This is a genomic window from Methanoculleus caldifontis, assembly GCF_032842345.1.
Lineage (GTDB): Archaea > Halobacteriota > Methanomicrobia > Methanomicrobiales > Methanoculleaceae > Methanoculleus > Methanoculleus caldifontis.
This window is the reverse complement of the sequence record NZ_WBKO01000002.1, coordinates 170,497-226,151: the sequence shown is the minus strand read 5'-3', so window position 1 is coordinate 226,151 and position 55,655 is coordinate 170,497. Positions and strand designations below refer to the sequence as shown.

Here is a 55,655-nt window from a genome sequence, read left to right as displayed (position 1 = left end):
CTTCATCAGGGCGATGAGGGGCGATATCACCAGCGCGACGCCGTCGCCCATGAGCGCCGGAACCTGGTAGCAGAGCGACTTGCCCCCTCCGGTCGCGAGGACGGCAAGGACGTCGCGTCCGGCGAGGAGGTCGCGGATGATCTCCTCCTGGTAGGGGTTGAAGGCCGTATGCCCGAAGTAACGCTCCAGGATCAGGTGCAGGCGATCCATCGGTATATATGTGGGTGCTGTGGCGGCATAGTATCTTCGGCCCCGAAAATCTCGCAGAATGAGGCTGGATCCGGCTGAAATCCGGGGCCTTCTCAGCCCGAGACTTCGTCCCAGAACCCGGCGAAAGCGGAGAAGATCCTCTCCCGGATCCCGGCGAGCTCCGCCTCGTCGGCTTCACGGCCTTCCGTCTCGTAGAGGCCGCGGTTGATCTCGACCTGGACCCAGGGGGTCCTCGCCCGCCGGTAGTGTGCCGCCGATATGAACCCGCCCCGGAAAGGGTCGTTCATCGCAACCCTACCTTCCCCCTCGAACTCCGACTGAAACGCCCGCGTGAGCGCCCGGAGCCACTCCGGCGGGCAGGTCACGAAGTTGTCCTTCTTCCGGGGATTCCCATGCCGGTCGCCGCGGTTGCTCAGGCAGAAGAGAGGGCGCGGGAGCCCAGCGTCCCGCCGGACCGGCGGTGAGTACGGCAGCATGCTGTGGCAGTCGAAGGCGACCTCGACGGCGCAGGTCTCGAGGGCCCGGGTCAGCCGCTCGTGGAATGGGTAGTAGTAGTTCTGCAGGAGGGCCCCGATCATCTCCCTGCCGGGCACCTGCCCCTTCCGGTAGATCGGGGTTCCGTCCTGCGTGATGACCTTGACCACGCCGTCCTGGGCCCGGGGCGGGTAGTCGTACGGCGGACGGTTGGTGTCGACGAAGATCCGTGAGAACTCGAAGTCGACCAGCGCCTCCGCCGCGTCGTCAAACCCGTAGAGGGAGCGGGTATGAGGATCGCTGTTGAAGACGATCTCTTTTCTCGATAGATTGACGAGACTCCGGACCTCGGGCGGGACAGAAACGCCCCCGTGGGGTATCGAGATGAGGAAGGGATACCGGCCGCTCAACCTTCTTTGCCTCCTTCGGGATCGTTCCGGCAACCGGCGCTCATGCTGCTCCAACCGCGGATGTATGGGGAGCACCGGTACTAAAGCGCACCGGTCGCGGAAGGCGGCACAGGCTGCCCCCGGCCCCGGCAGGATGCCGGCAGCATGGAAGATGGGACGGTTCCGGCCGGGCGGACACGCATTTTATAAAGGCGGCCTCCCATCTGTCGATCGGAGGCCGGTTCCGGATGGTTCAGGATAGAGAGCAGTGGTCGTCGACCCTGGGGTTCATTCTCGCAAGCATCGGCTCGGCCGTAGGGATAGGGAATGTATGGCGGTTCCCTTACATCGTGGGAGCCAACGGGGGCGGGGCGTTTCTGGTCCCGTACCTGATCTCCGTCCTCCTCTTCGGGATCCCCCTGATGATGCTCGAACTCTCCATCGGCCGTTCCACGGGGAAGTCCGTGGTCTCCGCCTTCCGGTCGATACAACAGCGTTTTGCATTTGCAGGCCTCATCATCGTCGCCATCGTCAGCCTGATCCTCGGCTACTACCTGGTGATCACTGGCTGGGTGCTCGCCTACGCGCTCTCCTTTCTCTTCGGGCAGCCGATGGCGTTCGACGCGTTCACCGACTCCTACCTCCCGCTCATCTTCTTCCTCCTCTCGGGACTCGCCGTCTTCGTGACCGTGCGCTCCGGGGTCCGGAAAGGGATCGAGAGGGCCTCCCGGTACCTCATCCCGGTCCTCATCGCGATCCTTCTCTTCCTCGTGGTCTTCTCCCTCACCCAGCCCGGGGCGGCCGAGGGGCTCGAGTTCTACCTCTCCCCGGACTTCTCCAGACTGACCGATCCGGGCGTCTGGATCGCGGCGTTCGGGCAGGCGTTCTTCTCGCTCTCCGTCGGCATGGGAATCCTGCTCACGTTCGGGAGTTACCTTCGGGGTGAATCCCTCTTCCGGAGCTCGGCCACCATCGCCGTCGCCGATATACTGATCGCGGCCCTTGCCGGGCTCATGATCTTTCCCCTCGTCTTCGCCTCGGGCCTCGACCCCGCGGCCGGGGTGAACCTCGCGTTCGTCACCCTCCCTTCCGCTTTTGCGCAGATCCGGTTCGGCATGGTGCTCGGAGCGCTCTTCTTCCTCATGCTCTTTGCAGCAGCCATCACCTCCGCGGTCTCCATGCTCGAGGTCCCCGTGGCGGCGCTGATGGATTCCTACGACTACCCGAGACGGCGTGCGACGCTCCTCGTCTTTGCCGCAATCATGCTCTTCGGGCTTCCGTCGGCTCTCAGTTACACAGCTCTGGGGCTCTCGGTCTTCGGGCTCCCGTTCCTCGACCTCGCCGATTACGTCTTCGGGACGATCGGCCTCATCGCCGCAGCGCTGATCATCTCCATCGTCGGCGGATGGTTCATGAGCCCCGCGCGGATCTGCGCAGAGATTGGCGGATGCGGGTGGCGGCAGAGCGCGTACATGGCGCTCATCCGCTACGGCGTTCCGGCCGTCCTCCTGATCACGCTGGCAGGCAACATCCTCCTCTCTGCAGGATGAGCGGGACCGGAGCGGGGATCATATGATTGGGGCCTGCTCCTCTTCCCGCCTGCTCGCCTCCTGTGCCTGGAGAAGGTCCAGGAGATCCTGCAGGTCGGGAACCGTCGCTGCCGGATACTCCCTCGTGAAGATGACGTGCCGGAACTCGTCGATAACGACGTTCGCCCGCCGGGAGTAGCCTTTCACGCCGTCGAAGACCTCGTACATCTGCGCCACGCCGCCATGCGGCCAGAAGTCCGCGAGAAGCCGGGTCTCCCCGATGCCGAGGCTCCCGGCCCAGGCCCGTTTGCAGGGGACGGAGTCCACACTGATACCGAGGGCGACGGCGTTGAGGGAAGAAAACGCCTCTCTATTCGCCTCGAGCGCCATCATCTGCCGGGCGCAGACGCTGGTCCAGGCCAGCGGGTGAAACGAGAGGACGACCCGCTTTCCTGAGAATGCCGACAACCGGACAGTGTTACCGTTCTGGTCCGGTATGGAGAAGTCCGGAGCTCGCTCACCGATCTCGACCATCGGGGATACTCCGGATCCGGCGGCCATAAATATATCCCGCCGCAGCTGAGACGGGGTCCCGAGAGCTTCGCGGATGTCCCGGCAGAGGAGACCCCATATTTAAGACTCCCGCCCGCAAGGGGTGTGCGATGCCGCCGGTCACCGACATCCTGATCATCGTCCTGCTGATCCTTGCAAACGGTTTCTTCGCGATGACTGAGTTCGCGATAGTCTCTTCAAGAGCAGTACGTCTGCAGAAGCGGGCAATGGCCGGCGACGCCGGGGCTGCGGCCGCCCTCGAACTTGCCCGGGACCCGACGCAGTTCCTCTCCACGATCCAGATCGGCATCACCGTCATCGGGATCCTGGCCGGGGCCTTCGGCGGGGCGACGCTCGCGGGACCGCTCGCAGAGGTATTCGCCGGCATCCCTCTGGTTGCCCCCTACAGCAGCCCGCTTGCCATCGCAACCGTCGTCGCCGCCATCACCTACCTGACACTCATCATCGGGGAACTGGTGCCGAAGCGGGTGGCCATGAACAACGCCGAACAGATCGCGTCCCTGGTCGCCCGCCCGATACGGCTTCTCTCCCTGGCCGCCGCACCCCTCGTCCGGCTGCTGAGCTTCTCGACGGAAGTGGTTCTCAGGGTGCTCGGTGTGCGTACGCCCTCGGAACCCGAAGTCACCGAGGAGGACGTCAGGGTCCTCCTCGGGCAGGCCACCCAGGCGGGCGTCTTCCATGAGGCCGAGCAGGATATGGTGGAGAGCGTCTTCCGCCTCGCCGACCGGCGGGTCAACGTGCTGATGACCCCGCGACCGGACATCGTGGCCGTGGACGTGGAGGACCCTCCTGCGGAGAACTGGCAGAAGATGGTGGAGTCAGGGCACGTCTACTTTCCGGCCTACCGCGAGCACCTGGACAACCTGCTCGGCATCGTCTCGGTCCGCAACCTCTGGGCACGGATGATCTCGGGCGAGACGCCGGACCTTGCAAAAGCAGTCGAACCAGCCCTCTTCGTGCCCGAGAGCGTCCCCGCGCTCTCGGTCCTCGACGAGTTCAAGACCTCCGGGGCGCGGATTGCCCTTGTCACCGACGAGTACGGGAGCATCCAGGGGCTGGTCACGGTCCACGACATCATGGAGGCGATCGTCGGGGGCATCCCATCGGCCGGGCACCCCCCCGAGGGGCCGGCGGTCCGCCGTGAGGACGGGTCGTGGCTTCTCGACGGGATGCTCCCGATCGACGAGTTTCACGACCTCATCGAGGTGGCCTCTCTCCCCGGCGAGGGGCGGGGGTACTATCAGACGATCGGCGGGTTCGTGATGATGTACCTCGAGCGGGCGCCGGTTACCGGAGACCGGTTCGTCTGGAACGGGTTGCGGTTTGAGGTCCTTGATATGGACGGCTATCGGGTCGATAAGGTTCTCGTCGTCCCGATAGCCGGGAACGAAGCAAAAATAGAGTGATTATTCCTCGATCTCGACGAGAGTGACGGTGAACGTGAGGTCTTCACCGGCAAGGCGATGGTTCATGTCGACCGTGATCGTATCGGCCGAGACTGCAGCGACCGTCGCGGGCAGAACCCGTCCGTCCGCCAGGGTCATCCAGACCTGCTGCCCGACAGCCAGGCTCTCGCTGTCGGGAACGCCGGCAGAGTCGATGGCAAAGACGAGATCCTCACGGTGAGGCCCGTAGGCCCGGTCGACGGGGATATGGAGGGTCTTCGTCTCCCCGACACGCATCCCGACGACGCCCTCATCGAATCCGACGATCACCGCACGGGTGCCGACGGTGAACCTGAGCGGCTCGCCTCCATCGGAACTGTCAAAGACCGTTCCGTTCGCGAGGGTGCCGGTATAGTGGACCTTCACCCTGTCTCCGGTCTTGACAACTGCGGCATCGTCGCTTGCGGTGCAGCCCGAACCGGCGACAAGGAGAGCGAGGATGCCCGCGAGGAGGAGTCCGTAAGCCCTTCTCATCTCTCCCCCTCGCTGTCGAGCGCCTTCCGGAAGCACTCCACCGCGTCGGCGAACCGGCCCTGCCGGTCAAGCGCTCTTCCTTTCAGGTACCACGCCCGCGCATGGCGGGGCTCCTTCTCAAGGACCTTCTCAAAGCAGGTCGCCGCCTGGTCGTGTTTGCCCAGGTGGCCGAGGGCGATCCCCTTGCAGAGCCAGGCATGGGCATCCCCATCGCCGAGCCCGATCGCCGAGTCGAAGGCCTTGACGGCGTCGGCATGCCGTCCGAGGGTATCCATGAGCACCCCGGTGGCGTTCCAGATCGCCGCATTCTTCGGCGCGACCGAGAGCGCTTTCTCGTAGCTGACCAGGGCGTCGCCGTATCGGCCCGCCTTCTCGAGCACCGCCCCCCTCATAAAGAGCGCCGCGGGGTTGTCCGCCTGGAGGACAATGATCTTATCGATCGACCTGACCGCTTCGTCGTAGCGGCCGAGGCGGAGAAGGGCCGACGAACGGGCGTGAAGGGTCTCTATGCTGGTCGGCTCCTTGTCCAGCACCCGGGTATAGGCCGCAAGGGCGTCCTGGTACCTGCCGGCCTTCTCGTGGGCCTCTCCAAGCCTCCGCAGGGTGAGGGTGTCGGCCGGATCGGCCCGGATCACCTTCTCAAAGCACTCCACCGCGTCGGCGTACCGGCCGAGCCACATGAAGATCTCCCCGCGCCGCTGCCAGGCGGCCCGGCTCTCCGGGCTGGCCTCGATGATGCCGTTCGAGCACTCCAGCGCCTCCTCGTACCGCCCCATGTGCAGGAGAGCGCTCTCGAGGGTATACCAGGCCTCCACGTCGCGCTCGTCGCGCTCGAGCACCATCGCATACTGCTTGATCGCGTCCCCGAACTTCCCGGCCCGCTCAAGCGTCATCCCGAACGCCATCCGCGCGTCGCGGTCGCCGGGAGAGGTCTCCAGGTAGTGCTCGTATGCCTCTGCCGCCTCCGCGTGCCTGCCGACGGCCTCCAGCATATCCGCCCGGATCTTTGCCACCCGCGTATTCGAGCCGTCGGCGGCGAGCACCAGGTCGCAGCACTCGATCGCCTCCTGGTGCCTGCCGAGACGCGCGAGAGCGACAGCGAGCGCAAACCAGGCGCCGGTATCTCCCGGCCGTCCCCTGGTCACTTTCGCATAGCACTCCGCCGCATCTGCGTACTGCCCCATCCGCTCGAGAGCCCTGCCCCTGTTATACCATGCGAAGAGGTCTTCTGGAGCGGTCTCGATAGCCTTCCCGAACCGGTCGGCGGCCTCTCCGTATCTGCCGAGCGTGGCAAGGACGGCCCCGAGGTTCAGCAGGTTCCCCCCGGCCCCCGGATTGGCTGCAAGCAGCGTCTGGTAGCAGTCGGCGGCTTCGGCATAGCGCCCGACGGCCTCGAGAAGCCGTGCCTTCCGGACGAGCGTTCCGGTCTCCCCGGGATTTGCCCGCATCGCGCGGTCGACCGATTCGAGCGCTTCGGCGTAACGTCCGAGGCGTTCGAGCGCCGCGCTCCTGCCGAGCAGGGAGACCCGGTCGGCCGGGTTCCCCTGAAGCGCCCGGTCGAAGCAGGAGAGAGCCTCCTCGTAGCGTCCGAGATGCATCAGCGCGTCTCCTCTGCTCTTCTCTGCGGCGGTGTCTCCCGGGTTGGCCCGCAGGAGGGCGGCGAACGTCTCTGCTGCCTCTGCGTACCGGGAGAGGTGCATCAGGGCTTCGGCCTTCCTCTGCAGGAGGTGGAGGTCGTCCTCGCCGGCGGCAGGGACCCGTTCGAGGTGAGCAAGCGCGTCGTCGTACCTGCCGAGATTCATCAGGACGTCGGCCTTCATCAGACGGGCAGCAGCGTTATGGGGTTCTCTCTCGAGAACAGTATCCAGGCACCGGTCGGCCTCGTCATACCTGCCGAGGTGGACGAGTGCGGCAGCGTTCTGCTGCAGCGTGAGGATGTTTCCGGGCTCGGCCTCGAGAACCTGCTTGAAGTTCTCCTGGGCCTCGGCGTACCTGCCGAGGAAGAGCAGGGCAGCCCCCCGGCAGTTCAGGATGGTCTCGCTGCGGGTATCGAGGTTCTGCGACTTCGGCTTCTGGAGAGCGTCCGCGCCGTCTCTCTCGAAGAGGGCAAGGTCGCTGCCGCTCCCGATCCACTTCATCCCGCCCATCGCCCGGTTCTCGAGCACCCGGTCGAAGGACCGGACCGCTTCAGCGTACCGGCCGAGGCGGAAGAGCGCCATGCCGCGGGCATACCAGACCTGGATCCTGTTCTGGTCATGCTTTAAGACGTGATCGAAGCTCTTGACCGCCCGATCGTAACTGCCGAGCGTGTCGTAGACGAGACCCATGGAGTAGCGCACCGGGATGTGGTCGGGGTCGGTGAGGGCGACCTTCTCGAAACATTCCATCGCCTCTTTATAGTTCCCTGCCTGGAGGAGAAGCGAGCCGCGGTGGTACCAGGCATGAACATTCCCCTGCTCCGCGGAGGCGATCGTTGCGTAGCAGCCGGCGGCATCCTGGAACCGGCCGAGGCTTTCGAACGCGCGGGCTTTCCCGTAGAGCGCGTCGGGGTTGCGGGGCTCTCTCTCGAGCACCCGGTCGAATGCCTCGACGGCACCGGGGAGGTCCCCCAGGTTTAAGAGGGCGGTCCCTTTCCTTGCGAGCAGGGCTGTTCTGCCGGGGTCCGTCCTGAGAACCCGCTCAAAACAGGCGGCCGCTTCCCGGAAGTCGCCGGTCCGCTCAAACATCTTCCCCAGTCTCTCACGGAGGACGGCATCCTCCGGGTTCGCGTCGAGCGCCCGGGCATAGACCTCTGCCGCCTCTGCGTACCGGCCGAGCCGCTCGAGCATCTCCCCCTGCCAGTACCGGGCATCCGTGTTCGCAGGCTTCCCTTCCGCGAGCTTCGCGAAGCATCCGGCCGCTTCCTCGTAGTCGCCGGTCCTTGTAAGGACGTGCCCCAGTGTCCGTATGGCTCCGGCGTCGTCGGGAGACGACTCAAGAGCCTTCCTCAGCCACCCTGCAGCCTCATCGTCCCTGCCGAGACAGGCGAGAGCCTGGCCCATGGCCAGCCTGACCGGGCCGTTCTCAGGCTCGATCTTGAGCGCCTTCTCGAAACTCTTTACCGCTTCATTGTAGTTCCCGGCCTCAAACTGGGAGAGCCCCTGTTTTACGGAGGGATTCGCGTTCTTCCCCTGGCCCAGAATATTACCGAAGAAATCCATCTGACACCCTCTGCCGTTGCACGCCCTGTGCGGTCGGATTTACCGCCACATTCTCGCGGGACGGAGTACCCATCCTGGAGGCGGCCCTTCTGTCTCTAAGGATAGTGCGTTCGCCACTATTTGATAAGAACGGTTTGTCCCATGAATCTTGTTTGACGCAGAGATACTGCAGATTTACATTCCGGGGCTCTGGCGGAGAGACCCGTCCCGGCACCTGCAGGGATACGGCCTCCCCGGTCTCCTGGAACAGTTGCAGTGGTTTTTGCGTGCGCTCGGGACAATGACGCTCCGCTCGGAGGAAGGGGTTGTAGAAGGAGAAGTTGAACGCAGGTTTAGGATGCGCCGACCGGGACTCGAACCCGGGTTTAGGCGTTGGCAACGCCTAGTGATAACCACTACACTATCGGCGCACTCGTGTGCTCTCGCACCTGTGTGCCTTACAACGTGGTACTCGCTGGTTAATAAATGTGTCGGATGCCTGGTGGGGGTCGGTGGTGCCGTCGGGGGTTGTTTCCCGCAATCGGGCCGGATCCCGGCACTCTGGACCGTCTTTGGGACGTCGACCGCGCCGCCACCGCGCACCTACCCACGTCCATAGCGGAGCGCCTTCGCAATGTTGCGGTGAGCAAGTATCCAGAGCCCCGGGATCAGGACCAGGATGAAGATGGCGAGGGTATAGGCGAAGATATCAGCCGTCATCAGCAGGAAGTTGAAGATGCCGTGCAGTGCGATGCCGAGGACGAGCCCCCGAAAGACGATGCCGGGCCGCTGGTCGGCGGCCATGAACTTCGCCCGGCCGAGGGCGTAGCCCCATACGCTCGCAAAGAGCGCGTGTCCCGGGACCGAGAAGACCGCCCGGACGGCGATCGTGCTGAGAGCCAGCGCCGGCGACGTCACGTATGCCGCAAAGACATAGAGGACGTTCTCAAGCGACGCGAGCCCGAGGGCAGCGGCGGTGGCGTAGACGATCCCGTCCATCGGCTCGTCGAACTCGGTGTCGCGGTAGGCGAACCGGCGCACGACCCAGTACTTGCCGTACTCCTCGACGACGGGCGCGACGACGGCACCCATAATCAGCGACGACGCGATGAAGAGGCCGAAGAACCCCTCGACGAAGGCCACCGGGAACGTGACGAGAACACCGAGCAGGAAGAGTTTGACAATCAGTGCTGCCGGTTCTGGCTGGTATTTGTCCCTGCTGTAAAAATACCACGCCCAGAAGACTCCCGGCCCCAGCGCCAGGGCAAGGATCACCAGCGGCTCGATCTCGACCATGACGGGGGTTCATGGTGCCATGAGGGATGAGCCTTTCTCTCCCCCGTTTCGTGCCCGCGATCCGGACAAAAAATGAGTTACTCCGGGAGGAGGCGGTACTCCGGGGCGAGCCCCGCGAGCACCAGCAACCCGTAGTAACGGAAGAACGTGACGAACGGCACCGCGATCAGGAGCCCGACCGGGATGACGATGATGAGGTAGGGTATGAGCAGGAGAAGGAGCAGTGCGTAGTTTGCAGCCTGGAGAACGGCGAGGAGCACGATCCCCACGAGCACGAACGGTATCGCGACGACCAGCATGGCGAGGATGACCAGGACCGCCTGCACGAGCGCGGCGATGAGGCCCAGCACGAACTTCACGACGACGTAGGCAGCGGTCTGCCAGAGGTTGCCCGACATCACCCCGATGAGCCGCCTCCATCCCTCGATGACGCCGCAATCCTCGCGGATCATGATGGGGACGACGAAGTCGATGGTCAGGAGGAAGACGACCCCGACGAGGAGGGCGACGATCAGGAGGGCCGGGATGAGCAGAAGCACGAGGGCCGATACCCCGAAGCGGGATCCTGCCCCCGCCAGTCCGAAGAGCGCGAAGGCGAGCGCTGCGACGCCGATGATCAGGGCCAGCATGAAGACGAACTGGAAGAGGAAGAGCCGGACGCCTTTTCCAAACCGCTCACCAAAGAAGCGCCTGATACGGATCTCCCCCGTCGAGAGCATATCGACGAAGACGAACTGCATCGCCGCGCCGACGAGCATCCAGAGGAGGGCGAGCCCCAGCACGACGATGACGAACGCTGCGATCAGCGGCATTATCCCGGAGAAGGACCCATCCATGCCGGGCGGGAGGTCGCCTCCCCCGAAGTTGTACTGGGAGAAGTTCGGGAAGCTTGCTCCACCTCCCACAAAGAGCGCGATCACGGCCAGGCGGAGCCATATCCCCCGGTTCGGGGGCCAGAGCAGGCTTTTCGTGCGACTGAACGTCTCCTCGAGCCTGCTGAATGCGTAGATCTCTTCAGCCATATCTCTCACGAAGAAAAGGATCTCCCTGCGGTTAAAACCTTCTTCGGGTAAACCGGTGCCGGCGGCCCGGCCAGTGGGCATATGCCGACGGGCTGCAGGGGAAACGGGTTTTTCAACACTTTAATGTAGTCCGTTCACCACAGTATAGAAGAATGATCCCTCTCATGCTTGACCTGATGGGCAGGAGGGTGCTCATCTTCGGGGGAGGCGATGTCGGTGCCCGGAAGGCTGCATACTTCGAGCATGAGGCGGAGGTGACGGTGATCAGCCGTTCGTTCTCACCGGACCTTGAGGGCCTCGCGGTAGAGCGGCAGGAGGCCGACCTCTCGGCCCTCGCGGATGAAGCGCTCCAGGCCCTCCTCGCGGGTGCGTTTCTCGCGGTAGCGGCGACGCCGGACCCGGCCCTCAACGACCGTATCGGGAGGCTCTGCGCCGGAGCCGGTATCCTCTTCAACAACGCCGCCGGCGAGGCCGGGGATGTCATCATCCCGTCGGTCGTCCGGGGCAGCCGCTACCTGGTCGCGATCAGCACCCGCGGGAAGAGTCCTGCAGTCTCCCGTTACCTCCGCATGCGGCTCGAGACGGAGTATGCGGATCTCGATCGGATGATTGAACTGCAGGAAGAGATGCGTTCGGTGCTCAAAGAGATCGAACCGGTACAGGAGGAGCGGTCGAAAGCTCTCTGGAAGATCCTCTCGGACGACGAGATCCGGGAGGCGCTCGCCGCCGACTACGACCGGGCGCGCGCGATGGCGATCGAGAGGTATCTGCATGCCTGAACCGTTCACGACTCCGCTCGCGCTCGCGGGCATCAACCACCATATCGCGGATATCGCGACGCTCGAAGCGTTCCGGTTCCCCGACGAGACGGCGTTTCTCCATGAGGCGCGGGAGCGGTTCCGGGGCGCCCTTCTCCTTCAGACCTGCAACCGGGTCGAAGTCCTCGTGCAGGGCGACGGACGGAGCCTTGAAGGATTCCTGCAGGAGCAGGGGAGAGGCGGGTTTACGGTCTTCGAGGGCGAGGCCGTCTCCCGCCATCTCCTCGAGCTCGCCGCGGGCATCGACTCCCTGGTCGTCGGGGAGGACCAGATCCTCGGGCAGCTCAAGCGCGCGCTCGCGGCCGCGGAGGAGGCGGGGACCGCGAGCAGCGTCATCGGGCTCTGCATCAACAAAGCGGTGCACGTAGGGGTCCGGGTCCGGCGCCAGACGCAGATCAACCGCGGCGCGGTCTCGATCGGTTCGGCGGCCGTGACGCTCGCGGAGAAGCTCCTCGGCACCCTCCGCGACCGGCATATCCTGGTCGTGGGGAGCGGGGAGATGGGGCTCCTGGTGGCGCAGGCGCTCGCCGCCAAGGACCTCACGGCCATCTACGTCGCGAACCGGACCTACGAGCGGGCGGTGGTGCTTGCAGACAAGATCGGAGGGCGTGCGGTCAGTTTCAAGGACCTCTACCGCTACATCGCGCTCTCCGACGTCGTCATCTCCTGCACCGCCGCACCGCACCCGGTCATCCGGACCGAGGAGATCCGGGAGGTGATGGAGGAGCGCCTCTGGCCGCTCGACCAGCACCCCCGCCACCTGATCCTCATCGACATCGCCCAGCCCCGCGACGTCGAGGACGGGGTGCGGGCGATCGAGGGGGTGCACCTCTTCACCATCGACGACCTCCGGAGCATCAACGACGCCGCCATGGGCTCCCGGCGGAGCGAGGCGGACCGGGCGCGGGAGATCATCGACGAGGAGGTCGACCACTTCACCCGGCTCCTCCGGCGGACGGCGGCCGACGAGACGCTCGCCCTCCTCTACACCTGGGCGGAGTCGGTCCGGGCGCGTGAACGCGACCGGGCGCTCGCCCGCCTGGGAGAGAAGAACGGCCGCACGGCGGAGGTCATCGACGACCTGACGCGGGCGCTCACGAAGAAGCTCCTCTCGGACGCGACGGCAGCCATCCGGGCGAGTGCGGAGTACGGCGATATAGCAACGGCAGAGGCCCTGATGAGGGCGATTACCCGGGGAGAACCATGTTCCCAGAACGACGAATGAGGCGGGTGCGGCGGCGGATCATCCAGCCGCTCCTCCGCGAGACAGAACTCAGAAAGACCGACCTGATAGCGCCGGTCTTCGTGGACGAATCGATCAGCGCACCGCTTCCGATAGCCTCGATGCCGGGGCAGTCCCGGCACCCGGTGGAAGGCGTCGCCGACTACTGCGAGCGCCTCTACGATGCCGGCATCCGGGCGGTGATCCTCTTCGGGGTCCCCGGCGCAAAAGACTGCGAGGCGACCGGAGCCTATGCGGCGGAAGGCGTCGTCCAGCAGGCCATCCGGAGGATCAAGGAGCGATCGGCGGGGATGGTCGTCATCACCGACGTCTGCGCCTGCGAGTACACCGATCACGGCCACTGCGGCATCGTCGGGGAGACCATCGACGGACCGGACCTCTTGAACGACCCCTCACTCGCGCTGATGGCGCAAATAGCCGTCTCCCACGCGGAGAGCGGCGCCGACATCGTCGCGCCGTCGTGCATGCTCGACGGTATGGTGCAGGCGATCCGGGAGGCCCTCGATGCTGCCGGATACGAGGACGTCCTCATCATGTCTTACTCGTCGAAGTTCGCGAGCGCCCTTTACGGGCCGTTCCGCGACGCGGCAGGCTCGGGGTTCTCGTTTGGGGACAGGACGACCTACCAGATCAACCCGGGCAACGCCCGGGAGGCGGTGATGGAGTCGGAGCTCGACGCGGCCGAAGGGGCGGATATCCTGATGGTCAAGCCGGCGGGGATTTACCTCGATATCCTCGCATCCGTCAGAGGGCTCGGGCTGCCGGTGGCGGCCTACCAGGTCAGCGGCGAATATGCGATGATCAAGGCTGCCGCAGAGCGCGGGTGGCTGAACGAGCGGGCCGTCGCCCTCGAGACCCTCACCGCCATCAGGCGGGCCGGGGCCGACCTGATCATCACTTACTTTGCAGAAGACGCGGCGAGGTGGCTCGATGAAGAGCAGTGACCTCTTCGCACGAGCAAAGACCCTGATGCCGGGCGGCGTCAGCAGCCCCGTCCGGGCCATCAAGCCCAACCCGTTCTACGTCGAGCGTGCGGCAGGATCGCGCCTCACAACCGTCGACGGGGCGGATCTGATCGACTGCTGCCTCGGCTACGGCCCCCTCATCCTCGGCCACGCCCATCCGGTAGTCAGGGAGGCGATCGAGTGCCAGCTCGAGAAGGGCTGGCTCTACGGTACGCCGACGCCGCTCGAACTCGACCTTGCGGGAGTCATCACCGGCGACCATCCCGCGGTCGATATGGTCCGGTTCGTCTCGTCGGGCTCCGAGGCGACGATGGCCGCGATCCGGCTCGCTCGCGGCTACACGGGCAAGCAGGACATCATCAAGGTCGAGGGCGGGTTCCACGGCGCTCACGATGCGGTCCTCGTCAAGGCCGGGTCGGGGGCGACCACCCTCGGGGTGCCCGACTCCGCGGGCGTCCTCGCAGACCTGGTGGCGCATACCCGGCAGGTCCCCTACAACGACCCCGAGGCGCTCGAGACGCTTCTTTCCGGGAACGACGACGTCGCGGCGTTCATCCTCGAGCCGGTGATGGGGAACATCGGCCCCGTGCTCCCCGACGACGACTACCTGGCTGACGTCCGGGAGATCACCGCCGCCTACGGCGTTCTCCTCATCCTCGACGAGGTGATCACCGGCTACCGGGTCGGGATCGGCGGTGCGGAGGTGCACTATGGGGTCAAACCGGACCTCGCCACGTTCGGCAAGATCATCGGCGGCGGGCTTCCCATCGGGGCGTTCGGCGGGCGGCGCGAGATCATGGAGCTGGTCGCCCCCGCGGGCCCGGTCTACCAGGCCGGCACGTTCAGCGGCAACCCGGCGAGCCTCGCGGCGGGGTATGCGATCCTCCGCCATCTCCACGAGCATCCGGAGATCTACCGGCGGCTCGACGAGGCCACGCGGACGATCGGAGAGGTCGCCGCGGATGCCGGGAAGGGATCGTTCGTCAGAATGGGCTCGCTCTTCAAGCACTTCTTCAGGGAGTCGGCGCCGCAAAACTACCGCGAGGTCAAGGAGTGCGACACCGAGGCCTTCGGGCGGTTCTGGAAGGCGATGCTTGGCGCCGGGATCTTCCTCCCGCCGTCGCAGTTCGAGACGAACTTCCTCTCCGCCGCACACACCGAATCGGATATCGAGCAGATAGCAGACGCATACGGATCATGTCTCTTCGCATAGGCACACGGGGAAGCGCTCTCGCGCTTGCACAGACGAACAAAGTGGTCGGCATGCTCGCCGACCGGGGTATCGAGGCTGAGGTCGTGACGATCACGACCGAGGGCGACACCGCGACGGAAGTCCCGCTCCACGCCATCGGGGGGCAGGGGGTCTTCGTGCGGGCGCTCGACGACGCGATCCTCCGCGGCGAGATCGACGCCGCGGTGCACAGCATGAAGGACATCCCGGCGGCCCGCCCGGCAGGGACGGTCTGCTGCGCGGTGCTCGAGCGCGATTCGCCTGCGGACTTCCTCGCGCACGAGGGTCCCCTCGACGCGGTCCGGATCATCGGCTCGTCGAGCACCCGGCGCCGCGCCCAGCTCCTCCGCGACGCTCCGACCCTTGAGGTGAGGCAGCTCCGGGGGAACGTCGATACCCGGATACGGAAGCTCCGCGAGGGGCAGTACGACGCCATCGTCCTCGCGGAGGCGGGCCTCGAGCGTCTCGGCATCCGGCTGCCCGGCGAGCCCCTCCCCACGGACCGGTTCGTCCCGTCCCCGAACCAGGGGACCGTCGCGGTCGTCTGCCGGGACGACCCGGCCGTCGCCGGGGCTTTCGCGGCCCTGGACCACGCGCCGACCCGTCTCGACGTGGAGATCGAGCGGGCCGTCATGGAGGAGGTCGGGGGCGGATGCTTCACCCCGCAGGGTATCTTCTGCAGGGACGGGAACCTGATCGCCGAGGTGCTTGCGCTCGACGGCTCCCGGTGGGAGCGGATCGAGCGGCGGATCGCGACGGTTGACGAGGCCCGGGAGTGCGGGCGGGCATTGCGCAGGCAGGCCGCCGACCTGATCAGGGAGGCCTATACGGCCCTCGGGATGAAACCATGACTGGAAGAGCATATCTTGTAGGTTCCGGGCCGGGCGGGCTCGGCCTCATGACGATACGGGCCCGCGAGGTGATCGACTCCGCGGACGTGGTCCTCTACGACCAGCTCCCCGGCGAGGAGATCCTCGCAACGCTCCCGAAGAACGCCGAACGGATCGACTGCGGGAAGTACGGTGGCAGCCACACCCTGGAGCAGGACGCGATCGAGGAACTGATGGTCAGGAAGGTCAAAGAGGGTAAGACCGTCGTGCGCCTGAAAGGCGGCGACCCCTTCCTCTTCGGCCGCGGCGGGGAAGAGATCGAGACGCTCCGGGAGCACGGGATCGCCGTCGAGGTGGTGCCGGGGGTGACGAGCGCCATCGCCGTCCCGGAGATGGTCGGTATCCCGGTCACTCACCGGCGATACGCGTCGCAGGTGACGTTCATCACCGGCCACGAGGACCCGACGAAGCCCGAGTCCGCCCTCGACTGGGAGGTCCTCGCGCGCCTGAAGGGGACCCTCGTCATCCTGATGGGCGTAAAGAACCTCCCCGCCATCACTGCGGCCCTCGTGGAGCACGGCAAGGACCCGGCGACCCCGGTCGCGATCATCGAGCGCGGCCTCCGCCCCGACCAGCGCGTGACGGTCGGGACCGTCGCTGATATCCCTGAGAAAGCCCGCGCCGCAGGCGTCCGGCCCCCGGCGGTGATCGTCATCGGCGGGGTGGTGGAGCTCTATGAGGAGGACGGGCTGTCTGAGTGAGAGTGTAGCCCTGCCATAATCTGGAGGAACTCCCTCACTTTGGCATCTTCGCAGAATATCCGGTGTTATTTTTGTACTGCCGGCTCGCGTGAGATGACATCATCCCCCATGTATCTCTGACTCATTCGAAGTTCAAGCATGGGGAGCATGGGAAGCATGGGAAGCCGCCTGGCTTTGAGTCGCAAAGATACCGGACCCTTGCCCCGGCAGACGGTCCCGGTCTTACCTGCACCACCACCCCGGCAACAGGAATACTCTTTTCTCCTCCGCGCTTACCCTCCTATGAGAATTACCATGCGGAGTGAGACGGTTAAGACTGGCTACCAGCGTGCTCCGAACCGGGCGCTGCTCAGGTCGCTCGGCGTGACCGACCGGGAGATGGACCTGCCCTTCATCGGGATAGCAAACGCGTACAACACGATCGTCCCCGGCCACACCCACCTCCGGTCCCTCTCGCAGAAGGTCCAGGAGGGTGTCGCGGCCGCGGGCGGCGTGGCGTTCGAGTTCGGGACCATCGGGATCTGCGACGGGATCGCGATGGGCCACGAGGGGATGCGCTACTCGCTTCCCTCGCGGGAGAATATTGCCGACGCCGTCGAGCTGATGGTCGAGGCGCACCGGTTCGACGGCCTGGTCTGCGTAGGGACCTGCGACAAGATCGTCCCCGGCATGCTCATGGCGGCGATGCGCTGCAACATCCCGACGATCGTCGTCACCGGCGGCCCGATGCTCCCCGGCTATATGGCGGGCCGCGAACTCTCCCTCATCGACGTCTTCGAGGGCGTGGGCCGCGTCGCCGCCGGCACGATGAGCGAGGAGGAACTCAGGAGTCTCGAGTGCGCGGCGATGCCCGGCTGCGGGAGCTGCCAGGGCCTCTACACCGCAAACACCATGGCGTGCGTGACCGAGGCACTGGGCCTCTCGCTGCCGGGAACTGCCGCCACCCCCGCGGTCGACGCGGCAAAACTCCGCATAGCCCGGGAGAGCGGGGAACGGGCGGTCGATCTGGTCCGGGAAGGTATCCGGCCCCGGGATATCGTCACCCCGGCAAGCCTCGCGAACGCCGTCCGGGTGGACATGGCGCTCGGCGGCTCGTCGAACACGGTGCTCCACCTGATGGCCGTCGCCCGCGAGGCGGGGGTTCCCCTCGACCTTGAGACCTTCAACACCGTCGCCGAGGCGACCCCCCACATCTGCCACATGCAGCCCGGCGGGCCGCACTCGATGCTCGCCCTCCACCGGGCCGGAGGAATTCCCGCGATCTTGAAGATGCTCGAGCGCTACCTCGACGACGCTCCGACGGTCTCGGGCCGGTCGGTCCTCGAGATCGCAAAGAGCGCCCGCGTCACCGATCCGGGGGTGATCCGGACGGCCGACGCCCCGGTCAACCCCACCGGCGGCCTGAAGATCGTGCGTGGATCGCTCGCCCCCGACGGCGCGGTCGTAAAGTGTGCCGCCGTTCCTGAAACGATGTGGCGGCACCGGGGTCCGGCGCGGGTATTCGACGGCGAAACGGCTGCGATGGAGGCGATCCTCCACCGGAAGATCGCGGAGGGCGACGTCGTCGTGATCCGCTACGAGGGGCCGCGGGGAGGGCCGGGGATGCCGGAGATGCTCTCGCCGACCTCGGCGCTGATGGGACTCGGCTACTCCCGGGTCGCCCTGGTGACCGACGGGCGCTTCTCGGGCGGCACCCGCGGCCCGTGCATCGGGCATGTCGCCCCCGAGGCCGCGGTCGGCGGGCCGATCGCCCTCGTGGAGGACGGCGACGAGATCGCGATCGACCTCTACGCAAAAAGCCTCGACCTCGTCGTCGATGCGGCAACCCTCGAGGAGCGGCGGAAGGCATGGAAGCCGCCAGCCCGCCGCCTCACCGGAGTGCTCGCCCGCTACGCGCAGACCGTCGAGCAGGCGAACCTCGGCGCCGTCCAGAGATAACCTCTTTTTTTGGCCGGGCATGGAGGCGGCCCGGGCTGCGAACCGCCGCCGAACCGGCCGCACAGGGCGATTCTGAAGGATCTCCTAACACTTCTGGAGAGCGCATACTCCCCGCCGGGACCGCGCCCTCCGGCAGAATGTATTGTTCTTAACACTTCGAGGAGGTTAAGTTAATTTGAATCTTCCCCTGGCGCACCCGGTACCTCGCACCCCGGATCCCGACGTCCGTGTCCGGGGTTACTCCGGCGCTCCGGACATCTTTCAGGGGCAGAATGGCGTTCTTTCTTCCTGCTCCGGCGCGGTCTGGCCTGCCTGAAACTCAAGGTATATATATTTTTAAACCTCCGGGCATAACCCCCTCTTCAGGCGCGCCCGTCAGACACGGTCGCCCATATCGTCTTACGGAGTATACGGATGATCGATAAGATTCTTGAGGGTAACAAGCGCTTCCGGGAGGAAGACTTTGCAAAAGATCCTGAGCATTACGGCCCGCTCGCATCAAGCCAGAAGCCGAAAGTCCTCTGGATCGGGTGTTCAGACTCACGGGTAGATCCCGAACGCATTACCGGCTCTAAGGCCGGTGAGATCTTCGTGCAGCGAAACATCGGCAACATCGTCCCGGTTCACGACTGGAACTTCGCGACCGTGCTCGAGTATGCTGTCAATCATCTCAAAGTCGGGGATATCGTCATCTGCGGGCACTCGGACTGCGGCGCCATAAAGGGGCTCGACCGCGAGAGCGACGACGCATACATTCCGCTCTGGCTCAACAACGCCAAGGAGGCGAAACGTCGCGTTGAGTGCCGGATACCGGTGCCGCAAAACTCCGAGGAAGAGAAGATCCGGCGGAGGCTCATCGAGGTCGAGAACGTCGGCCTGCAGCTCGAGCACCTCCGCACCTACCCGCCGGTCAGGGCTGCGGAAAAAGAGGGATGGGTCCGGCTTCACGGCCTGTACTTCGACCTTGCGACCGGAGAACTGAAGAAAGTGTTCTAAGACTCTTCCAGGGCATAATCAATCTCTTCTTTTATCAGGCCGAGCGAGACCCTCCCGATCGATGTCAGTCTCCCGTTCACAAGGATGATCGGGATCGGGGGATGGCGCTCCTCGACGATCTCCCTGACGTAGTCGGGCATCTCGCGGTCGATCAGCGTCGTCTTCACCTCGACCTTATCGCCGTATGCATCGAGCAGCTCGTCGCGCAGGGCGCTGATAGCGTCCATCAGATTATTTGACGGGTAACAGGTCTCAAGGCCGCAGGATCGCGTCTCGTCGCAGGGGAACGGGCCGCACTCGGACTCCTCAAGGCCGACAATCTCAACAGTCACTTCTGCCATGCATCATCGGTGGGGGAACGAATGATATATTAGCTTTCTTCCCGCCCCTCAATCTGGGCGCGCAACGCCGTCCGGACGCTGTCCTCAAGCCCTTCAATGCTCCCGACGTCCCGCACCCGGTCGAGGTCGCCGATCAGTACCGGTTCGGCCGGGCGGATGCCGAGATTCTCCATGAACATCCCGACCACGCGGGTTACGCAGACGAACGGCTCGTCCCCCCGCCGTCCGGCGACCGCGACGAGCAGTCCCTTCGCGTGCACCTCCCTCCCCAGCACCTTCTCCCGGGCATGGAGCCACTGGCAGCGGTCTATCACTGCTTTCAGGCCTGCCGGGACGGTGCCGGTGTAGACGGGGGTGCAGACGACAATGATCGAGGCGGCCTCGAGAGCCCGGATGATCCCGGGCATATCGTCGTCTATCGGGCAGTAGCCGTAGTCGTAGCAGGTATAGCAGCCGATACACGTTTTGATATCCATCTCCTGCAGGTAGAAGACCCGTGAAGAGATGCCGGCCCGGGCAGCCTCGTCGTCGCACCACGATGCAATCTTCGCGGAGTTCCCGAACCGGCGCGGGCTCCCCTGCAGGATGACGACGGCGGTGGTGCTGCCGCCCGGCAGCGGGCGGGTGAAAAGACGGGGACGCGTGTAGGTGTGGGGACGGGACGCTACGTCGTGCGTGAGCCGGGAGAAGACGATCTCCGCCACCTCACGGGTATCGAAGAGGGAGCCCGGCGGCACCTCGTAGGAATTGATAGCATAGGTGTAGACCGTCTCCGTGTCGCGGAGGACCTCGACGGTGTACCGTATCATGCCCGGGTAGATGCCTCCTAAGTTCTCGGAGACGAGCCTGATAGTAAACGTCCCTTCGGGCGTCTCGATCGACCGGGTGTTTTCTGTCGCGCTTTCGGTCATCGTGCGCTCCCTGTCGTTCGATCGACTTCAATGTTTCGGGTTGACGGAGCCCCGCAGGTTCCGGTTTCCCGCAGGGGTCCCGGGAAGGCTGTTCGATCCGTCACTACCGTTAATAAGGAATCTGATCCACATGATATGGTAATTCATGAAGGCGGTTCTGGGTCTTGAAGACGGAACATTTGTTATAGGGAATGGTTTTGGCGTTGAGGGGATATGTTCCGGTGAACTCGTCTTCACGACGCAGATGACCGGTTACATGGAGGCATTGACTGACCCCAGTTATGCCGGACAACTTTTGATGTTTACCTATCCCCTCATCGGGAACTACGGTGTCGATCACCAGAATTTTGAGAGCCCGAAGGTTCACGCGCGGGGCTGTGTCGTGCGTGAGGTCTCCGGCACGCCCACAACGCAACCCTCGGTTGCAAAGTTTTTTGAAGAGAACGGCCTCTCCGGCATATCCGGCGTCGATACCCGCAGCCTGACGATAAAGACCCGGACAGTCGGCACGCTCCGGGCTTCGCTCATCGTCGGGAGCGACGACGGGGAGGAAGCGGTTCGGCGCGCCCGGGCAGTTCCCCCGATCAGCGACGTCGACCTCATCGGGAGCGTCTCCTGCCGGGAGCCCTACCGGATCAGCGGCCCCGGCAAGCGGATCGCCGTCATCGATCTCGGCGTGAAAAGGCACATCCTCTCTAGCCTCAGCCACCGCGGCGCCGATCTCCACGTCTTCCCGCACACCGCCACGCCGGACGACGTGATGGCGGCGGAGCCCGACGCGCTCTTCATCACCAACGGCCCAGGCGACCCCCGGCGGGCGACAAGCGCCATCCGGTGCGTCCGGGACCTGGCCGGAGAGTTGCCGGTCATCGGCATCTGCATGGGCATCCAGGTGGCCGCACTCGCGCTCGGTGCCGAGACCTACAAGATGAAGTTCGGTCACCGGGGGACGAACCAGCCGGTCCGCTACAAGGACGGGAGCATCTACATCACGACGCAGAACCACGGTTTTGCGGTGGACGAGGAGACCCTGCCGGAGGGATGCACCGTCTCCTACCGGAACGTGAACGACGGCACGGTCGAGGGATTCGAGAACAGCGATCTCAACATCACCTGCGTCCAGTTCCACCCGGAGGCGCACGGCGGGCCCCGGGATACGGAGATGCACTTCTTTGATCGAATCTATGGGGGGATCTAAGAATGCCGAAGAAATCTTACATCAAGAAAGTCCTTATCATCGGCTCCGGGCCCATCCAGATCGGACAGGCGGCCGAGTTCGACTTCTCAGGGTCGCAGGCCTGCCGGGCGCTCCGTGAGGAGGGTGTCGAGGTCGTCCTCGTCAACTCGAACCCGGCGACGATCCAGACCGACCCCGACACGGCCGATGTCATCTATATCGAGCCTCTGAAGGCCGAGATCATAGCAAAGATCATCCAGAAGGAGAAGCCGGACGGGATCCTGAGCGGCATGGGCGGCCAGACCGGCCTGAACATGACCGCGGAACTCGCGGAGATGGGCGCGCTCGAGGGCGTCGAGATCCTCGGGACCCCGCTCGAGGCGATCTATCGCGGCGAGGATCGCGAACAGTTCCGCGACCTGATGAACGCCATCGGCGAACCCGTTCCCCGGAGCATGATCCTCGAGAACATGAACCAGATCGACGAGGCGATCCGGCAGGTCGGCCTCCCGGCGATCATCAGGCCGGCGTACACCCTCGGCGGTTCGGGCGGCGGCGTGGCGCACACGGCTGAGGAGATGCGGCGGATCCTTGAGATCGGTCTTGCCCGCTCCCGTATCCACCAGGTCCTCGTAGAGGAGAGCGTCGCCGGGTGGAAGGAGATCGAGTTCGAGGTGATGCGGGATGCGGCCGATACCTGCATCATCGTCTGCGGCATGGAGAACGTGGACCCGATGGGCATCCACACCGGCGAGAGCGTCGTCGTCGCACCCATCCTCACCCTGCGGGACGACGAGTTCCAGACGCTCCGGACGGCTGCAATCAGGATCATCCGGGCGCTCGACGTCCAGGGCGGGTGCAACGTCCAGTTCGCCTACAAGGACGGCGACTACCGGATCATCGAGGTGAACCCCCGGGTATCCCGGTCCTCGGCACTCGCGTCCAAGGCGACCGGCTACCCGATCGCGCGGGTCGCGGCAAAGATCGCGATCGGCCTTCGGCTCGACGAGATCACGAACACCGTGACCGGTGTCACTCCGGCGTCGTTCGAACCTGCCGTCGATTACGTGGTGGTGAAGGTGCCGCGGTGGCCGTTTGACAAGTTCAAGTCCGCAGACCGGACGCTCACCACGGCGATGAAGAGCACGGGTGAAGTGATGGCCATCGGGCGGACGGTCGAGGAGGCGTTCAAGAAGGCGCTCCGGTCGCTCGACAACGATATGCAGCGGCACACGAGCCCGAGCGAGATCCGGATGATCCTCACCGCTCCGACGGACGAGCGGTTCGGATGTCTCTTTGACGCCTTCAGGGAGGGGTTCACGGTCGAGGAGGTTGCCGGTCTCACGGCGATCACGCCCTTCTTCCTTGAGAAGATCAAGAACGTCGTCGACCTGGAACGGAAGCTCCAGACCGCCTGCGGGCCTGAGGACATCAAGGCCGCCAAGCGGTGCGGGTTCTCAGACGAGGATCTGCTGGCGCTGACGGGGAAGACGACCGACGAGATCGAGGCCCTTGCAGGGAGGCCGACCTACAAGATGGTGGACACCTGCGCCGCGGAGTTCCCGGCAACCACGCCGTACTTCTACTCCACCTGGGAAGAGGGATGCGAGCTCACCCGGAACGATGCGAAGAAAGTCCTGATCCTCGGTTCGGGGCCGATCCGGATCGGGCAGGGGATCGAGTTCGATTACTGCACCGTCCACGCGGTGATGGCGCTCCGCGAGGAAGAGGGGGTCGAAGTCCACATCGTCAACAACAACCCCGAAACGGTCTCGACCGACGCCGATACATCCGACCGGCTCTTCTTTGAGCCGATGCAGCTTGAGGACGTCATGAACATCCTCAAGAAGGACGGCTACTACGGCGTCATGGTCCAGTTCGGCGGGCAGAACTCGGTGAACCTGGCCGTGCCGCTGGAGGCGGAGATCAAACGCGTCGGTCTTGCGACGAAGATCCTCGGCACGTCGCCCGACGCCATGGACGTGGCGGAAGACCGCGACCGGTTCAGCCAGCTCCTCACCCGGCTCGGGATCCCGAGCCCGGCAAACTCCTCCGCATACTCAGAGGACGAGGCTAGGAAGATGGCCCGGGCGATCGGCTACCCGGTGCTGGTCCGGCCGTCCTACGTCCTCGGCGGGCGGGCGATGGAACTCGTCCACGACGACGCCGAGCTCGAGAGTTACATCAAGGAGGCCGTCCGGGTGAGCAAGAAGCACCCGGTGCTGATCGACTCCTTCCTCCAGGGCGCCGTCGAGATCGACGTCGACGCGGTCTGCGACGGAACGGACGTCCTGATCGGCGGGATCATGGAGCATATCGAGTGGGCCGGCGTCCACTCCGGCGACTCGGCCTGCGTCATCCCGCCGCAGTCCCTCTCGCCCTCGGTTGTCGCGCGGGTGCGCGACTACACGAAGAAGATCGCCCTCGGTCTCGGGGTCGTCGGGCTGATCAACATCCAGTACGCCGTCCAGAACGACGTCGTCTACGTGCTCGAAGCGAACCCGCGTGCGAGCCGGACCGTGCCGTTCGTCGCGAAGGCGACCGGGATCGCGCTCGCGAAGATCGCGGCGAAGGTGATGGTCGGCAAGAAACTCGCCGATATGGATATCGCCGAGCCCGAGATCGAGCATGTCGCGGTGAAGGAAGTGCTCCTCCCCTTCAACAAGCTCCCCGGCGTCGACACCGTCCTCGGACCCGAGATGAAGAGCACCGGCGAAGTGATGGGGATCGACTACGACTTCGGCCGTGCCTACTACAAGGCGAGCACCGCCGCGGACAACACCCTGCCGACGACGGGGAACGTCTTCATCTCGGTGACGGACGAGCAGAAGGAGGAGATCCTCCCGATTGCACGAAAACTCCGGGAACTCGGCCTCTCCCTCTACGGCACGAGCGGGACGGTCGACTTCCTCACCCAGAACGGCATCGAGGCGAACCTCGTGCGGAAGGTCCAGGAAGGCTCCCCGAACGTCATCGATATCATGCGCTCCGGGGGAATCCGGCTGATCATCAACACCCCGGCGGACAAGGCATCCCGGCAGGACCATATCCAGATCATGCGGGCCGCCGTCGACTACGGCATCCCCTACATCACCACGCTCCAGGCGGCGCGGGCAGCGGCGATGGCGATCGACGCCATCAAGCGCGAGGAGATCACCCTCGAGCCGCTCGGCCACTACCACGGGCTGGTGTGATCCGGGATCTTATCGCCCTCTCTTTTTCTTCCAGTGTTGCCATCTGCTTTCGCTTGCACTTCGAAGACCTCCGGTCTTCTCGAACTCCGGCTCAAAATGCTGTCGTTTTTCGCGCCTTCTCGTGAGTTAACGAGTGCGAATAGCGACACAGCCTCACGCGAAGGCGCGAAGAACGCGAAGTTCGGTAGAGAAATGCTGCAACTCCCCTTCGCACCTTGACGGTGCTCAAACTCCGGCCCTTCGGCCCATCGTCCTTCGAAGCCTGATGGCTTCTCATGCTCGCTTTGCTCGCAAGTCGCACCTCCGGTGCTCCAACTCCCTCCCCATCGGGGAGGTCGTTCTTCGCGGCTTCGCGCTCTTCGCGTGAGGCTACATGGGGCCCCGGCGTTGTATTTGATCATATGTCAGAGGCCATGTCACCCGTTTCCGTCGTCGTCAACGGAGAGCAGGCCGGGAGGATTCGCAGAGCGTTTAGAGTCGAAAAAAGAGAGGGGTTATGCTTCCCCAAGCCAGGTGTTGACCTTGTCGGGGTTGGCAGCGACCCATTTCTTCGCGGCCTCTTCTTCAGGCATGCCGCCCTCGATATCGGTCATGACCGAGGCGATATCCTCGCCCGTCCATTCGAACCGGCTCAGAATGCCGTAGGCTTCCGGATCGTCGGTCGCGAGGCCCTGCCGTGCGAGAGTCACGACATCCTCGGCCCCGCCGTAGACGCCCTTCGGATCGTCGAGGAACTTGAGGTCGTACCGTCCGAACTTCCAGTGCGGCGACCAGCCCGTCACCACGATCCACTTCTCATCGTTGATAGAAGTGCGCAGTTCGGCGGCCATGCCGGCGCTGCTGCTCGCGACCAGGTTGTAGTCGAGACCATACTCTTCGATGGCCTGCTCGGTCCGGGTCATGATGCCCGCGCCGGGCTCGATACCGACGATCCTGCCGCCGAACCGATCTTTGACACCGTCCAACTCTTCGATCGAGTCGATCGTCACGTAGGTCGGGACGACAAGCCCGATACGGGCGGCCCCGGGGATGTTCTCGTTGACGTAATCGATCCGGTCGCCGTACTGCTCCCAGTAGTGCTCATGGGTGTGCGGGAGCCACCCGGTCGTCGTGAAGTCGACGTCTCCGCGGGCAAGCGCCTGGAAGAGGGGGCCTGCGTCGACCGCGACCAGACGGACATCGTAGCCTTTCTCTTCAAAGACCTGTTTCATTACGTTGGTACTGGCAATCGCACAGTCCCAGGTGACGTAGCCGATGCTGATCTCCTTTCTGGGCTCGGTCGCCTGTGTGCCGGTGCAACCGGCGGAGAAGAGGCAGAGCACCAGGACGACACCCGTCAGTGCGAGCATGCTTCCGGTCTTTTGAACCATATCTTCATCTCGTGGATTTTTGCCGCTCTAAAGCGACAGATTGCATTCAGAGTCCGGCTATGTGGGGTTCCGGGCTCTCACAACATGTCCGGAACGGCCATACGCCGAGATCCGGGCATCGAGCAGAGGTGGCGGTATGCGCCACTCCTGGCGTGTTTGCACCCCAGGCAAAAAGGCCAGATATTGACCGCACAAACATGGGGTCCCAACCTTATTTAGGTTTTACGGGTTCTGTTTTGCGGACGGAGCATTATTAAATCTCGATTTCAAAGGAGATGCTGCCGGCGGCCTCCGATGGCACCTCGATGAGAGCGCCGATCCGCCAATCGCGAGCATCCCGGCCGGGCAACGGAGTATGCAGGGCGGACAGCCGGGTTAATGCACCCCGGGCAGGGACCGGCAGGGTTCACCGGCCCTCATACCGCGGCACAAGGTTCTGGGTGATCCGGTCCAGGATGATCGCGAGGATCACGATGGCAAGCCCCGCCTCAAACCCCATCCCGATATCCACCCGCTGGATACCCACAAGCACCCGGTACCCGAGCCCCCCCGCCCCGATCATCGATGCGATGACGGTCATCGAGAGGGCGAGCATGATGCACTGGTTCACCCCTGCCATGATGGTGGGGAGGGCGACCGGGAGCTGTACTTTGAGGAGTTTCTGGCGGGGCGTGGAGCCGAAGGCGTCCGCAACCTCAATCAACTCGCGGGGTACCTGCCGGATGCCGAGGTTCGTGAGGCGCAGCGCCGGGGGCATCGCAAAGACGACCGTCGCGATGATGCCCGGCACGCTCCCCAGGCCGAAGAAGATCACCGCCGGGATGAGGTAGACGAACGAGGGCATCGTCTGCATGAAGTCAAGGACCGGCCTGAGAACTGCGTTTAGCGGCTCGCTCCCTGCAGCCGCGATCCCGAGCGGGAGCGATATCACGAGCGCGAGGACCGTCGAGACGATGACGAGCGCCAGGGTGAGCATGGCGAGGCTCCAGAGGTTGAGGTTCCAGATGAGGAGCAGGCCGAGGACGGTGAGCCCTGCGAGCCGTAGGTCGCGCCGGGTGACGAGCCAGACCAGGACGCCCGCGAGGAGGATCAGGACGGGCGCGGGCATGAGGAGAAGGAGATCCTCAAACCCGCCCACGAGGAACCCCAGCCCTTCGCTGACCCAATCGAGCAGCCAGCCGAAGTAGGTATCGATCCAGTCGACCAGCGCCTCGGCGGCCTCACCCACGGGAAGTTTAGGCGGTTGCATGGTTCACCTCCTCTTTCCGCGCCAGGGCGGCGAGGATGGCACCGCGCGATATGACGCCCCTGAGCCTGCCGGTCTCGTCCGCCACCGCCACGGGATAGGGGCTCTCGACGATCAGCGAGATGATGTCCGCCAGCGATGCGTCGGGGGCCACGACGGGGACATCGGCGATGAGGATATCCCCCATCTGTCTTCCTGTCCTGACGGCTCCGGCCGCGTCGTCGAGTGTCACCAGCCCCCGGAGCAGGCGCTGGCGGGTGACGACGAATATCCGCGTGATATCGTGCTCCTCCATGAGGTGCAGGGCCACTCTCGGCCCCGCGGTGCATTGGGCGACCGGTTCGGGGCGGCGCATCACGTCGCTTGCCGAGAGCACCCTTGTTAAGTCAACGTCGGCGACGAACTTCTCGACGTAGGCGTTCTCGGGGTTCGTCAGGATCTCCTCAGGCGTGCCGACCTGCACGATGGCGCCGCTCTTCATCAGGGCGATGCGGTCGCCGAGTTTCAGGGCCTCGTCGAGGTCATGGGTGACGAAGATGATCGTCTTTGCCAGCCGCTGCTGGAGGTCAAGCAGTTCGTCCTGCATCTCCCTGCGGATCAGGGGATCGAGGGCGCTGAAGGCTTCGTCCATCAGGAGGATATCCGGGTCGCTCGTGAGCGCCCGGGCAAGCCCGACCCGCTGCTTCATGCCGCCGGAGAGCTCGGCGGGCATGCTCGCCCCATAGCCGCCGAGCCCTACCAGCTGGAGCATCTCTTCGGCTTTCCGGGAGCGCTCGTCTCCCGTAACGCCCTGAATCTCAAGCCCGAAGGCGACGTTCTCGAGGACCGTCCGGTGAGGGAGGAGCGCGAAGTTCTGGAATATCATGCCCAGCCTGCGCCGCCGGGTCCCCCGCAACTCATCCCGGCTCATCGCGACGATATCTTCGCCGTCGATCCGTATCTCGCCCTCCGTGGGTTCGATGAGCCGGTTGACACACCGTAAAAGCGTCGATTTGCCGCTCCCGGAGAGCCCCATCAGGACGAATACCTCTCCGGGCATGATATCGAGGGATATGTTGCTGAGCGCCAGCGTCGCACCGGTCTCCTCGTAGATCTCCTCTCTGGACCGGCCGGACCGATGGAGTTCGAGCACCTTCTCGGTCTCCGATCCGAAGACCTTCGTCAGACCCTTCAGACTGACGATCGGTCGGATCGGGGTTGTATCGTCTATTGGTGACATCTCAAAAATGATGGAATCCCTCCAGCTTCACGATTTCGATTCAATCTGTTTTATAATTTCGGGTTTTCAAAAATTGCCACTTTATGCAGGAATTTTGATTTTTCCGCCACTTTGCCGGGCTTTTTGGGATGGGGCGCCACTTTGCTCTCTATCCCTTGATTCATGGGCATTTTTGCGATTATACTCCGTATAATGCCCATTTTCCTCATGGTCTCATTGCCCGGCCCCTGGTCTCCCGGCCGCGCGGAGAGGTGCCCGTACCCTCCCCCCGGATCGACGCCCCCGATGTCCAACGCGTGAGAATTGCGAGAATGAGTCGCGGCTCCTGCCGGTGCGCCTTTCCATACCATTTCTTTTATTGGGTGAGAGGTCATACCATTGTAGATTACTCCAGACTGTCGCTATAAGACAGGAATCAGGAATGCGGAGATCAGTACCATGGTAAAGGGAAAAGTCGTCCTAGCGTTTTCGGGAGGTCTCGACACCTCCGTCTGTATCCCCCTCCTGCGCGAGCACTACGGGTTTGACGAGGTCGTCACCGTCGCAGTCGACGTGGGCCAGCCCGAGGAGGAGATCGCCCGGGCAACGGAGAAGGGCCGGTTGCTTGCAGACAACCACTACACCATCGATGCGAAAGAGAGGTTCGTGGCGGAATGCCTCTTCCCCTCGATCAAAGCGAACGGTTCGTACGAAGGCTACCCGATGGGTACGGCGCTTGCCCGTCCCCTGATCGCCGAGGAGATCGTAAAGATCGCAGAGGCGGAAGGTGCCTCGAAGATCGCGCACGGGTGCACCGGGAAAGGAAACGACCAGCTCCGGTTCGACTTCATCTTCAGGTCCGGCGGATACGACATCATCGCACCGATGCGGGAGATGAACCTGACCCGCGAGTGGGAGATCTGCTATGCCCAGGAGCACAACGTCCCCGTGAGCGTGGCCAAAGACAAGCCCTACAGCGTCGACGAGAACTGCTGGAGCCGGAGCATCGAGGGCGGCAAACTCGAAGACCCCGCCTTCCACCCGCCCGAGGATATCTACGCCTGGACGGTCTCGCCGAAGGACGCCCCTGATGCGATGGAAGAGATCCGGATCGAGTTCGAGCAGGGCGTCCCCGTCGCCCTCAACGGGAAGAGAATGGCGGGCCTTGACCTGATCCGGGAGCTGAACAGGATCGCAGGACGAAACGGTGTCGGCCGCAACGACATGGTCGAGGACCGGATCCTCGGCCTGAAGGCCCGTGAGATCTACGAGCACCCGGCCGCGACCGTCCTGCTTGCGGCGCACAAGGACCTCGAACACCTCGTCCTGACACGTTCGGAACTCCAGTTCAAGCAGATCGTCGACGATAAGTGGTCCGAGCTCGCCTACATGGGACTCGTGCACGAACCGCTCTTCTACGCGCTGAATGCGTTCATCGACAAGACGCAGGAGCGGGTCACCGGGACCGTGGACGTGGGCCTCTACAAGGGCAGCGTCAGGGTGCTCGGCCGGAGCTCGGATCTTGCTATCTACTCCGACGACCTCGTCTCCTTCGACTCGACGACGATCGACCAGAACCACGCCGTCGGGTTCTCGAACTACTTCGGGATACAGGCGCGCCTGCTCAAGAATCTCAAAAAGTGAGGAGGTGCTTACAGCACCTTCTTTCCGGCTTCTTTTCCCGGCGTGCATTCGAAGATGTCGGTGATCTTGATGACGATGAGCGATTTTGCCGGATATTGGTGGCCTTTCGTTCGCACCTGGTCGCGGAACTTCTCGTAATCGGGCCCGGACGTCTTAATCTCCGTCGAACCCTTCACCTGGAAGCAGCGCTTTGTGTCCTGGTCGTAGAAGTAGAGGGCCGTGACAGGGTTCTCCTGGAGGTTCTCGAGGGTCTTTACCATGTAATTGTCCATGATCCAGACGGTATCGTCGCCGACGAGCTGGATCGATGCCATCGGCGCCACGTTCGGAACGCCGTCCTTTGAGGCAGTTGCCATCGGCATGACTTTTGTTCTGGTAAATACTTCTTTAATTTCGCCTGAAAGCGCAACCATTCGGTTCACCTCTTCTGCTGGCGGAACGGACGCACGGGAGCGCCATAGTCCGCCCGGCACTGTGGTTATCCGTCCTGAGCGTATATAAGCGCTCTGTCGGGGCCGGCGATACCGGCCGGTGAGGCGCCTCCGGAGCACTGCCTGGAGATTGGGGCTCCCGTATGCATCAGGCCTCCAGCCGGTGAACACCACCTGAATCGGTGAAACCCTTCCATCCCGCCGCCCTTCGGCCGCCCGGTCGAGGCGATCGAGCCCGGCGATGAGCGTTCCTCTCTACGTATTCCAGCCCCGTGTGCGGCGATAGAAAGATATAAACTGGGAGACAGGGAAAAGACTACTATGTGTGCCCGTTTTTTGGAGCGCTTCTTCAAACCTACACCGCACATCGTCGAAAGTCCGCCTCCGCCGTCGATCTCTCACGGAGCGGGTGCGGGCGTTCCCGAGTACCGGGTGAAGCCCTATTTTATCGTGGCATCTGTTGAGATGGGCAATACGACGACGAAGTGTATCCTGACCGGCACGAACCTCGAGACGGGCAGGTCCTACGTCATCAACAAGACCGTGACCATGAGCCGCGACGTCCGGCCCCCGAAACCCGGCGAGGCGATCTTCGGGGCAACCCTCGACGGCACGGAGCTGACGCGGGAGTCGGTCACGGAGCTTGTCCGCGACACCCTGATCCAGTGCCACGACGAGGCCCACCTGAGCATCAAGGACGATCTCGACTTCGTCGTCAGGAGCACCGGCGTCGTGGCAGCGATGGACTCCCCCGACCAGGTCGGTGACTTCATCATCGCGCTTGCGAACGGCTGTCTCGAGGCCGGGGTTCCCCCGCGGAAGATGACGCCGCCGATGTCGATCGAGAACCTCACCCCGAAGCTCCGGCAGTTCTCGTTTGCCGACCGTCTGGTCTTCGTCGGCGCGGTGGCCGGCGTCGTGCCGCCGGTCGGCTGTACCGGCGTCGAGATGGTGGCAAACGAGATGGAAGGCGAGCTCGCGATGGCGGGCATCAAGGAGGGTGCCAAGTGGACGCCGGTCGACTTCCGGAACCCCTGCATCTCCATCGACTTCGGGACGACACTCGACGGCCGGATCACGAGCGACGTCGCTCCGGACGAACCGAATCCGTTCGCCCAGACGACCGGAAACTTCTGCGGGCTTGCGGGCGCCATCCCCGACTCGATCGTCCGGGGAACCGGGCTCGTCAAGAACCGGACGGGGACGGCCCTCGACCTTTTCGGCGACCAGAGCATCAAGGGCGCGTTCGGGGGGCGGAAGCGCTCCGTCGTCGAGGAATACGTCGACCGGTGCCACGAGCACATCGATATCCGGATCGTCCCTCCCGACCGGACGAGGTTCGGCCGGGTCCCGGTCTGCGCCGACGTTGCCGAAAAATCGGGTGTCGCCCTCATCGGGTGCGATTGCGGCGTCGACGGGAGCGAGATGCCTGCGCTTGAGAAGATCGGGCACGAGATCCACGAGAAGCACGGCATGGGCGTCCTGACCGAGGTCGTCGACCGGGTCTGCGCGAGGATGGCGCTCAGGCTCATCGACGTCGCCGTCGAGCGGGGGATGGTCCCGCCGAATTCGTCGATCGGGTTCACCGGGCGGGCGGCGATATCGGGGAGGAAGCCCGAGTACATCCTCGCGGGCATCACCGAGCGGAACCTCTACGACAACCCGAACGATCATCTCGTCTTCGTGGACGACGGCCTTGCGCGGGGTGCGGCACTGATGGGACGGTGCATGAACTCGCTCGGGAAGCCCAAGAGCCCGCTCGGCGGGGTGCGGGGAGGGCCATGTATTATGTCCCGCCGGATCAAAATAGGGAAGTAGGATTGGTAAACAATGGCTGAAGAAGAGTTGTTCGATCTGCTCGTTCCTCCGGGCGTACCGCGGAAGATGATCTATGACGTCGTCGAGAAGTACGACGTGGAGGTGGTCCGGAGGCAGCAGAAGCTGTCGTTTGCGAACATGGACGGGGACTCGCGGGAACTGATCGCGTTTCGCGGCAGAAGAGAGGTCGTCGAAGAGGTGCAGAACTACCTCTTTGAGCAGTTAAAAGAGTTCATCGCGGAATAAATCCTCTTTTTTTTGGCTTTGTTGAATCCCTCTCCCTGAGATCGAATCGTCTGTAGAATTCTCCATACCACTCGACTCACGCGAAGCCGCGAAGTACGATGGGCCAAAGGGCCGGAGCTCGAGCACTCTCAGGTGCGAAGTGCGAGCAAAGCGAGCATGAGAAGCCCTCAGGCTTCGAAGAACGCGAAGGAGGCTGTCAAGTACCCGTTCAGGTTTCGCGCCTTCGCGGCTTCGCGTGAGGTCACATCACCACCATCTCGTGGTAACCGGACGTTCTCTAGAGGGTATGAAGCATTTCAACAGAGCCCTCTTTTTACCGTTCTCGAGGTCCCGGCGCGCAGTCCGGGTCCGGAGACACGCTCCTCACATTCGATACCGGGAACGTGTCCCGCCTGTTGACGGAAGTTCTTCGCGGAAAAAGTAGAGGGCTCTCTCGCGTCACTCAGCCGGCATATCTCCGGCGATCAGCCGCACGAGCAGCGCCTTCTGTGCATGAAGCCGGTTCTCGGCCTGGTCCCAGACGATGCTCTGCGGTCCCTCGATCACTTCGTCGGTGATCTCCTCCCCCCGGTGGGCGGGGAGGCAGTGCATCACGAGAGCGTCGGACGGCGCCTTTGCGAGGAGATGAGAGTCTATCGTGTAGCCTTTGAGGCCTCGCAGGCGCTCGGCACGCTGCTGCTCGTCGCCCATCGAGACCCAGATATCGGTATAGAGTACGTCCGCATCCCTGACTGCTTCTTCCGGGTCCGTAGTGACGCTGACCCTGCCGCCTGCCGCCTGTGCCCGGGCGACGATCGCTTCTTTTGGCTGGTAGCACGGGGGGCTTGCGACCACGACCTCCATCCCGGTCAGGGCTGAGGAGAGGAGCCACGAGTTACAGACGTTGTTGCCGTCCCCGACCCAGGCGAGTTTCAGGTCGTGGAGGTCGCCGAACCGCTCGCTTAAGGTCATGATGTCGGAGAGCACCTGGCAGGGGTGCAACCGGTCCGAGAGACCGTTGATGACCGGAACAGTCGAATAACGGGCGAACTCCTCGACGGCAGCATGCTGGTAGGCACGGATCATCACCGCGTCGACGTAGCGGGCAAGCACTCGTGCCGTGTCCCGGATCTCCTCGCCCCGGCCGAGCTGCATATCCTGGGGGTTCAAGAAGAGTGCATGGCCGCCGAGGTCGGTCATCCCCACCTCGAACGAGACCCGGGTGCGGGTGGACGCCTTCTCGAAGATCATCGCAAGACTCTTTCCCCTGAGATACTCGTGCGCGGCTCCTGCGGACTTCAGCCGCTTAAGACGTATCGCGTCGGCAACAATGCTCTCAAGTTCGTACTCGTCGATATCGGCGATCGAGAGAAAATCCTTCTTCATGCAATCTCCTTCATGTGCCGGCACCTCTTCTCGAGGACCGCCCTGGTGCCGATATCTCTGCGGTGGAAGGTGCGTCCCCGGACCGAGGATGCAGCCGTCTCGGCGATCGCCTCGGCCTCCTCAAGCGTCTCACCCATTCCGACGAACGCGAGCGTCCGCGACGTCTGAGTGTAGAGCGTCCCGTCCCGCTCCTCGACGCTTGCATAGTAGAGCAGGGCGTCGCCGTAGTCGCCGAGGGCGAGGGGCTCCCCGACTGCCGGAGCATCGGGGTAACCTTCGGGAACGAGGTATTTGCAGACCGTCGCCTTACGGGCGAACCGGACGTGCGACGGCGAGAGGCTCCCCTCCGCGACGTGACCGACGATCTCGGAGAGATCCGATTCCAGGAGCGAGAGGACGTTCATCGCCTCGGGATCCCCGAAACGGGCGTTGAACTCGATGACTCTCGGACCGTCGCGGGTGTTCATGAACTGGCCATAGAGGATCCCCCGGTACGGCGTTCCCTCCCTCTGCATGGCCGCGACGGTATCCTCCATGATCCGGAGCGCCTTATCGTAGTCGGAGCGGGTGACGAACGGGAACATGTGATCCGGCATGGAGTATGATCCCATCCCGCCGGTATTCGGTCCCACGTCCCCCTCGTATGCGCGTTTGTGGTCCTGCACGAGCGGCATCGGCACCAGGTGCTTGCCATCGACGAACGCCTGGAGAGTGAACTCCTCCCCGATGAGCCGCTCCTCCAGCACGACGTCTCCCCCGATCTCGCGGGCATACTCGACTGCTCCTGCCGCATCGACGTGCTCGCCCATGATCCGCACGCCCTTCCCGCCGGTCAGGCCGATGGGCTTGACGGCGAGGTCCCCGTCATAGGCCTCGATGAACTCACGTGCCTCTTCCGGATCATGGAAGACCCGGTATTCCGGGCACCCCGCGATCCCGTGCCGCTCCATCAACCGCCGGCAGAACGCCTTGTCCGTCTCCAGCCGGGCCGCCGCACGGGTCGGTCCGAGAGAGGGTATTCCGGCCGCTTCGAGGCGGTCGACGATACCGGCTTCAAGGGGGGTCTCCGGCCCGATGACTGCGGCATCAAGCCCATTCTCGACGGCGAACTGCTCTATCTTTGCAATATTGGTCTCTTTCTCGAGAAGCACCCGCTCCGCGAGCCGGGCGATCCCCGGGTTCTTGCGTGCCATGACAGAAAATATTCTCACGCCGCTGTTGCAGGATAGTGCCCTGGTGATCGCATGCTCCCTGCCACCACCGCCTACAACGAGTACTTTCATATCCATCTATTAGCCTGCTCTTAAAAAAGGTTTATCCGTCCAGCAGCTCGCTGACCCGAACAAGCGCACTAAGGGATGCGCCTTTTTCTGCAAGCGCCTCACCTGCGCCGGCTTCCCGGTCGACGACGGTCACAACACGGTCGACCTGCGCGCCTGCAGCACGCAGCGCTGCAAGGCCGTAGAGGGCGCTTCCCCCCGATGTGGTCACGTCCTCGACCAGCAGCACACGCTTATCCTTCACATCGCCGATGATCGTCCCGGCTTTGCCGTGATCCTTCTCCGCCTTCCGGATGATCGCGTAGGGCCGGCCGCTCGCAAACGAGACGGCGACGGCGATCGGGACGGCACCGACGGCCACTCCGGCCACCATGTCAAATTCCCGGCCTTCGGCGATGGCCTTTCCGATTGCCGCAAGGATCGTGGGGTTCGTTGTTGCGGCCTTGATGTCGATGTAGTAGGAACTCCGGGCTCCCGATGCGAGGACGAAGTCCCCGAACTCGATAGCCCCGCTCTCAAGTAACAGTTCCGCGATTGGGTTTACCATGGTACCTCTTTAACTCCGATGTAATAGCCGATAATATTCACCACCCGGTGAAGGAGGGGTGTCATGACGACGATCCAGACCGCAACGGGTAAGGTAATATTCTCAAACAACCACTGGGGGTAGATCAGAAGGATGAGCACGAAAGAACCGACTACCAGGTCGTACTGATCGGCAAGGAACCAGGATTCGCCCCGCTCCTTACCCAGCCTCCGTTTCAGGAAACTCTTGGCCAGATCGCCGAGGAGCGCACCCGCCGCAAGCAGCGTGACGGAGAGGAGTGTCTGCTCCGGGAGGAAAGTCAGGCCGAATGCGGACCTGGCCCAGATCTCGACGAGACCTATCAGTATCCCGCAGAGTACGCCGCCGAAGAACCCCCGGTACGTCTTGCCGTTACCGAAGATCCGCCTCCCGTCACCGAGCGCCTTCCCGAAGTCGATGGGTGTCCCGCCACCGAAGACCGCGGCCGCCGAGTTCGGCAGGTATGCAGGGACCATGATCCACAGCGCCGCGAGCCCGGCGAGGAGCCAGTAACTGATGTCTGTATCGATAAGCGTCAATACTCAGTACAATCAGTAAATATAAAGATTAACGTGTCGAAATATGAGATAGGAGTTAGATGGGCACGGTGAGAGAATGCTGATAAAGAAGACACAGAGCCTCTGTCCAACATGCGGTCGCGTGCTCGACGCCGATGTCGTCGAAGAAGAGGGGAAGGTCTGGCTGGTCCGCACCTGCCCTGAACACGGCGCGTACCGGGGCCTCTACTGGTCCGACGCAGAGATGTACCGGAGGTTCGATGCCTACGAGCGCGTAGGAGGGGGAATAGCAAACCCGCAGAAGGCCTCATCCCCGGCAGGGTGCCCAAACGACTGCGGTATCTGTCAGAACCACAAGTCAACGACGCTGCTCGCGAATATCGACCTGACGAACCGCTGCAACCTCAACTGCGACTTCTGTTTTGCAAACGCCCGGGCATGCGGTTTCGTTTACGAGCCGACGTTTGACCAGATCGTCGAGATGCTGCGCATGTTGCGCGAGGAAAAGCCCGTGCCGACGCCTGCCGTCCAGTTCTCCGGCGGCGAACCGACGATGCGCGACGATCTCCCCGAACTCATCAGAAAAGCGAAAGAGCTCGGAATGTCGCAGGTCCAGGTCGCGACCAACGGGATCAGGATCGCCCGCGAGCCCGACTATGCCATGCAGCTCAAGGAGGCGGGGCTCTCCACCGTCTACCTGCACTTCGACGGCGTGACCAAAGAGACCAACCCGAAACTCGCGAGCGACCGGCAGGCTATAGAGAACTGCGAAAGGCTCGGCATGGGGATGGTGCTGGTGCCCACGGTGATCAAGGGCAGGAACGATCACGAGGTGGGCGCCATCATCCGGTACGCCGCAGATCACATAAAGGCAATCAGGGGCGTCAATTTCCAGCCGGTGGCGTTCACGGGGGCTGCGAGCGAGGACGATGTCAAAAGAGAACGGATCACCATTCCGGAGCTTGCGGAGCGCATCGAGGAGCAGACGGACGGTGTGATCCGGAAAGAGTACTTCTACCCCGTGCCCTGCGTCGTCCCGATATCGGAACTCGTCGAGGCGTACACGGGCAAACCCCAGATCACGTTCACCACGCACCAGCACTGCGGTGCGGCGACCTATGTCTTCGTCACCGAGGAGGGGCTGGTCCCGGTCAACAAGATGGTGAACGTCGAAGCTTTCTTCGAGTCGATCGAGAAGATGGAGGCGAAGCTCACCAAGGGCGGGTCGCTCAACAAGTACGTGACGCTCGTCGAAGGAGTCAAGGACCTCTACACCTCCACGCGGACCGCGGAGCAGACGAATACCGGGGAGTTCATGAAACTGATCGGGAAGACGCTGATTGCGCAGAACTTCGAGGCGCTGCGTGAGTTCCACTGGAACGCCCTCTTCATCGGTACGATGCACTTCATGGACCGGTACAACTACGATCTCTCGCGGGTGCAGAGGTGTTGCATCCATTACGCGACTCCCGACGGCCGCGCGATCCCGTTCTGCACCTACAACAGCGGCCCGGTCTACCGGGAGAAGGTCTGGAAAGCCTTCGCGCAGCCGCAGAAAGACGAATAATCGCCACCACTCTCCGGGGAGGAGGGGTGCCGGCCCCACCTCTCCCCTGATCTCTTTTTGAGGGCCGGTGAGGGTATCTCGTTGAATTCCCGGTCAGGGTCGCGGCAGCCTATCACGGGAACGGAAGTTCGTACCCTTCCTCCTCCCGCATGACGAGGGCGGCGATGGCGAGGTCCTGTATAGCAAGCCCGGTCGAGTCGAAGATCGTGACGGCGTCAGGCGACGACCGTCCCTTCCTCCCGATGACGACCTCACCGAGGGTTCCCGCGATCCGGGCGGGATCGTAGAGGCCGGTGCTGATCGGGACGTTCACCTCGCCCGAGTGGACCGCCTGGTCGTGGTCGTCGACGAAGACCTCCGCTTTCAGCAGGAGTTCGGGTTCGAGCTCCTGCTTGCCGGGGGCATCGGCGCCGATGGCGTTGATATGCGTCCCTTCGCGGACCCAGTCCGCCATCACGAGCGGTTCTGTCGACGGCGTCGTCGTGAGCAGCACGTCGCAGTCGCACGCACGCTCGAGCGGGACAACCCGGGCGTTATAGTCTGCATACCGGGCTGCAAATGCCCCGGCACTCTTCTCGGTCCTGCTCCAGACCAGGATCTCCTCGATCGCGAGTTCCGCAGCCGTCGCCTCCACGAGCGCCTCCGCCTGCCGTCCGGTCCCGACGACACCGAGGGTGACGGACTGTCGGGGCGAGAGGTGCCTCGCCGCGACGGCGCCCGCCGCCCCGGTCCGCATCGCCGTAAGTTCGGTGGCGTTGACGATCGCCTCCGGCATGCCCGTCTCCGCATCGATGATCACCGTGAGCGCCATGACAGTGGGGAGGCCCCGTGCCCGGTTGCGCGGGTGGACGTTGACGATCTTCACCCCGGCGATTCCGAGCGCCGGGATGTGGGCAGGCATCGTCCGGAAGTCCCCCGTCTCGACAAACGTCACGTAGACTTTCTGCGGCATCTGGACGTTTCCTCTCCCGTGCTCGGCAAAAGCCGCCTCGATCGCCCGGTTCACCGCGGCATACGGGGGGTACCCGGACCGGACGGGGTAATATCTCATCCGGGGACCACCCCTGAGCGGGACGGCCAGATCGCCTCTCCGGGAGGGGATACCGTCGGCCGGAGTTCCGGTATGGTGGAGGTTTGCATGGAGCCTTCTCCATGCCTGAAAGAGATTAATGTGTGGGTGGGAGAGCGGAGTCCGGGGCCTGTAGCCGGAGAGGATCGAGGCTCGCGAGAACGGCCGGCTCTTCCCTTCAGAGGGGGCCGCCCTGCATGCTCCGCATCGAGAGGCGGATCAGGCCGAGGTTGGCATCGGGCTTCGCGAGTACGCAGAGGGCGAGGTCGCCGTAGGGTGCGATGATCAGTTTCCCTGCCGGGGTCTCGAGGATCATCTGCGCGAGGCTCCCCATCTCCATATCTCCGGTGATACGGGTGCCGGCACGGAGCAGGTCCTCCGCGACCGCGGCCACCTGCTCGAAGTCGGCGGATCCCAGTGACTGGAGGGCGAACCCTTCGTGAAAGACCGAGACGGCAACGACGCCCGGCTGCCGTGCGACCTGTTCGAGGCGCTCCGCGCTCATCGAAGCGGCGCCTGCCGCCGTGCCGTTCCCGCCGATCAGACACCCCATCTCACGGGATACCTCGCGGGCCGCCCCGGTCTCCTCGGCGGTGTACGCGATGAGCTCGTAGTCAAGCGACGGCCGGTCGAAGAGATGCCTGTGAGCCTCGTCTCCGCTGAGCAGCAGGTCTCCGCCGTTGCTCTCGAATGCGGCTGCATACGGGCTCCCATCCCGGGCAAGGACAAAACCGGTCCCTCCGGGGCCGTCGATGCGCACGGCTCCCGTGAAATGAGGGCTGATGGAGGCAAGGGCCGAGAGAGGCCCCTGGAGTCGTCCCAGTGAGATACCGTCGGGCAGCATCGTCTCACAGAGCAGCGGTTATCCGGTCCCTGTTCTTCTTCAGTTCGTACCGGATCCGCCCGACGTTGACGTTCGCGTTCGCCACGATGGCGATCAGTTCGTCCTCCGAGAGCGGAGAGAGCAGGATGGGCCCGTTCTCGAGCTCGACGAGCATCTGGTACATCTCGCCTTTCCCGAGCTCGTTGCTCATCGCCTCAGACGTACCCATGCCGGTGGAGGCCATGGCGCCGAGAGCCTCGACATCCACGTCCCCGGCAACGACGCTCTCGATCACAAAGCCGTCCCGTCCCGCCACGACTGCGGCGGTGACTCCATCAAGTTTCAGGAATTCTCCGAGAATCTGTTTTAACATAACTCCAACCTCAGGTTCTTCTGACGCACTCAATCCGGAGAGGCATCCGTCCGATCGCGTGAGTTGCGCACGAGATGCAGGGGTCGTATGCCCTGACGATCATCTCGATACGGTTTGCCGCTCCTTCGGTCAACGCTCCGTTCTCCACCACCCGGCGTGCCATATCCTCGACGCCCCGGTCGATGGCGTAGTTGTTCTGGCAGGTCGCGACGATGAGGTTGCACCGCTCGATGATGCCGGCCTCGTTGACGGTATAATCGTGGATAAGGGTCCCCCGGGGAGCCTCGATGATACCGACGCCCCGCCGGTTCACGACCTTTCCCACCCGGGCCCGGATATCGGAGCCGGTGATGCCGGGGTCCGAGAGCAGGTCCGCCGCCCGCTCGCACGAGGCGATGAACTCGATGTAGCGTGCCAGGTGGTAGGCAAGCGGGGCCTGGGCGACGGTGCCGAACCGTTCGCGGTACTCGGTGAGCGCGGCATCCGCGTGCTCCGTCCCCATCCTCTCCACGATGTTGAGCCGGGCGAGCGGGCCGACCCGGTAGTAGTCCCCGCCTTTGAACCGGGCGAACTTCAGGTAGGACCAGTCCTCCGAGTACTCCTCGATGAACTTCGTGTAGTCGGCGTCCGAGAACGAACCGGCTCTTCCCCCGTCGGCGCCGAGCATCGCGACCGATCCGTCGTAGGTAGAGTAAACCCCCTGGTTGGCCATACCAAGGAACCCGGTCCTGACGGCTCCGACCTCCGTGTCGACCCCGTCGAGAAGGTTGCGCGCGATCTCCCACCCTTCACGGGCGATACCGAGCGCTTCCTCCGCCATAACAGCGAGTTCGGCCCTCTTGCCTTCGGTGAGCGGGGCGGACATTCCTCCCGGCAACGCGTTTGCCGGGTGAATGGGTTTGCCGCCGACCGCTTCCGTCAGACGCTGGCCGAATTTCCGGACCGCGATCGCTTTCTTTGCGATCTCGGGCGAGTTGCGGGCAAGCCCGATGACGTTCCTGCTCTCCGCCGGCGCGTCGTGGCCCAGGATGAAGTCGGGGGCCGCGAGCATGAAGAAGTGGAGGGCATGGGAGTGGACGAACTGGCCGATGTTGAGGAGCTCGCGGAGTTTCTTCCCGGTCGCGGGCGGTTCGACCCCGAAGATCCGGTCGGTCGCCTTCGCCGCCGCGAGATGGTGCGCCGAGGGGCATATCCCGCAGATCCGGGGCGTGATCCGGGGTGCCTCCTCGACCGCCGCTCCCACGAGGAATTTCTCAAATCCTCTCAGTTCAACGACCTGGAAGTGGGCCGAGTCGACCGCACCCTTATCGTCGAGATAGATCCTGATGCCCGCATGGCCTTCTATCCGGGTCACCGGACTGATCGTGATCTCCTTCATCTGCTCCTCTCCTTGACGAGGTCTCTGATCTTTGAGGTCTCTTTGTCCTCCATGATCAGGCTCCCGATGGTGAAGGCGTACATCGTGTGTGCGACGTCGTAGAGTTCCTTCTCCACCTCTTTCTGCGGCTTGTCCGTGAGGTCCGAGATCCTCCGCACCATCATGCCGTAGATGTCCCGGCAGGGCTCGCGGAGGATATCGAGCGACGGGCCGTTGCACCCGTGGCACGGGATGTTGTTCTTCGGGCAGGCGGCCGCGCACCTCCCGAACGTGACGCTCCCAAGACAGAGGTAGCCCTGCCCGAGCAGGCAGTGCTCGCGGTCGGGAACCCCCTCGTGCCGCCGTTTGAGCGTCCAGTTCTCGACGGGGCCCATGGTCCTGTCGCACTCGGAGCAGACGGATTTGCGCGAGAGCTCAAGCTTATCCCCTGCGACCATCGCCGGAATGATCTTCTTGACGAACACCTCTTTCGGGGGGCAGCCCGTGACGTAGTAGTCTATCTTGACGAGATCCCCCACCGCAAACGCCCGGTAGAGGAACGGCGGCACGTCCGTCGGGATAACGCCGTCGGGTTTTGCCGTCTCCACTTCTCTGTATACGCAGGAGAAGAGATCCTCGTTTGAACTCAGCATCGAGAGGCCGGATATCCCCCCGTAGCATGCGCAGGTCCCGAGCGCGACGAGCGTCTTTGCCCGCCTCCGGAGCTTCTCGAGGCGCTCCCGGTTCTCCTCGTTCCGGACGGCGCCGGTCACGAACGCGATATCGATGCCCTCAGGCGGCTCTTTTACGTCCATGATCACCGGCGAGTAGACAATCTCCGCCTCCTTGACGACATCAAGGAGCATCTCGTGGAGATCGAGCACCGCGATCGTGCACCCCGAACACCCTGCCAGTTCTTCAATAGCAATCTTCATTCTGTCGCCTCATTTCAGAACCAGTTTCTTTAAGCAGGCGTTCGGGCCGGTGTGGACGATCTCCAGTTTGGCTTTACGGCCGGTGATCTCCTCGATCGCACCGACGACGTAGCCGAAAAGGGTCTGGCAGAGTGGGCCGCCCTGGTCGAGGCCGTTGCGCCGCAACGTCTGGCGGACGATGCAGTCGTGGAAGACGAGGTAGATGAAGGTCTCTCCGTTCTCTTCGATGATGAATGTCTCCTTATCCTCGGGCTTCCAGACCTCGAAGGAGTACTGGCCGCGCAGGAGGTCGGAGAGCTCGTGGAGCGCTCCCTCCACGTCCTCGCGCTTCTGGAAGTACTTGGCAACCTCATGGCCGAACTTCTTCCCGGCCCGGTAGGTGACCGCGTTTGCTCCCCTCCCTGAGATCTCTTCAAGCGATCTGATCACGAGGCCGTTGAGTTTCATCACGCCGTGGAGCGTCTGCTCCATCTCTTTCGGCTTCGGCGAGCATTCGAGCGGAATATCCTCTGAACGGTAGACGAGATCGGAATGGAAGGCCTCGTGCAGTTCGTCGATGTAGCCCGCGCTCATCAGATCACCTTCCTGAGCATCTCGCAGACCTTGATGTCGATGTAGTGCCTCTTGGCAGAGTAGATGCCGCGGTGCTCGAGGGCCTGGGCCGGGCAGATCTCGTGACAGGACAGGCACCCCATACAGTTATTCGGCCTGACCGGAACACTCACATTGTTCTGGAGTTCGTACACGTGCATCGGACAGTCTTTGATACAGAGACCGCACCCGACGCACGCGTCCGTATCCACACGTATATCCATTTATGAGCCTCTGAAATGTGATTACCACTTCCTGCTATTAAAACATAATTATATATCATTTGTTCTCTGCGGTGAATTTCGTTTCCGGTTAGAATACGCGATTCCAGTGTTTTTTGTAAGCCGATCGGGCAATTCGCCCTTATTGGAGCAGTTATACGATCCCGCGGGTGTCTGCCGCCTGCGGCAGAGAGGGACCGGGGGCCATGAGGAACGGGATTCCAGGACCTGCAGGGAGCAGCGGTTTTGAGGATCGCGGGGCGATCTCCTCAGGTATCGGAGATGCACCGGCTGAAAAGAGAAGGGCGCGAGTGAGTACGGCAGACGGCGCTCAGGCCTCTCGCTTCGCCCGGAAGAGAGTGCGGGCCAGCCGGTCGATAAACCCTTCCCGCGGCCCGGGTAGCTCCTCCTCGACGTACTCGATGCCGGCGACATCGGCAGAGATGCGTTTAAAGGCGCGGGATGCCCCGGATGCCGGGTACTTCACCACGATCGGCTGCCTGCTCGCCGATGCACGCCGGATATTGGGATCTTCGGGTATGATCCCGATCACCCTGACCCCGAGCAGTTTCTCCATCTGTGCGTTGTTGAACTCATCCCCACTACCGGCAACCCGGTTGATGATCGCCCCTTCGACATGCCCGCCGACGGTCTCGGTCAGGATCTTTGTCTTCAAGGAGTCGACGATCGAGGAGATCTCGGGGTTTACGACAAGGATGACCCCGTCAGCGATAGTGAGCGGGATGACGCCGTCCCTGCTGATCCCCGCAGGAGCATCGAGAAGCAGGATATCGAACTCGCTCACCAGATCGGTCATGATGTCTTTGAGCCGATCCGGGTTCGACTGCTGAAAGCCCTGGAGGGACAAACCGCACGGGACCACCTTCACGCCGAAGGGTCCGTCGTAGATGGCGTCCCTGACGCGTGCCTTGCCTGCCAGAACCTCGTGCAGGGTCACCGGCAGGTTCTCAAGCCCCAGAATGAGGCCGAGGTTCGCCATCCCGACGTCGGCGTCCAGGATGCATGTTCTCTTCCCGTACTGGGCCAGCATCGATCCCAGATTAGCTGTGACCGTCGTTTTGCCGGTACCGCCCTTACCGGATGCAATTGTGTATACTTTTACCATGGAACCACTCGTTCTTTTAAATTTCCGCGCTTCCCGGCCTAGACCCAGTGCCGCAGGGCATCCTGGGTATCCTGTTCGAGTGCGCTCATCAGATCGGCAGAGAGATGCTCCGACGGGCGGGCGATCCCGATCACCGTCTCCCCACGGTAAGGAATACCGAGGAGTTCCGCTCCGGTCTCGTCGTGCAGCCTTCCCTGGGTATAGAGATAACTGTACTGCGCGGCCTCACCCTGTGCCCCGGCCTTTGTCGAACCGATGAGGAGACCGTCGGCAGTCGCAAGGGTGAATGATGCAAGACCGTACTTCTGTCCGATCGCCCCCAGATATTCCTCCAGACTCCCGATCTTTTTGGGGTCGATCTCGTCGAGAGAGGGGACGGGACGCTGGAGCGGCTGTGCCGCACCGCCCGATCCTCCCTGAGTCGCTGTAACGCCCGGAGAGCAACTCTGCCGTTCTGCGGCGAGTGCCTGCTCGATCTTTCGAAAGAAGTACAGGATACCGGCAAAACCGGCTATCACCACCGCCATGATGACCACGAGAAATATGGTTGTCGAGTCCATTCGGGTATCATCTCCTGTTAATTCACGTGTCTTGATCCTGAATCAGATGGTCGAGGTGAATCCTCCGGAGAATATCCTTGCAGTTCACCCTGAAATCGTTGACGAGCTGGTCAACGTCCATACTCTCCATGTTCTGGACGAGCGTGTCGATCTCGTCGTTCCCGGGTTCGGGTGCCTGCGCGGGTTTCACGCCCGGCATGGGGATCCCCTGCCTCTCGGCGGGCGGTTCCGGGCGGCGCTTCGGCACGAATGCCGCACCGGCCCCTCTCGGCCCTGCCGACGGTTTCGTTCCCCCTGATGCAGCCCTTGCCGGCGAGGATCTCTTCTCTTTTCCTGTTTCGGCGGTTGCGAACAGCTTGTTGAACTCCAGAGCGAGCTGTACCTGCTCGGTTGTCAGGATGTTCAGTTCTGCCGCCGCTTCGCTCCCTCCGTCCTCTAACGCCGCGTCCAGTGCGTGCCGCCCTTTCATGCCCCCGTATTCGGCGAGCACCACCAGACCCTCGTTCAGCACCAGGATGACACTCTCGTTGCCAAGGACGATCGTGCAGATCCCGGTGAACCGCGTTGAGCCCATCTCTTCTATCAGGACACGGGATGTCGTGGATTTAAGAAGGCGATGGAACCGACCTCGTGGCAACTGCATACAGACAACTTCAGCTCAGTGCTATAACATAAACATTGTTATTTATACTTTTGGATATCGAGCAGATGCACAGACCCTCGTGCGCCCGATCTACGCATCCATGGGAGCACCGCAGGCCTTATCAGACCATCTCCGGAGGATCCTGACGACCTCCCGACCGGCAACCCGGACCCCTTCCTCGACCGCCGGGTCCATCTCCCGGCTGAACGCCTGGATCTCCCCGACCTCGATCCCGACGGTCACGACCTCCCCGACATACCCGAGTTCGCGGGCTATCGTCACGACCTCCCCGACGCCTATGTCGTGGAGAGCACATACAGGGACTTTTGTCGACGGCGGCGCTTCGAAGACGACGACCTCGCCGATACGGTCACCGACGCCCGTCATCGCATCGACGATCAGCACCTTCTCGTAACCCTCCATCAGCGGGATCAGGCCAAACCCCCCGGTGCCGCCGTCGACCGTGTCGACACCGGGATATCTCCCGTCAAGGAGGTGCATCACCGCGATCCCCGCTCCGTCGTTTCCCATGAGGGGATTCCCGCACCCGATGACGCAGATGCAGTTCTTCTGTATGGTCATCTTCCCCACGAATTATATCCGGCAAGGTACAAAAGAGTACTGAGATGCCCCCGACGGGGGCAACTATTCGTTAGCCCGCTTGCGGGACGTGAGGCGCATGATCCGTATCGTACCAAAACCGACCGATACGCCGGACGACAATTCGACCGGCGCCGTTATACAGGAGCTGGAGAGAGCCGGCGCTCAGTACGGGGTTCTTGACCTCGGTGCAATCGACCCTCTTGACTCCGGGCTTGAGAACGAACTCATCTGGGTCTGCGGGATCCGGCAGGACGGGCACCAGTTCGAGACCCTGAGCGTGCTCGCGCTCGATAATCAGGTGATCAACACACCAGAAAGCATCGTCACCTGCGCGTCCAAGGTGATGACGTCGGCGCTCCTGATTCAGAACGGGGTGCGGACGCCCCGGACGGCTTACCTGCGCTCGGAGACACAGGCCAACGACTTCCTCTCACGGCACGGGAAGGTCGTCTACAAGCCGCTCTACGGGTATGACGGGAACGGCATCAGGCTCGTGACCGAACCAGCCGAACTCGGGCCGGGCCCCTGGTATCTGCAGGAGTACGTCAAGAACGACCGGGACTTCCGCGTCTTCGTCCTCGGCGGGGAGGCCGTCGGTGCGATAACCCGGGTCTCCGATAGCCTGATGCACAACATCCACCAGGGCGGGATCGGCATGCCGGTCACGATCGACGAAGAGATGCGTGCCATCGCCGAGGCGTCGGCATCTGCGATCGGGATCGATTACTGCGGCGTCGATCTCCTCCGGGACGCTGAGGGCTACACGGTCCTCGAAGTGAACGGGACGCCGAACTGGCACTGCATGGCGGCACCGATCCCGAAACTGCTCGCGGCTTACCTCATCGAGCACGAGCGCGGGATGCGAGCCTGAGGAGAGGAAGCGGCGGGAGCACCGGCAGGCCTGCTCCCGCCCGCCGGCAATACGTAACGCCAGGCCTTCTCACTGCTGGTATTCTATCTCTTTGAGCGTCTTCTCTGCAAGTTCCTTCATCCGCGCAGAGATCCTTCCGGAGGACGAGAACTCCACGTCCTTCATGGCGTTCGCAAGTTCCGTCCCGAGCACGAATATCGCATACTTATGTTCCATCTTACTTTTATGCACCTGAGACGGGTCTATCTTCAACGCATAGTACTGCGAGAACTTCAACTCCGGATGGGTCAGCTCAAAAAAGTCCTTGATCTCTGTGAGAATCCCATGTAAGGCTATTAACTCTTCCTTGTGCATATTCTCTCCCAGAGATAAAAATAGTGAATATAAATATATATAAATTTGCACCGTCAATAACGGTTATCCGATCTTCATGAGCCTGACGGACAGCGGACGCTTTATAATCCCCTTAAAGTCCCGTGCGGCCACAAACTCAATCTCTTTTCCCCCGATCTGATCGAGAAGCCTCTGGTCGATGGTGCCGTCGACGACGATCCCCTCGACACCGCCGTTCAGGTTCTGGAGTGCGCCTTCGACATCGGCAGCGTTCGATTCGAGGAGGACGGTGTAGTCCGGAGAGAGGAATCGCGCGATCTTCCTGTCCCTGACGTCGGCCATGTGCTCGCCGATCGTCGTGGGAGGCTTCCGGTTCTCCTCCCGCCCCTTCTGCTGCTCTGGCGGCTGTTCTTCGGGGGCAGGGCAGGCCGATGGGGGCGACCGCTCCGCCGCCCCCTCATCGGGGATCTGGTCAGTGAGTACCTCTACCGGCACTTTGTTCCGGAGCGCCTTGACGATCTCCTTGCGGCTCATCTCCTCAACGCTTTTTCCCCGCGGGCTGTAGGCCACGAAATCGATCTCGGCGACCTGAAGGAGCTCGCGGAGGATCAGCTCCCCACCCCGGTCTCCGTCGAGCAGGGTCGTCGCGGTCTTCTGCGAGCAGAGTTCGATGATGATGCGGGGAATGCTGGTCCCCTCGACCGCAACCGCGTTCTTGATCCCGTAGCGCAGGAGGTTGATCACGTCGGCCCGGCCCTCGACGAGGATGATGGCGTCGGAGGCCGTGACGTTCGGGCCGGCATGCACCCTCTCATCGCCGAGGTACTCCAGTTTCTCGATCCTGATGACTTCCCGGACCTCGTCGAGAAGGTCGTCGCTGTTTATCGCGCCCTCGTCGAAGTCCTCGAGAAGGAGTTCTTTGGCACGCTCGACGATCCGGCGTCGTTTGGTCACCCGGATATCCTCGATCCGGTCGACCTTCACGTGCGCCGTGCATGGCCCTACCCTGTCGATCGTCTCAAGCGACGATGCGAGAAGCGCGGTCTCCGCCCGGTCGAGCGAGGACGATATCAGGATCTCGCCCTTTGTCTCCCCTCGTTTCGTGGTTATCTGGACGTCGATCCTGCCGACACGCCCGGTCCTCTGTAAATCGCGCAGGTCGAGGTCTTCGCCGAGCAGACCCTCTGTCTGGCCGAAGATGGCGCCCACGACGTCGGGTTTGTCGACCACCCCCTCGATCTGCAGAGTAAGATGGATGAGGTATTTGGTGGTTTCCGGTGAATACATGGAGTCTTGCCCCCTGAGTAACTGTAACGGCCGTATGCCTGCAGACTTCGCGTGCGCGGGCATAGGGTCAATTATATATCTAGGGTGAAATTACTTAAATCAGATGGCACTCGGAACATAAGGTTTTTCAAAAGTAAAATACAAAAACAAGCGCGTTGTGCATCGTAATTTGATTTTTCTTGCTCTATAATTTAGAGATTATTACGTCCGACCCCTGCAGGGCCCGCTACATCCTATCCGCCCCCGACCCTTCAGCCGACGGTGGAGAGGAGCGCCAGAACCACGGATCGCGACAGATCGGCGATCGCCACGGTCTTTGAGGAGGACGTATGCCCCGCGATGATCGTCACACCTGAACGGGGCACCTGGAGCCTCTCTGCGACGAGGTCCGTGATAGCACGGTTTGCCTTCCCGCCGACAGCAGGGGCCGATACCTGGCAGCGGATACTCTTGCGCCACTCATTGTAGCCTGCAGGAAACAGAGACCGCTTTGCACCTGCCGTAACGTCGAGCGCTATGGTGACGCCTTTATTGGTCTCGATGACGGCGTCGGCATATGGTTCCATGAGAAAAGCCTTCTGAAATGAGAGTGTCGCCCGGCACTAACGAACGATGATCACAGGCGGCTTGTGCCGATCCTCACCCGATCGTACCCTATATGCCAGGCGTGCCTGTCGCGCACCTGGGTTGTCCCATGGCTCATATCAGGCGTCTCGCCGGGTGATCACCCGGGGACCTATAAGGTGCGCTATATCGGCCTTATATTATTTATTTTCCGAGGATAAAAATCCTTGCCCGGGGTACCACGCCGGATGCACCGCGAGATGGTCGCCGGAGGCGTAGGCACGCTCCCCGCCCACGATCACCGCTTCCGGGAAGACCGCATCGAGCCCGTCGAACGGCGACCAGCCGCACTTTGCGTGGAGGGCCGCGGCATCGATGCGGGTGACCGCATCAGGGTAGAGAGCATAGTCCGCCCGGTCGCCCGGCTCGAAACCCGCGCGCGGGATGCCGAGGATGGCGGCAGGCTTCCAGGAGGTCTTCTCGATCACCGAGGCGAGGGTGATCCGCCTCCGGCGCACCGCAGCCATCAGGAGCGGCACCATCGTCTCGACGCCGGGGATGCCGGAGGGGGCGGTCTCGAACGGCAACGCCTTCTCTGGACGCGTGTGCGGCGCGTGGTCCGAGGCGACGACGTCGATCGCGTCCCAGCAGGACCACAGGTCGCGCCGGGTCTCCTCATCACGGAGCGGCGGGTTCATCCGGGCCCGGGTATCGCTCTCCTCGAACATCCCGTGCGAGAGGAAGAGATGGTGCGGCGTCACCTCCACTGTGCCGCGCGCGGCCCGGACCGAGGCGGCGGTGCTCAGGTGGCAGAAGTGGAGCCTCATTCCGGCCGGCGCGAGGCCCAGCACCGCCTGCACCGCGCGGGCTTCCCCGGCGCCGGGGCGGGCGCGGTCGTGGTCGGCGAGCGTTGCCGGCGCCGGGCCGGAGACCTCCTCGGCATGGACCGTGGCGAGCCCCCCGAAGGCATGAATACGGGCAAGCAGCCCTCTGAGGGTCTCCGGGTCGAGCCCTTCCCCGTAACTCGACGGGGCGGCGAAGGTCTCACCGAAGGCCATCGCCCCGGCTTCCCGCATTCCTGCAAGGTCGGCTTCCGGAGATACCCCCGCGTTCACTGCGAACCCGCAGACCGCGTGCTCCTCCGCGTCCCGGATGCGCGCCCGGAGGAGTTCGGGGGTGGTTATGGGAGGGACGGTGTTCGGCTGGTCGACGACGACCGTCACCCCGCCGGCAACCGCGCTCATCGTCCCCGTCCGCCAGTCCTCCTTCTCTGCCTGGACTCCCCCCCGCATGTGGACGTGCATATCGACCGCCCCGGGAAGGCAGGTATACCTGCTGCAGTCGATCGTCTCCTCGGCACGCACCGCGGCCCCGACATGCCGGACGATCCCCCCGGCGACAACGACATCGGCGCGCCGGCCTGTCGGGAGCGCCACGTTCCGGAGCACCAAGTCGGCGGTCATCGGCAGCATACCTCCAGGTCGCTACGGGTCGCATGATGGACCTCGACCATATAGGCGGGGCGGTAACGCGTCTTTGATTCGCGCAGGCCGGGCACGCCCATATCGCACTCCCGGTTGACGTAGCGGTAGCGGTCACGGAGCGCGGCCGCCGTCCCGGTCGTGATCACCTTGTAGATATCCTTGTAAGTCTCGGGAAGCGCTTTTTCGAAGTGAACGACCGCCATCTCCTGGTTGACCGGCCCGACGATCGATATCGCTCCGATCGTGGAGCCGATCCTGATGATAAATCCTTCAAGGCCGACGGCAAAGAAGTTGTTCACCGCAAAAAGAATGGCATCTTTCTCGTACGCAAGGATGGGTTCGGAGTCGCAGTCCCGCCATTCGCACCAGACGACCAGAAACTCCCAGACCTCGTTGATGTTCTCTTCCGTGATCGCTTCGACCGTATACGTATGCTCCCGTTCGAACCGGTTGACCTGGCGCCGGATAGTGGCGTAGTTCTTTCCGGGGAGCTCCGCGAGGTCCTCCGTCCGGTAGATGTAATCGAAGAAGCCCCGGTCTGCGTGCAGGGGCAGGTCAGGGTAGAGCTCCCGGATCCATCCCTCGCTTATCGGATCGAGCACCAGCAGCGGGGACTCGCCGCCTTCCCTCACCGCGATCTCGATGACGTCGTGGAGCAGGTCCGGATCCCTCGGCCCGATCGGCATGCGGAACGTCGTCACGCCGTCGATGGTGCTCGAGAGGACGATCGAATCTCCCACATCGGCGAAACGGTAGTCTGCGTAGTGGTTCCAGCAGACCATGTTCGCAAACGTGTTGTCGCTATGCACCTGGGGGTACTGCCGGTAGTGCCGCGAAAAGAGGTCGCGATCGTCCAGGCTCACGGGTTTGAAATCGGAGAATCTCAGCATGCCTCACCAGTCTTGTGGATACCACCGCATGGGTACGTGCCCCTCCATCCTGCGGAACCCGAGTGCGGTATAGAACTCCTCGGTCCCGGGTTCGGCGACGAGGGCGACCCAGGTGACACCTTCTGATTTACAGTGCTCGAGCAGCGTAGATAATATCATCGTTCCGGTCCCCCGGCCCCGGTAGTCGGGAAGGACGACGAGGTCCTGGACGTAGCCGTCCGAGACCCCGTCCGAGATCACCCTGCCCATCCCGACCGCTCTCCCGGTCGCAGAGTCGATAGCAACGGCGAAGGCGAAGCTCCCCGCTATGAGGGCCGCAAGGCCGGCAGGGTCCCATTTCTCGTCCCACCAGCCCCCCGCCCGATAGAGGCCGGCAATCGTCTCCACGTCCCAGACGCCTACGAGGCGCACCTCGATTCCCGGCTCCTCCATCACCATCTCATGCCTCTCCATACGACCACATTACAGCGTCATCGTATATGGCAGGCGTGGGTCGGCACGGGAAAAGAGGTGCGGTTGCCTTCTAGCAGACACGCGGGACCGGGTCGCCGACCGGCGGCTCGATAAACCGTTCTCCGCCGATGGCGGTCCGCATGATCACGCTGGAGCCCTCGACGACCGTACCGACGATCGCCGCGTCCCGCCCGTAGGGGTGGGAGCGGAGCGCCGCAAGGACGGCGTCAGCATCGCCGGGCGCGACCCCCATGACGACCTTGCCCTCGTTCGCCACCTCGAGAGGGTCGATGCCGAGCATACCGGCGGCGCTTCTGACGCTCGTCCGGAGGGGGAGCGCCTCCTCCTCGATGACGACGCCCACCCTGCTCTTCCTCGCCATCTCGTTGATGGCGTTCGCAAACCCGCCCCTCGTCGGGTCTTTCATGGCGTGGATCTCCCCGGCCGCGAGCGCCTTCTCGACGAGCGTCCAGAGAGGGGCGACGTCGGAGTGGATCTGCCCGCCGAAATCGAACCCCTCGCGGTGGGCCATGATCGCGATGCCGTGGTCGCCGATGGTGCCGCTGACGATGATCCTATCGCCGGCATGAAGGCCGTTGTCCCGCACCACCCGGTCGGCGACGCCGATGCCGGCGGTGTTGATGACGATGGTGTCGAGCGCGCCCCGCTCGAGGACCTTGGTGTCCCCGGTGACGAGGTTCGCCCCGCACTCGCCGAGGGCCGCATCCATCGATGCGACGATCCGCTCGAGGTCCGCGACCTCGAAGCCCTCGGGGATGACCATGCCGCACGAAAGGGCGATCGGGCGTCCTCCCATCATGGCAAGGTCGTTGATGGTCCCGCAGACGGCGATGCGCCCGATGTCCCCGCCGGGGAAGAAGATCGGGGAGACGACGTGGTTGTCGGTCGTGAATACGATGTTCTGGCCGTTTAAGGGGATGACCGCGCCGTCGTCCAGCGACTCAAGGCCTATCCCGCCGGCGTTGTTGTGCTCGAGGTTGGTGATGACGCGAAGGAGCTCGCCCATCACTTCGCCGCCGGCGCCGTGCATGAGATTGACTTTCATTCTTCGTCCGTTTCTATCTCGATGTTGGTAACGACGATCTCCATACCCGAGACGATCTCCGGGAGTTTCCCGCACTGCGGGCAGACGAACCGCTCGTCGCCCTCGTAGCCGCAGGAACACCGGGTCCGCGTCTCGATGTCCCGGCACGAGAGCCGGGCCTCTCGAAAGAGCGGGTCGTCCTCGATGATGATATTGAAGAGGAACTCCACCTGCTCGGGATTCACCATCGCCATCTTCCCGACATCTACCGAGACGCACTTGACCTCTTTTGCGTTGTTCTCCAGCGCCGCCCGGCGGGCGGTCGTGTAGATGTCGTAGGCGATGCTGTACTCGTGCATCACTCCTCCATCATCGCGGCGTGGACCTGCCTGAAGATCTCGCGGGTCTCAAGCCCCTCCTCTCTGCTGAGACGCTGGATGGCAAACCCGACGTGGACGAGCACGAACTCGCCGATCTTCACGTCCACGAGGTCGAGCCTGACCTCCTGCTGCAGGTCGCCGAAGTCGACGACGCCGATGTTGCCTTCCTTTATCTCCAGCACCTCAGCGGGCATTGCAATACACATGACCTCTCTTCCTCTCCTGTAGTTTTGTCCGGTTGCCAAAAAAGGTTGACCATACTGCACGGGGGAACCCGGAGACGGGCCGTCTCGGCCGGAGCATATTCCGGATCCGCAGAACCTGGTACCTATATCTCAGTCAGGATGCGTAAAAAAGGTATGTCCGCCCCGGTTCCGGCTCCGGCAGGGGCGGAGGGAGGGAGATACCGGGGTTCGCGGCGTCGCGGGCCCGCAGGGCTTCGGGGGTCCATGCGCGGCGTGGTTCGTTAGACATGAACCGCCCCCGCCGAAGATCCGCTGCGTGAAAAGCCCTTCTATCTCATCTTCCTGAACACCGCCTCGATCTCGGCCCGGGGGAGATCCCTGCCCCGGACCCGCATCTGCCAGCGGTGCGTCCGGACCAGGACCGGTGCGAGCGGTGTGAAGAGTTCCGCGGCCTCGGCTTCGGTGAAGTAGTGGGTGATGATGCCGTCCCCTCTCCGGAAGGTCTGCTGCTCCGTCTCGGCACCCTTGCCGGCACGCATATCCTCGACGGAGAAGTCGCGGAAGAATGCCGTGCCCCCCGGCCGGAGCACCCGGCAGACCTCGGCCGCCGCGGACCTCCGGCCCGGTCCGGGCAGGTGGCCGACGACGTGGACGAGGATGACCGCATCGAACGCCCCGTCGCGGAACGGCAGGCACCGGGCGTCGCCGACGGTAAAGCCGGCTCCCGCCGTACCCGGGTGCCGCCGGGCGAGGGCAACGGCGCGGGGAGAGATATCGACCGCGGTCACGCTCCCCGACAACCGGGCAAGGGCAGCGAGGGTCTTACCGTTCCCGCAGCCGACCTCGAGGACGGCGGCACCTGCCGGGAGATCGGGAAGCGGCGCCGGCGCGCCCCCCCAGAGGTCCCCCCGCCTCCGGTAATCGTCGTCCCAGATGGATGCGTGATCGGTCACGCCCCAGAGGTTGGCACCGCCGGAGGATAACGGTTCGTGCCGCCGGTCCGGCAGGCGGCCAGGACGTCTCGCGGGTAAGATTTTTGCCGTGAGAGGGGGAGATCTATGATACTGTGGACCTTTCGGACGCCGTTGCGATGATACTGGCCCTTCTGGTCTTTACGAGTTTCCTCTTCAGCCCGTCTCCGACCGCCGCCGGTTCGGTTCCGGCCGATCCCGCACACCCGCAGCCGGTTGTTGTCCGGAACCTCTCTTCAGTCCTCGCCGGGGTTGAGGAGCGGATCGGGAGCGGCCATCCCCTGAGCGCCACTCCCGGCACGGTACCGGCGGACGGACCTGCCGTTCCCGGCGGGAACGAGTCCGCCGGGCAGGATGAGAACACCACGCCGCCCGCCCCGGAGTACGACGACGACGAACTGGTCCGGCTGGTGAGCGAGAACAGCGTATCGCTCATGCTTCTCTCCGTGCAGAACGCCTACGCGCTCTACGCCTGGGACGAGAAACCGGCGCGGGAGAGTGCCGCGGCGCTCCGGGCATCTGCGACAGGTCTCCTCAAGAGAGCAGGAGCGCTTCGGGTCTCGGACGATGCGGGCGACCTGAGCGAGTCCTTCACCCTTGCCCTCACGTCCTACGTGGCGGCCGCGGAGGCGCTGCAGGGAACCACG

At 63.4% G+C, this 55,655-nt stretch carries 56 protein-coding genes and 1 tRNA gene (2 of these 57 only partly in view); 18 read left to right on the top strand and 39 right to left on the bottom strand.

Annotated elements, in window-relative coordinates:
- On the bottom strand, window positions 1–210 hold the beginning of the coding sequence (locus F8E02_RS09930) for a RecQ family ATP-dependent DNA helicase (protein WP_317065376.1). Its footprint begins 1,062 nt before the window's first position; 210 of the gene's 1,272 nt are visible here — the first part of the coding sequence; it begins with the start codon at window positions 208–210; its stop codon lies beyond the left edge, outside the window.
- A 92-nt stretch (window positions 211–302) separates the two neighbouring features.
- On the bottom strand, window positions 303–1,094 hold the full coding sequence (locus F8E02_RS09925; protein WP_317065375.1) for an N-formylglutamate amidohydrolase: 792 nt from the start codon (window positions 1,092–1,094) through the stop codon (window positions 303–305).
- A gap of 227 nt (window positions 1,095–1,321) precedes the next feature.
- Between F8E02_RS09925 and F8E02_RS09920 the strand changes: the two genes are divergently transcribed.
- Window positions 1,322–2,623, top strand: a complete 1,302-nt coding sequence (locus F8E02_RS09920; RefSeq protein WP_317065374.1) for a sodium-dependent transporter — start codon at window positions 1,322–1,324, stop codon at window positions 2,621–2,623.
- Between the two features lie 18 nt (window positions 2,624–2,641).
- Here the strand turns inward: F8E02_RS09920 and F8E02_RS09915 are convergent, their stop codons facing one another.
- Window positions 2,642–3,136 carry a redoxin domain-containing protein gene (locus F8E02_RS09915; protein WP_317065373.1) on the bottom strand — a complete coding sequence of 165 codons (495 nt, stop codon included), beginning with the start codon at window positions 3,134–3,136 and terminating at the stop codon, window positions 2,642–2,644.
- Between the two features lie 128 nt (window positions 3,137–3,264).
- On the opposite strand from F8E02_RS09915, the gene F8E02_RS09910 reads away from it, so the two are divergent.
- Complete coding sequence (locus tag F8E02_RS09910) at window positions 3,265–4,581, top strand: hemolysin family protein (RefSeq protein WP_317065372.1); 1,317 nt, start codon at window positions 3,265–3,267, stop codon at window positions 4,579–4,581.
- Here the strand turns inward: F8E02_RS09910 and F8E02_RS09905 are convergent, their stop codons facing one another.
- The 5 genes from F8E02_RS09905 to F8E02_RS09885 form a co-directional block, all read right to left on the bottom strand.
- A complete protein-coding gene (locus F8E02_RS09905) occupies window positions 4,582–5,094 on the bottom strand; it encodes an FKBP-type peptidyl-prolyl cis-trans isomerase (RefSeq protein WP_317065371.1) in 513 nt (170 codons plus the stop codon).
- Window positions 5,091–8,294 carry a tetratricopeptide repeat protein gene (locus tag F8E02_RS09900; RefSeq protein WP_317065370.1) on the bottom strand — a complete coding sequence of 1,068 codons (3,204 nt, stop codon included), beginning with the start codon at window positions 8,292–8,294 and terminating at the stop codon, window positions 5,091–5,093. The genes F8E02_RS09905 and F8E02_RS09900 overlap by 4 nt, the downstream gene beginning before the upstream one ends.
- A gap of 338 nt (window positions 8,295–8,632) precedes the next feature.
- Window positions 8,633–8,704 (bottom strand) — tRNA-Gly (locus tag F8E02_RS09895).
- A gap of 172 nt (window positions 8,705–8,876) precedes the next feature.
- Window positions 8,877–9,569 (bottom strand): PrsW family intramembrane metalloprotease, encoded by a 693-nt coding sequence (locus F8E02_RS09890; protein ID WP_317065369.1) that lies wholly within the window; start codon window positions 9,567–9,569, stop codon window positions 8,877–8,879.
- A gap of 77 nt (window positions 9,570–9,646) precedes the next feature.
- Window positions 9,647–10,591 carry a DUF7544 domain-containing protein gene (locus tag F8E02_RS09885; RefSeq protein ID WP_317065368.1) on the bottom strand — a complete coding sequence of 315 codons (945 nt, stop codon included), beginning with the start codon at window positions 10,589–10,591 and terminating at the stop codon, window positions 9,647–9,649.
- 152 nt (window positions 10,592–10,743) lie between these two features.
- Between F8E02_RS09885 and F8E02_RS09880 the strand changes: the two genes are divergently transcribed.
- From F8E02_RS09880 to F8E02_RS09845, 8 genes are all read left to right on the top strand, one after another.
- Complete coding sequence (locus F8E02_RS09880; protein ID WP_317065367.1) at window positions 10,744–11,370, top strand: precorrin-2 dehydrogenase/sirohydrochlorin ferrochelatase family protein; 627 nt, start codon at window positions 10,744–10,746, stop codon at window positions 11,368–11,370.
- The gene (hemA, locus tag F8E02_RS09875; RefSeq protein ID WP_317065366.1) at window positions 11,363–12,634 is read left to right on the top strand and encodes a glutamyl-tRNA reductase; all 1,272 of its coding nucleotides are present in this window, start codon (window positions 11,363–11,365) and stop codon (window positions 12,632–12,634) included. The genes F8E02_RS09880 and hemA overlap by 8 nt, the downstream gene beginning before the upstream one ends.
- Entirely contained in the window at window positions 12,613–13,596 is a 984-nt protein-coding gene (gene hemB / locus F8E02_RS09870; protein WP_317065365.1) for a porphobilinogen synthase, read from the top strand. Before hemA ends, hemB begins: the two co-directional genes overlap by 22 nt.
- A complete protein-coding gene (gene hemL, locus F8E02_RS09865; RefSeq protein WP_317065364.1) occupies window positions 13,583–14,830 on the top strand; it encodes a glutamate-1-semialdehyde 2,1-aminomutase in 1,248 nt (415 codons plus the stop codon). Before hemB ends, hemL begins: the two co-directional genes overlap by 14 nt.
- Entirely contained in the window at window positions 14,815–15,699 is an 885-nt protein-coding gene (gene hemC, locus F8E02_RS09860) for a hydroxymethylbilane synthase (protein ID WP_317065363.1), read from the top strand. Before hemL ends, hemC begins: the two co-directional genes overlap by 16 nt.
- Window positions 15,696–16,439 carry a uroporphyrinogen-III C-methyltransferase gene (gene cobA / locus F8E02_RS09855; protein WP_317065362.1) on the top strand — a complete coding sequence of 248 codons (744 nt, stop codon included), beginning with the start codon at window positions 15,696–15,698 and terminating at the stop codon, window positions 16,437–16,439. Before hemC ends, cobA begins: the two co-directional genes overlap by 4 nt.
- 294 nt (window positions 16,440–16,733) lie before the next feature.
- Window positions 16,734–18,377, top strand: a complete 1,644-nt coding sequence (ilvD, locus tag F8E02_RS09850) for a dihydroxy-acid dehydratase (protein WP_317065361.1) — start codon at window positions 16,734–16,736, stop codon at window positions 18,375–18,377.
- 414 nt (window positions 18,378–18,791) lie between these two features.
- Window positions 18,792–19,373 (top strand): carbonic anhydrase, encoded by a 582-nt coding sequence (locus F8E02_RS09845; RefSeq protein ID WP_317065360.1) that lies wholly within the window; start codon window positions 18,792–18,794, stop codon window positions 19,371–19,373.
- On the opposite strand, the gene F8E02_RS09840 is transcribed toward F8E02_RS09845, so the two are convergent.
- Window positions 19,370–19,714 carry a hypothetical protein gene (locus F8E02_RS09840; protein ID WP_317065359.1) on the bottom strand — a complete coding sequence of 115 codons (345 nt, stop codon included), beginning with the start codon at window positions 19,712–19,714 and terminating at the stop codon, window positions 19,370–19,372. The genes F8E02_RS09845 and F8E02_RS09840 overlap by 4 nt on opposite strands.
- 29 nt (window positions 19,715–19,743) lie before the next feature.
- Entirely contained in the window at window positions 19,744–20,625 is an 882-nt protein-coding gene (locus F8E02_RS09835) for a flavodoxin family protein (protein WP_317065358.1), read from the bottom strand.
- Window positions 20,626–20,770: 145 nt separating this feature from the next.
- Between F8E02_RS09835 and carA the strand changes: the two genes are divergently transcribed.
- Window positions 20,771–21,823: a glutamine-hydrolyzing carbamoyl-phosphate synthase small subunit gene (gene carA / locus F8E02_RS09830; RefSeq protein WP_317065357.1), complete on the top strand. Its 1,053-nt coding sequence runs from the start codon at window positions 20,771–20,773 to the stop codon at window positions 21,821–21,823.
- 2 nt (window positions 21,824–21,825) lie between these two features.
- A complete protein-coding gene (gene carB / locus F8E02_RS09825) occupies window positions 21,826–24,996 on the top strand; it encodes a carbamoyl-phosphate synthase large subunit (RefSeq protein WP_317065356.1) in 3,171 nt (1,056 codons plus the stop codon).
- 494 nt (window positions 24,997–25,490) lie between these two features.
- Here carB and F8E02_RS09820 read toward each other — a convergent pair whose 3' ends face one another.
- The 3 genes from F8E02_RS09820 to F8E02_RS09810 form a co-directional block, all read right to left on the bottom strand.
- Window positions 25,491–26,366 (bottom strand): glycine betaine ABC transporter substrate-binding protein, encoded by an 876-nt coding sequence (locus tag F8E02_RS09820; protein ID WP_317065355.1) that lies wholly within the window; start codon window positions 26,364–26,366, stop codon window positions 25,491–25,493.
- 406 nt (window positions 26,367–26,772) lie between these two features.
- Window positions 26,773–27,615: an ABC transporter permease gene (locus tag F8E02_RS09815; RefSeq protein WP_317065354.1), complete on the bottom strand. Its 843-nt coding sequence runs from the start codon at window positions 27,613–27,615 to the stop codon at window positions 26,773–26,775.
- On the bottom strand, window positions 27,602–28,831 hold the full coding sequence (locus F8E02_RS09810; protein ID WP_317065353.1) for a quaternary amine ABC transporter ATP-binding protein: 1,230 nt from the start codon (window positions 28,829–28,831) through the stop codon (window positions 27,602–27,604). Before F8E02_RS09810 ends, F8E02_RS09815 begins: the two co-directional genes overlap by 14 nt.
- Before the next feature lie 438 nt (window positions 28,832–29,269).
- Here F8E02_RS09810 and F8E02_RS09805 point away from each other — a divergent pair, with 438 nt between their 5' ends.
- Window positions 29,270–30,454: an argininosuccinate synthase gene (locus tag F8E02_RS09805; protein WP_317065352.1), complete on the top strand. Its 1,185-nt coding sequence runs from the start codon at window positions 29,270–29,272 to the stop codon at window positions 30,452–30,454.
- An 8-nt stretch (window positions 30,455–30,462) separates the two neighbouring features.
- Here F8E02_RS09805 and F8E02_RS09800 read toward each other — a convergent pair whose 3' ends face one another.
- The gene (locus F8E02_RS09800; RefSeq protein WP_317065351.1) at window positions 30,463–30,867 is read right to left on the bottom strand and encodes a pyridoxamine 5'-phosphate oxidase family protein; all 405 of its coding nucleotides are present in this window, start codon (window positions 30,865–30,867) and stop codon (window positions 30,463–30,465) included.
- 339 nt (window positions 30,868–31,206) lie between these two features.
- Here F8E02_RS09800 and F8E02_RS09795 point away from each other — a divergent pair, with 339 nt between their 5' ends.
- Together F8E02_RS09795 and F8E02_RS09790 are read left to right on the top strand one after the other, a co-directional pair.
- Window positions 31,207–32,703 carry a methanogenesis marker 14 protein gene (locus tag F8E02_RS09795; protein ID WP_317065350.1) on the top strand — a complete coding sequence of 499 codons (1,497 nt, stop codon included), beginning with the start codon at window positions 31,207–31,209 and terminating at the stop codon, window positions 32,701–32,703.
- A gap of 12 nt (window positions 32,704–32,715) precedes the next feature.
- Window positions 32,716–32,949 (top strand): hypothetical protein, encoded by a 234-nt coding sequence (locus F8E02_RS09790; RefSeq protein ID WP_317065349.1) that lies wholly within the window; start codon window positions 32,716–32,718, stop codon window positions 32,947–32,949.
- Window positions 32,950–33,387: 438 nt separating this feature from the next.
- On the opposite strand, the gene argF is transcribed toward F8E02_RS09790, so the two are convergent.
- The 4 genes from argF to F8E02_RS09770 are packed head-to-tail and all read right to left on the bottom strand — an operon-like array spanning window position 33,388 to window position 36,635.
- Window positions 33,388–34,314, bottom strand: a complete 927-nt coding sequence (argF, locus tag F8E02_RS09785) for an ornithine carbamoyltransferase (protein WP_317065348.1) — start codon at window positions 34,312–34,314, stop codon at window positions 33,388–33,390.
- Window positions 34,311–35,603: a phosphoribosylamine--glycine ligase gene (gene purD, locus F8E02_RS09780; protein ID WP_317065347.1), complete on the bottom strand. Its 1,293-nt coding sequence runs from the start codon at window positions 35,601–35,603 to the stop codon at window positions 34,311–34,313. Before purD ends, argF begins: the two co-directional genes overlap by 4 nt.
- Window positions 35,604–35,628: 25 nt before the next feature.
- Window positions 35,629–36,141 carry an orotate phosphoribosyltransferase gene (pyrE, locus tag F8E02_RS09775; protein WP_317065346.1) on the bottom strand — a complete coding sequence of 171 codons (513 nt, stop codon included), beginning with the start codon at window positions 36,139–36,141 and terminating at the stop codon, window positions 35,629–35,631.
- Window positions 36,135–36,635, bottom strand: coding sequence for a CDP-2,3-bis-(O-geranylgeranyl)-sn-glycerol synthase (locus tag F8E02_RS09770; protein ID WP_317065765.1), 501 nt, complete (start codon window positions 36,633–36,635; stop codon window positions 36,135–36,137). The genes pyrE and F8E02_RS09770 overlap by 7 nt, the downstream gene beginning before the upstream one ends.
- Before the next feature lie 139 nt (window positions 36,636–36,774).
- On the opposite strand from F8E02_RS09770, the gene tes reads away from it, so the two are divergent.
- Window positions 36,775–38,244, top strand: a complete 1,470-nt coding sequence (gene tes / locus F8E02_RS09765; protein ID WP_317065345.1) for a tetraether lipid synthase Tes — start codon at window positions 36,775–36,777, stop codon at window positions 38,242–38,244.
- Window positions 38,245–38,356: 112 nt separating this feature from the next.
- On the opposite strand, the gene F8E02_RS09760 is transcribed toward tes, so the two are convergent.
- The 11 genes from F8E02_RS09760 to F8E02_RS09710 form a co-directional block, all read right to left on the bottom strand.
- The gene (locus tag F8E02_RS09760; RefSeq protein WP_317065344.1) at window positions 38,357–39,295 is read right to left on the bottom strand and encodes an ornithine cyclodeaminase family protein; all 939 of its coding nucleotides are present in this window, start codon (window positions 39,293–39,295) and stop codon (window positions 38,357–38,359) included.
- Window positions 39,296–39,491: 196 nt separating this feature from the next.
- On the bottom strand, window positions 39,492–40,157 hold the full coding sequence (locus F8E02_RS09755) for a roadblock/LC7 domain-containing protein (protein ID WP_317065343.1): 666 nt from the start codon (window positions 40,155–40,157) through the stop codon (window positions 39,492–39,494).
- Between the two features lie 4 nt (window positions 40,158–40,161).
- On the bottom strand, window positions 40,162–40,509 hold the full coding sequence (locus tag F8E02_RS09750; protein ID WP_317065342.1) for a roadblock/LC7 domain-containing protein: 348 nt from the start codon (window positions 40,507–40,509) through the stop codon (window positions 40,162–40,164).
- Window positions 40,510–40,519: 10 nt separating this feature from the next.
- The gene (locus tag F8E02_RS09745; protein WP_317065341.1) at window positions 40,520–41,887 is read right to left on the bottom strand and encodes a Ni/Fe hydrogenase subunit alpha; all 1,368 of its coding nucleotides are present in this window, start codon (window positions 41,885–41,887) and stop codon (window positions 40,520–40,522) included.
- Window positions 41,884–42,801, bottom strand: coding sequence for an NADH-quinone oxidoreductase subunit B family protein (locus tag F8E02_RS09740; RefSeq protein WP_317065340.1), 918 nt, complete (start codon window positions 42,799–42,801; stop codon window positions 41,884–41,886). The genes F8E02_RS09745 and F8E02_RS09740 overlap by 4 nt, the downstream gene beginning before the upstream one ends.
- Before the next feature lie 9 nt (window positions 42,802–42,810).
- Window positions 42,811–43,374 (bottom strand): hydrocarbon binding protein (contains V4R domain), encoded by a 564-nt coding sequence (locus F8E02_RS09735; protein WP_317065339.1) that lies wholly within the window; start codon window positions 43,372–43,374, stop codon window positions 42,811–42,813.
- Entirely contained in the window at window positions 43,374–43,616 is a 243-nt protein-coding gene (locus tag F8E02_RS09730; protein WP_317065338.1) for a 4Fe-4S dicluster domain-containing protein, read from the bottom strand. Before F8E02_RS09730 ends, F8E02_RS09735 begins: the two co-directional genes overlap by 1 nt.
- Before the next feature lie 328 nt (window positions 43,617–43,944).
- Window positions 43,945–44,739, bottom strand: coding sequence for a cell division ATPase MinD (gene minD / locus F8E02_RS09725; RefSeq protein WP_317065337.1), 795 nt, complete (start codon window positions 44,737–44,739; stop codon window positions 43,945–43,947).
- Window positions 44,740–44,777: 38 nt separating this feature from the next.
- Window positions 44,778–45,299, bottom strand: a complete 522-nt coding sequence (locus tag F8E02_RS09720; protein WP_317065336.1) for a hypothetical protein — start codon at window positions 45,297–45,299, stop codon at window positions 44,778–44,780.
- Between the two features lie 22 nt (window positions 45,300–45,321).
- Complete coding sequence (locus tag F8E02_RS09715) at window positions 45,322–45,942, bottom strand: hypothetical protein (protein ID WP_317065335.1); 621 nt, start codon at window positions 45,940–45,942, stop codon at window positions 45,322–45,324.
- A 90-nt stretch (window positions 45,943–46,032) separates the two neighbouring features.
- Window positions 46,033–46,524, bottom strand: a complete 492-nt coding sequence (locus F8E02_RS09710) for a hydrogenase maturation protease (protein ID WP_317065334.1) — start codon at window positions 46,522–46,524, stop codon at window positions 46,033–46,035.
- A gap of 97 nt (window positions 46,525–46,621) precedes the next feature.
- Between F8E02_RS09710 and F8E02_RS09705 the strand changes: the two genes are divergently transcribed.
- Window positions 46,622–47,416: an ATP-grasp domain-containing protein gene (locus F8E02_RS09705; RefSeq protein ID WP_317065333.1), complete on the top strand. Its 795-nt coding sequence runs from the start codon at window positions 46,622–46,624 to the stop codon at window positions 47,414–47,416.
- 69 nt (window positions 47,417–47,485) lie between these two features.
- Here F8E02_RS09705 and F8E02_RS09700 read toward each other — a convergent pair whose 3' ends face one another.
- The 10 genes from F8E02_RS09700 to F8E02_RS09655 all read right to left on the bottom strand — a co-directional run bounded on the left by F8E02_RS09700 (window position 47,486) and on the right by F8E02_RS09655 (window position 54,990).
- Window positions 47,486–47,770, bottom strand: a complete 285-nt coding sequence (locus F8E02_RS09700) for a UPF0058 family protein (RefSeq protein ID WP_317065332.1) — start codon at window positions 47,768–47,770, stop codon at window positions 47,486–47,488.
- A 63-nt stretch (window positions 47,771–47,833) separates the two neighbouring features.
- Entirely contained in the window at window positions 47,834–49,036 is a 1,203-nt protein-coding gene (dnaG, locus tag F8E02_RS09695; RefSeq protein WP_317065331.1) for a DNA primase DnaG, read from the bottom strand.
- Window positions 49,037–49,287: 251 nt separating this feature from the next.
- Window positions 49,288–49,602: a DUF167 domain-containing protein gene (locus tag F8E02_RS09690; RefSeq protein ID WP_317065330.1), complete on the bottom strand. Its 315-nt coding sequence runs from the start codon at window positions 49,600–49,602 to the stop codon at window positions 49,288–49,290.
- 198 nt (window positions 49,603–49,800) lie between these two features.
- The gene (gene pyrC / locus F8E02_RS09685; RefSeq protein WP_317065329.1) at window positions 49,801–51,063 is read right to left on the bottom strand and encodes a dihydroorotase; all 1,263 of its coding nucleotides are present in this window, start codon (window positions 51,061–51,063) and stop codon (window positions 49,801–49,803) included.
- Window positions 51,060–51,974 carry a DUF2156 domain-containing protein gene (locus F8E02_RS09680; protein WP_317065328.1) on the bottom strand — a complete coding sequence of 305 codons (915 nt, stop codon included), beginning with the start codon at window positions 51,972–51,974 and terminating at the stop codon, window positions 51,060–51,062. Before F8E02_RS09680 ends, pyrC begins: the two co-directional genes overlap by 4 nt.
- Window positions 51,975–51,977: 3 nt before the next feature.
- Entirely contained in the window at window positions 51,978–52,427 is a 450-nt protein-coding gene (locus F8E02_RS09675; protein ID WP_317065327.1) for a GNAT family N-acetyltransferase, read from the bottom strand.
- Between the two features lie 70 nt (window positions 52,428–52,497).
- Window positions 52,498–53,493: a hydrogenase expression/formation protein HypE gene (gene hypE / locus F8E02_RS09670; protein WP_317065326.1), complete on the bottom strand. Its 996-nt coding sequence runs from the start codon at window positions 53,491–53,493 to the stop codon at window positions 52,498–52,500.
- A complete protein-coding gene (locus F8E02_RS09665; RefSeq protein ID WP_317065325.1) occupies window positions 53,490–53,831 on the bottom strand; it encodes a hydrogenase maturation nickel metallochaperone HypA/HybF in 342 nt (113 codons plus the stop codon). The genes hypE and F8E02_RS09665 overlap by 4 nt, the downstream gene beginning before the upstream one ends.
- Entirely contained in the window at window positions 53,831–54,058 is a 228-nt protein-coding gene (locus F8E02_RS09660) for a HypC/HybG/HupF family hydrogenase formation chaperone (protein ID WP_317065324.1), read from the bottom strand. Before F8E02_RS09660 ends, F8E02_RS09665 begins: the two co-directional genes overlap by 1 nt.
- 308 nt (window positions 54,059–54,366) lie before the next feature.
- Window positions 54,367–54,990 (bottom strand): class I SAM-dependent methyltransferase, encoded by a 624-nt coding sequence (locus F8E02_RS09655; protein ID WP_317065323.1) that lies wholly within the window; start codon window positions 54,988–54,990, stop codon window positions 54,367–54,369.
- A gap of 137 nt (window positions 54,991–55,127) precedes the next feature.
- On the opposite strand from F8E02_RS09655, the gene F8E02_RS09650 reads away from it, so the two are divergent.
- Window positions 55,128–55,655, top strand: partial view of a DUF4352 domain-containing protein gene (locus F8E02_RS09650; protein WP_317065322.1) — the 5' portion only. It continues 618 nt past the right edge of the window; only the first 528 of its 1,146 coding nucleotides appear in the window; it begins with the start codon at window positions 55,128–55,130; its stop codon lies beyond the right edge, outside the window.

Bases quoted from the DNA above. Each gene is read 5' to 3' on its own strand.
- F8E02_RS09920 (WP_317065374.1), top strand. From the start codon at position 1,322: ATGGTTCAGGATAGAGAGCAGTGGTCGTCGACCCTGGGGTTCATTCTC.
- F8E02_RS09915 (WP_317065373.1), bottom strand. From the start codon at position 3,136: ATGGTCGAGATCGGTGAGCGAGCTCCGGACTTCTCCATACCGGACCAG.
- F8E02_RS09910 (WP_317065372.1), top strand. From the start codon at position 3,265: ATGCCGCCGGTCACCGACATCCTGATCATCGTCCTGCTGATCCTTGCA.
- F8E02_RS09905 (WP_317065371.1), bottom strand. From the start codon at position 5,094: ATGAGAAGGGCTTACGGACTCCTCCTCGCGGGCATCCTCGCTCTCCTT.
- F8E02_RS09900 (WP_317065370.1), bottom strand. From the start codon at position 8,294: ATGGATTTCTTCGGTAATATTCTGGGCCAGGGGAAGAACGCGAATCCC.
- F8E02_RS09890 (WP_317065369.1), bottom strand. From the start codon at position 9,569: ATGGTCGAGATCGAGCCGCTGGTGATCCTTGCCCTGGCGCTGGGGCCG.
- F8E02_RS09885 (WP_317065368.1), bottom strand. From the start codon at position 10,591: ATGGCTGAAGAGATCTACGCATTCAGCAGGCTCGAGGAGACGTTCAGT.
- F8E02_RS09880 (WP_317065367.1), top strand. From the start codon at position 10,744: ATGATCCCTCTCATGCTTGACCTGATGGGCAGGAGGGTGCTCATCTTC.
- hemA (WP_317065366.1), top strand. From the start codon at position 11,363: ATGCCTGAACCGTTCACGACTCCGCTCGCGCTCGCGGGCATCAACCAC.
- hemB (WP_317065365.1), top strand. From the start codon at position 12,613: ATGTTCCCAGAACGACGAATGAGGCGGGTGCGGCGGCGGATCATCCAG.
- hemL (WP_317065364.1), top strand. From the start codon at position 13,583: ATGAAGAGCAGTGACCTCTTCGCACGAGCAAAGACCCTGATGCCGGGC.
- hemC (WP_317065363.1), top strand. From the start codon at position 14,815: ATGTCTCTTCGCATAGGCACACGGGGAAGCGCTCTCGCGCTTGCACAG.
- cobA (WP_317065362.1), top strand. From the start codon at position 15,696: ATGACTGGAAGAGCATATCTTGTAGGTTCCGGGCCGGGCGGGCTCGGC.
- ilvD (WP_317065361.1), top strand. From the start codon at position 16,734: ATGCGGAGTGAGACGGTTAAGACTGGCTACCAGCGTGCTCCGAACCGG.
- F8E02_RS09845 (WP_317065360.1), top strand. From the start codon at position 18,792: ATGATCGATAAGATTCTTGAGGGTAACAAGCGCTTCCGGGAGGAAGAC.
- F8E02_RS09840 (WP_317065359.1), bottom strand. From the start codon at position 19,714: ATGGCAGAAGTGACTGTTGAGATTGTCGGCCTTGAGGAGTCCGAGTGC.
- F8E02_RS09835 (WP_317065358.1), bottom strand. From the start codon at position 20,625: ATGACCGAAAGCGCGACAGAAAACACCCGGTCGATCGAGACGCCCGAA.
- carA (WP_317065357.1), top strand. From the start codon at position 20,771: ATGAAGGCGGTTCTGGGTCTTGAAGACGGAACATTTGTTATAGGGAAT.
- carB (WP_317065356.1), top strand. From the start codon at position 21,826: ATGCCGAAGAAATCTTACATCAAGAAAGTCCTTATCATCGGCTCCGGG.
- F8E02_RS09820 (WP_317065355.1), bottom strand. From the start codon at position 26,366: ATGGTTCAAAAGACCGGAAGCATGCTCGCACTGACGGGTGTCGTCCTG.
- F8E02_RS09815 (WP_317065354.1), bottom strand. From the start codon at position 27,615: ATGCAACCGCCTAAACTTCCCGTGGGTGAGGCCGCCGAGGCGCTGGTC.
- F8E02_RS09810 (WP_317065353.1), bottom strand. From the start codon at position 28,831: ATGTCACCAATAGACGATACAACCCCGATCCGACCGATCGTCAGTCTG.
- F8E02_RS09805 (WP_317065352.1), top strand. From the start codon at position 29,270: ATGGTAAAGGGAAAAGTCGTCCTAGCGTTTTCGGGAGGTCTCGACACC.
- F8E02_RS09800 (WP_317065351.1), bottom strand. From the start codon at position 30,867: ATGGTTGCGCTTTCAGGCGAAATTAAAGAAGTATTTACCAGAACAAAA.
- F8E02_RS09795 (WP_317065350.1), top strand. From the start codon at position 31,207: ATGTGTGCCCGTTTTTTGGAGCGCTTCTTCAAACCTACACCGCACATC.
- F8E02_RS09790 (WP_317065349.1), top strand. From the start codon at position 32,716: ATGGCTGAAGAAGAGTTGTTCGATCTGCTCGTTCCTCCGGGCGTACCG.
- argF (WP_317065348.1), bottom strand. From the start codon at position 34,314: ATGAAGAAGGATTTTCTCTCGATCGCCGATATCGACGAGTACGAACTT.
- purD (WP_317065347.1), bottom strand. From the start codon at position 35,603: ATGGATATGAAAGTACTCGTTGTAGGCGGTGGTGGCAGGGAGCATGCG.
- pyrE (WP_317065346.1), bottom strand. From the start codon at position 36,141: ATGGTAAACCCAATCGCGGAACTGTTACTTGAGAGCGGGGCTATCGAG.
- F8E02_RS09770 (WP_317065765.1), bottom strand. From the start codon at position 36,635: ATGGTCCCTGCATACCTGCCGAACTCGGCGGCCGCGGTCTTCGGTGGC.
- tes (WP_317065345.1), top strand. From the start codon at position 36,775: ATGCTGATAAAGAAGACACAGAGCCTCTGTCCAACATGCGGTCGCGTG.
- F8E02_RS09760 (WP_317065344.1), bottom strand. From the start codon at position 39,295: ATGAGATATTACCCCGTCCGGTCCGGGTACCCCCCGTATGCCGCGGTG.
- F8E02_RS09755 (WP_317065343.1), bottom strand. From the start codon at position 40,157: ATGCTGCCCGACGGTATCTCACTGGGACGACTCCAGGGGCCTCTCTCG.
- F8E02_RS09750 (WP_317065342.1), bottom strand. From the start codon at position 40,509: ATGTTAAAACAGATTCTCGGAGAATTCCTGAAACTTGATGGAGTCACC.
- F8E02_RS09745 (WP_317065341.1), bottom strand. From the start codon at position 41,887: ATGAAGGAGATCACGATCAGTCCGGTGACCCGGATAGAAGGCCATGCG.
- F8E02_RS09740 (WP_317065340.1), bottom strand. From the start codon at position 42,801: ATGAAGATTGCTATTGAAGAACTGGCAGGGTGTTCGGGGTGCACGATC.
- F8E02_RS09735 (WP_317065339.1), bottom strand. From the start codon at position 43,374: ATGAGCGCGGGCTACATCGACGAACTGCACGAGGCCTTCCATTCCGAT.
- F8E02_RS09730 (WP_317065338.1), bottom strand. From the start codon at position 43,616: ATGGATATACGTGTGGATACGGACGCGTGCGTCGGGTGCGGTCTCTGT.
- minD (WP_317065337.1), bottom strand. From the start codon at position 44,739: ATGGTAAAAGTATACACAATTGCATCCGGTAAGGGCGGTACCGGCAAA.
- F8E02_RS09720 (WP_317065336.1), bottom strand. From the start codon at position 45,299: ATGGACTCGACAACCATATTTCTCGTGGTCATCATGGCGGTGGTGATA.
- F8E02_RS09715 (WP_317065335.1), bottom strand. From the start codon at position 45,942: ATGCAGTTGCCACGAGGTCGGTTCCATCGCCTTCTTAAATCCACGACA.
- F8E02_RS09710 (WP_317065334.1), bottom strand. From the start codon at position 46,524: ATGACCATACAGAAGAACTGCATCTGCGTCATCGGGTGCGGGAATCCC.
- F8E02_RS09705 (WP_317065333.1), top strand. From the start codon at position 46,622: ATGATCCGTATCGTACCAAAACCGACCGATACGCCGGACGACAATTCG.
- F8E02_RS09700 (WP_317065332.1), bottom strand. From the start codon at position 47,770: ATGCACAAGGAAGAGTTAATAGCCTTACATGGGATTCTCACAGAGATC.
- dnaG (WP_317065331.1), bottom strand. From the start codon at position 49,036: ATGTATTCACCGGAAACCACCAAATACCTCATCCATCTTACTCTGCAG.
- F8E02_RS09690 (WP_317065330.1), bottom strand. From the start codon at position 49,602: ATGGAACCATATGCCGACGCCGTCATCGAGACCAATAAAGGCGTCACC.
- pyrC (WP_317065329.1), bottom strand. From the start codon at position 51,063: ATGACCGCCGACTTGGTGCTCCGGAACGTGGCGCTCCCGACAGGCCGG.
- F8E02_RS09680 (WP_317065328.1), bottom strand. From the start codon at position 51,974: ATGCTGAGATTCTCCGATTTCAAACCCGTGAGCCTGGACGATCGCGAC.
- F8E02_RS09675 (WP_317065327.1), bottom strand. From the start codon at position 52,427: ATGGAGAGGCATGAGATGGTGATGGAGGAGCCGGGAATCGAGGTGCGC.
- hypE (WP_317065326.1), bottom strand. From the start codon at position 53,493: ATGAAAGTCAATCTCATGCACGGCGCCGGCGGCGAAGTGATGGGCGAG.
- F8E02_RS09665 (WP_317065325.1), bottom strand. From the start codon at position 53,831: ATGCACGAGTACAGCATCGCCTACGACATCTACACGACCGCCCGCCGG.
- F8E02_RS09660 (WP_317065324.1), bottom strand. From the start codon at position 54,058: ATGTGTATTGCAATGCCCGCTGAGGTGCTGGAGATAAAGGAAGGCAAC.